Consider the following 49,000-nt stretch of genomic DNA (forward strand, 5'->3'; position numbering starts at 1 on the left):
TTGATTTGTTTTTTTCATGCAATGGGTCAAAATTTAAAACCAATCCAAAAAGGTTTTTCACCGTTTGGATTTTTTAAATTCCATTTGCTACGAAAAAAGGAAATTGGAACTTTTATAACATTTGCCTAATGAACATGTTCTCGCATTTTTTCCGACAAGGTCAACATTATGTAGTTTTATAAAGAGGCTGTTTAAAATCAAGTTTTTGGTAGGAACTTGAAAACCTTAAAAATTACACAGAATATGATTCTATTCTTTCTATCGCATTATCAACTGTTTCTTGCAGTACATCACAATAAACTTCTGTGATTTTTGCTTTAGTTTCTTTAAATTGGGCAGATAAAAAGCGAAGTGTATAAGTATCGTTTCCAGCTAATGTTACAAGTACCCACCCTTTATGATGGTGCCCATTAACCTTAAACATTAACCCATGTTCATCTAAGGATGTTGGGCTGTTGAAGCCCCAGCTCATGGTAATGATTTTATTTCTGTTGAGCCACAGTAATGTTTCATTTTGATCAAAAGGTCTTTGAGCAAATTCTGTTTTAAATTTTTCGTAAAAATCTGTTTTGTTACACATAATGTTAAATTTTATTAATTAATATTAGTGCAACCAGTCAGTGCTAGAAGAGATTTTCTCTAACATTTTGAAGTGTAAAATTGGATGGGTCCCCTGAGTTTACGAAGTGGGTTAATGCCATTTTATAGGCACAAAATTTTAAGGTAAATCGAACGCACTGAACTTAGTGCTCATATTTATTATAGTCAGCGCAGCGTTCCTTACATTAAATCTAGACTTTAAAGGAAGCTGAAATAACCATAGCAGGGTGGGGGCGTGGGAGAAAGCAACGGTAATGAAATTTTTATTTTGGTGCCATGTTTTTGGGCCCAAAATAAAAATTTTGTTTCTGTTGCCTAGCGGTTTGGAAGCTGTTTCAAAATATGGAGTTGCAGGAGATTCTAAGACAGGACCAGCGCAATGAAATGTAGCGGAACGGTCTTAGGGTTTCCAAAGTGGAATATTTTGAATCTGCTGGAAAACTTTGGATGGCCTATTACAAAAAATCGGTCAAAGTGGTTCTTCTTCATATTTGGGGAAATCTGCCAACATGGATTACTCTTTATTTATTGTTGAAAGATATGCATCAATAAAACCTAAGCGATCCAAGTGACCGATATATGAAAAATAAATTGTTTACTAATTTTAAATTTATTAAAACATCACAATTGACCACCAACACCTTTAAACTTCTCTACAAAAGAAGCTATCTTTTGAAAAACACTTTGTTTTTTTGTTAAGTATTGTGGGTTTAACGGACTCATTTTAGGTAAAATAGAATTTAGCTCTGTACCGTTTTCACTAGCATATTCACGTTTTAATGATGAAATAATATAACGTTTCGCAGCTTCCTCATCAAGGTTTTCATCTGCAATTAAAACGGACGCTTCGGCTTTTTGTTTTTCTTGTGCATAGCCAAAGAAAGCATCTATGATATTTGCTTTTTCTTTAATAGCATCTAAATTGGTATCGTTTATAAAATCAACAACTAAACTTTCTTTTGCTCTATTACCTACACTAGCACGAATTACGCGTCTTATTTCTTCTATTAATTCTTCCTTGCTTTTAGATTTTGTATTATTTTCAAAAATTAATTCTAGAATATAATCTAAGTTAATCTCTTGCGATTTTAATAAATCTATTTCAAAAACCACATCATCCCAATCAATATCCGATGTTTCTGCTTCGTCCCCTTCTTTCTCACGACGTAACCAATCTCTAATATCATTATACGTAGAGCGATAATCTTGAACGGCTCGTTCTGTAGGCAGCTCTATACTTTTCATTACGGCCATATCTTCATCTGAAATAAAGTGGGCTTCCTTAAACGCTTCAACAGCATCCGGATCATTTACATCAATAGCTTGAAATGCTTTTAGATTGGTAAACTCATCATAATTCTGCAATATATTTTCTACTCGCAAAAATTCCCCAAAGAGTTTAGAAAATTCTTTTTTATCCTTTTCTGTAACTATTTCATCAGGATTAGGAAACTTTTCATGCAACTCTTTAACGACTTCTACATAGCCTCTACGTGCTTTCCCTGTTGCTATATCTGTAAACCCTTCCAAGTATTCTTTATAGCTTTTTTCTAAAACCACATCTCTAGTACGACTATCGCCAAAAAGGGTAATAGCCTCAATGGTGGCTTGTTCTAAATTTCTAAAAGTTATAATATTACCAAAGGTTTTAGTCGCATCATAAATACGGTTAGTACGTGAAAAAGCTTGCATTAAACCATGATAACGCAAATTTTTATCTACAAACATGGTGTTTAATGTAGGCGCATCAAAACCTGTTAAAAACATCCCTACCACAATAAGCAAATCCACGTCTTTGTTTTTAACTTTCTTAGCAAGGTCTCTGTAATAATTTTGAAATTCTTTACTATCTACCCCATAACTTGTTTTAAATAGGGCGTTATAGTCATTAATAGCTTCTGTTAAAAACTCTTTCGCACTCACATCCATGGCGGTTGGCTCAAACGTTTCTTCTGTTATTTCACCAATGGCGTTTTGTTCTTCATTGGCTGCAAATGAAAATATGGTTGCTATCTTTAATGGCTTTTCAGCATCCTTTTGAAGCTTCTTTAGTTCTTCGTAATAACATTTTGCAGCATCTACACTACTTACCGCAAACATGGCATTAAAACCGCTATTCTGCCCTTTGGTTCTGTGCGTTTTATTTCTATAGTGCTTTAAAATATATTGCGATATTTCTTTAATCCGTGTTGGATGCAATAAGGCTGTTTTGTTTTCTGCTGCACTTAATTTCTTTTCATCAACTTCTGTTTCAAAACCTTTAAAATGCGGACGTACATCGTTATAATCGACTTTAAACTTCAGTACTTTTTCATCCCGAATAGCATCGGTAATGACGTAAGAATGTAATTCGCGACCAAACACACTGGCTGTTGTTTCGGCACCTAAAGCATTTTCTGGAAATATAGGCGTACCTGTAAAACCAAACTGGTAATATTTTTTAAATTTCTTACTAAGGTTTTTTTGAGCTTCACCAAATTGCGAACGGTGAGCTTCATCAAAAATAAAAACCACTTGCTTATTGAAAATAGGGAGATTACTCTCTGTTTTCATCAAGTTATTTAGCTTCTGAATGGTGGTTACAATAATTTTATTATCGTCTTTATCTAAATTTCGTTTTAAAGCTGCTGTACTGTCTGAACCATTCACGCTATCGGGCGAAAAACGCTGATACTCCTTCATGGTCTGATAGTCTAAATCTTTACGGTCCACCACAAAAAACACTTTATCTATAAAATCTAATTGTGTGGCTAACCTTGCCGCTTTAAAACTCGTTAATGTTTTTCCCGATCCTGTAGTATGCCAAACATACCCACCACTTTCTGTACTACTCCATGTTTTTGCTTGAAAAGAGCTCGCTATTTTCCATAGCATGCGTTCTGTTGCTGCTATTTGGTATGGCCGCATAACAAGCAGCGTATCACTGACATCAAAAACCGAATAGTTTAGCAAGACATTAAGTAAGGTGTGTTTTTGAAAAAAGGTGGCTGTAAAATCCTTTAGATCTTTAATAAGCGAATTATCTGCCTTTGCCCAGTTCATGGTAAAGTCGAAACTGTTTTTACTTCGCTCTACGGTATTTGCAAAATAGCGACTGTCTGTACCGTTAGAAATTACAAAAAGTTGTAGATATTTAAATAATGAATTTTCGGTATTAAAACTCTCTTTGGTGTAGCGATGTACTTGATTAAAAGCTTCGCGAATAGCAACACCACGTTTTTTTAATTCTACTTGTACTAAAGGTAAGCCGTTAACTAAAATACTAACATCGTACTTATTAGCTTGTGTGCCTTTTTGTGCAAACTGCGAAATGACTTGTACTTTATTGCGTGCCACATTCTTTTTATCAACCAAATAGATGTTTTGAATGTGCCCATCATCAAACACAAAATCGTAAATGTAGTTATCGTGTATTTTTCTTGTTTTATCTAGCAGGTTGTCGCTGGGTTTATCTAAATATTCCAATAGAAACCGTTGCCACTCACTATCTGTAAATTGCATGTTGTTAAGTGTTTGCAATTGCACACGCACATTGGCCAACATGGATTTTTGATTGGTTAACTGCGGAAGGCACTCATAGCCCTGATTTTGTAAATCTTTTAAGAGTTCCTTTTCTAAATCGGACTCTGTTTGATAATTTGTAGGCGTTTCGTTTAGTGCTGAAAACTTTTTGAAGTGCTCTAAAACAATAAAATTGTTAGATTCTGCTATGGTTTTGTAAGTGGACATGAGGCATTAGTTTTTTGGAAACGTTAACAACATTTCTCTGTAGTATTCGTATTGTTTTTTTCTTAGCTCTATTTCTTTTGGTAAACCTTCACTTATGGAAGTGGTGAGGGTATCGAATTTATCTAATATCGCTACTATGCGTTCTTGTTCTGCTTTAGATGGTATTGGAATTATAGCTTTACCTAACCCTTTAGCATTAATCGCTGAAATTTTACCAGAAGAAATATGTCTCTTGATTTGGTCATGAAATTGTCTCGTTCTAGTAAAATAAGCTACATATTTAGGATTAAAAGTACTTTTATAATAAAAACAAGCATCATGGACAGCAACTCCTTCATCACCTAACCAAGCTGTTCCTTGCCCTATATCCTCTATTGTTTCACCTGCGGCAACAATTACAACATCTCCTTTTTTAGCAAGTCTTAATTTTTTATTTTCTACTAATTCCTTACTAACAAAAGATTTGGTTTTGTCTGCCCAAGTACCATAATGGGTATACATTTCACCATAATGAATCGTTGGCACACCTTCTGCTAATAAATCGGTTTTCACAAAACGCTTACCTCTAATAAATTTCCCAACACTTTCATCACCCATAGCTACATGTTGTACTTCATTTTCATCAAAACTCAACAATTGTTCACGGTAATAGGTATATTGCTGTTTACGTGTAGTAAGTTCTGTAGTAAGTTCTGTAGTAAGTTCTGTAGTAAGTTCTGTAAAGGTATCTAAAATACGGACTATTTCTTTTTGTATTTTTAGTGGTGGGATGGGGATTTGAAATTTATCTGTTACAGGCGTTGAAATCTGAGGCATTTGCATTCTACTTCCTATATTTTGAAAATAAAGTTCATGTATCTTCAGAAAATAATAAACAAATTTTATATCGATATTTTCGTTTTTTGAATGGTATGACCACATTTCATTTTTATGTGAAAATGGTTTGTCATAATATTCAAATTCAATAACACCTCGAGATTTTACTATAATAGAAGTTTCTCTGTTTATATCCTTTTCAGGAACATCCTCAAAATTAACAAAAGCAATGGTTTTACCTCCTGCAAAGATTTTCAAGGGTGCATCATCACCTTTGTGTAACTCTTTCATTTGACCTGCGGTAATTTTTGTTCCTTTCGTGCGAACAAGAGCTTTCCCTAAAGGTTTCCATTCCACTTTAACACCTTCTAATAATTCATTTAAATAACTCATGCTTCAATTTCTTTTACAATGGCATCAATATCAGCACGAAGTGTATTTATCTTTTCTACTGTAATTTTAACTTCCTTATTCAACACGGCAATATCAATTTTTTTCCGCGTATCTTCAGCTTCCACATAAGAGCTCACAGATAGGTTATAATCGTTCTCTTCAATTTTGGTGTTATCTATAGATTTAGCAACGTATTTTACATCTTCCTTACTATCGAACATTTGCATAATTTGCTCAATATGTGTTTCGGTAAGCACATTGTTATTGGTTTCTTTTTTAAAGAAATTTTCCCCACTTACATCTATAAACTGTGTTTTGCTATCGGTTTTACTTTTAGAAAGCACCAAAATATTTACGGCAATAGAAGTTCCAAAAAACAAATTGGGTGCTAAAGAAATGACGCTTTCTACAAAGTTATTATCTACTAAATACTTTCTTATTTTTTGTTCTGCACCACCACGGTAAAAAATACCTGGGAAACAAACCAAAGCTGCTCTTCCTTTACTAGATAAATAACTTAATGCATGCAATACAAAGGCAAAATCTGCTTTCGATTTTGGGGCAAGCACACCAGCAGGCGCAAAACGGTCGTCGTTAATAAGGGTAGGGTCATCATCACCAATCCAATTTATGGAATACGGTGGATTAGATACAATGGCATCAAACGGTTTATCGTCTCCTAATTCTGGGTTTATAAGGGTGTTGCCCAACACGATATGAAACTTATCGTAATTTACGTTGTGCAAAAACATATTCATACGCGCCAAGTTATAGGTGGTATGGTTTATTTCTTGCCCAAAGAAGCCTTCTTCTATAATATGATTGTCGAAATGTTTTTTGGCTTGTAACAATAAGGAACCAGAACCTGCAGCAGGATCATAAATTTTGTTTACCTTTTCTTGTTTGTGCATTGCCAATTGCGCAATAAGCTTAGACACACTTTGCGGCGTAAAGAACTCACCACCGGACTTGCCTGCATTGGCGGCATAATTAGAAATAAGAAACTCGTAAGCATCGCCAAATAAGTCTATTTCATTGTCCTCAAAATTATCTAGTTTTAAACCTTCTACACCTTTAAGTACAGCAGCTAAACGGCTGTTTTTATTTTCAACGGTATTGCCCAAACGGTTACTGGTGGTATCAAAATCGGCAAACAAGCCTTTTATATCTTCTTCGGATGGGTAGCCATTTGCTGAACTTTCTATGGCTGAGAATATGGCTGCCAAATCTGTATTTAAATTGGGGTTGGTATTCGCTTTTTTAGAAACGTTTACAAAAAGCTGACTTGGATAAATAAAGTAGCCTTTTGTTTTAATAGCATCTACTTTTATATCAGATGTGATTACATCGTCTGGAAGATTTGCGTAATTAATGCTTTCATCACCAACTTCAATATAATTAGTGAAATTTTCACTTATAAAGCGATAGAACAATGTGCCTAATACGAAATGTTTGAAATCCCAGCCATCTACAGACCCACGTACATCGTTGGCTATTTTCCATATTTGACTATGTAATTCGGCTCTTTGGTTGTTGTTACTCATTATTTGATTTTATGATATGTATTCCAAGGAATGGAACTTAATTAAACTTTTAACTTTTTTGAAATAGTCTTTTTAGCAATTTTACTATAGTTGTTAAAAATATAATATTAATCTGACTTAATAATAAGGTTTACTGTATTTACTTTTACCCCTATTTTATGCTATATTGAAAATATAACAGGAACACAATTTGTTTGTGAAAACTTAAAAGATTTAGGAGCCATAGGTGCCTGTAAAACAAAAACAGTTACAATTCATAAAGGTAAATTCGAATACTTTGTATTTTCAGGCGATTTGGTCAGTCAGATTTTTTAAATTCCGATTTTCACACTTTTTCTATTAATCAAATCTTGAATTTTATAAAATAGTATTGTATTAAATAAAACAAAAATAATTGCAGTCCAAAACCCATAATTCATAATCAACCAGTTTCCAGCACCAAAAGTGTGCGCCATTAAAACAAAAAGTAAAAAAACTCGAGAATATTTTTTAGGTAAATAATAACCTATTATTCCAATTAAAATGAGCCAAATTCCACAAAGTATAAATATTCCAGAAACGTGTTGTTTCATAATGAAATATCCGATAGAATTCGCTTCGTTTGCTACGTCTAAATCACCATCCCAATATTCCTTTGGTTGATTAACAATTGTAATTATGGAATCAAAAAGACTTGTCCATAATGCAGGAATCAAAGTAAGTAGTTTATCTTTTTTATTCATTCAATTTTGAGTGAGCCAATGTCAAGAGCTCTTTGTCCAGACAACATTCCGCTAAAAATTATTGGAACCTTTTCGTTATTTTTTATTTTTCTTAATCGACTGTTTAATCAGACTCAAAATATATTCTAAATCCTCGTCCGAGTTTATTTGTAATTCATAATCTCCATTTCCCCAGTGTCCAGTTGAAGAAACGTCTCTTGTAATTCCTTTCGGGTCGTCAAGTTCTCCAATTGTCATATTAATCCAAATTTTCAATGCTTTTCTTTGTGGATGAATATCAACTACATTTCTGCCAGAAACAAAAGCAATATATTTTTTCTTTGGTTTGACTTCTATATTATCGAAATTCAGAATTGCGTTCTTCATTTTCTCGTACAATTCCTTGATTTCTTCGTTTGCGTTTTCCAAATGTTCCTCTTCCGAATAGACTTTAATTTCTTTCGCAACATTGTCAATTGTTTGGTCGGTTTTGGAAATAGTTTTTATACTTTCTTGTGCTCCTGCTTTTTGTATTTGTTCGTAAGAAACAGTATTGTTTTCAAATCTCTTTACTTCCCAAAGTTCAATTGGTAAGTCCTTAAAATTTATTGCCTCACGTTGATAATTAGTAAAAGCTGGTGAAACAAATAAAACTCTTGATTGGGACCAATCTACGTCATTCCGTTTGAGGGTTTTATCAAGGTTTTCATTAAATTCTAAAATAAAGTCTGCTTTATTATTTAGCATTAGTGATAAATAGGCATAACCCTGATCAATTACACTAAAGTTCTTATCTCTCTTATATTCGATTATTACAAAAGCATTCGCTTCCTTGTCAAACGCAAGAGTGTCAATTCGGAAGTTATTTAGGGCAAATTCAGATTTCACAAAGTCAAGTCCGAGAATTGTCTTTAAATTACTTTCGGTCAATTCTTGAATTTCTTTTTCAAGTCGGAAAGGTTTTTCTTTAATGTATTCTAAAGATTTTTCTATTTTGAATAATGCCATTTATTTTTTTGATTTTCGTTTTTTACACACAACGTTTATAATAATAGTAGCATGTTTGCGTGCGAGGATTTTCCGAAGGAAAATCAGAAGCTAGCAAGGAAAGCAACTGACATTGGTTAAGCTAAAAATAGCAATTTTTTATATACGGCTTGGCACCAGTATTTATTTTTTAGCTCTGCTTTCTAATATCATTTTTGATTGCCATTTTAGTCTTTCTAAAGAACCAATGTCAAGAGCTCTTTGTCCAGACAACATTCCGCTAAAAATTATTGGAACCTTTTCGTTATTCAGTTCAATTTCATAAGTTCCAATTTCAGAGTTAAATGTCGATTTTTTTCCTAAAACATCATTGTCTTCAAAAAACAAGTCAAAACCTTTCCAAATTTTCTTAAAACTGTTATGTTTTGTTTTCATTTTTCCAAAAAACTCGGAAGCCAAAGCGTTAGAAACAATTATTAGTTTTGGTTTCGCTCGTTCTATTATTTCAAATGATATTTCTAATTGTAGATTTAAAAATTCCAAATTTGTATAACTTAAATTCTCAATCAATTCTTGTTTTGTTTCTCTGATGAAAAATAAATCAAGATGAGTCCATTTTGCATTGCAATATTCTGCAACCTCTTTCATTTTTTCAAAGTATGGAATGTCTTTAGAGTTTTCCTCTTTTGGTATTTGATAAAAACCAATATTTTTTTCGTTTTCAGGTATTACAGAACTTTTTCTAAAAGAAGGATTCATTCCAATAAACATTAAACTTTCTTTATGAACTATTTCAGGAAGAAGTGGATGTTTTCTATATTCAAAATCGGGATTAGAAAAAACCTTGTGATTCTCAAATTTTTTCCAAATTGCAAGAACATCTTTTTCGTAAATTTCTCTAATGTCAATTTCGTTCATATTTTCAGGCGGTTTGGTCATATTGGTGCTAACGGTTAGTATATGAAAAGTAGGCGGTTACGAAGCACGAAACTTTCGGTTAAACACAAAGTTTGACACGAGCCACAATCCTTGAATTTGCTACTATTTCGCCTGTTTTTTATATACATCTTTGTTACCTGCTGGCCTTTTTCAAATGAATAGTCTATAATCATAAGTTCTTCCCTCAAATCTTGATAATAGTTTTCCAATTCTTGCAATCTTGTTTGAAGAATCAATTGTTGATGGAAGTTTTGAATACAAATCCAATGAATTCCAGTTCATTTTTGTTAATCCTAAAATTTCTGTCGAAATCAAATCAATATTCGATTCTCCATAATGCTTTGTTATTTTAATTGGTGCAGGTATGCTTCGACCACCTAAATAAAACTTATAATTTGGTTGACGAACAGAAGGTACAATTCCGTGAGTCCATAAAAGGGCAGTATGTTTTTTTGTAACAATACAAGTACCTCTTGAAATGGGAAATTTTTCTACTTGTAGCTCTTTATTGTAAACGCTCATCGCTACAAAACGAGCATCAGGTTCAAAACTAATTTCAACTAGGTCAATTTTTTTAATTCCAGCCTTATTCAGACTAGCCTTTATTCCATTTATTTCATCCTCTGTAAACCTTGTCCTTTTATGAATAACAACTCTTTCTGGTAATCTATTTAACGACTCATAAAATAATTCTCTGATAGAAACACCAAATTGGAAAGCATCTTTGAATGATAAATAAGGATTGTTTTGCTTGTCGAGAACATAATTATCAATCTTGGATAATTTATACTTTAAGCCTTGACCATTAGAATCATAAATGTGACTACAGCCAATTACAATTTCTGTCTTTTCTTTGATTTTTGATATACTATACCCAATTCCAGCATAGGCAGTGCTTTTTTCTTGGTTATTTAAAATCCAAGGTGTTCTAAGTGATTTCACGTAAAAGGATAACGATAGCCACCAATAAATCTGACAAGTTAATTTGTCATCTAGTGTTTCCTCTCTTATAAGTTGTGTAGCTATTCCTTTTGAAGCAGAAAATGCTTTTATGTAATCGTGCAAGTCGAAACTTTCTTCTTTGTTAACAAAGCTTTCAAAATTTTGCCACTCACTAGGGATAAAAATTATTATTGTACTTTGACTTTGAGTATTTGCAATTTGTTCAATCTTAGAAGTAATTAATCTCGCAAGATTGATAGCGTTTTCGTGTGTTTCTAGTTCGTTTTCTCCTTTGAAGTCAATATTCAACCATTTATCATCACTCTCAAAATATGGTATATTGATAGGTAAATTATAAATGGATGAAAATCCAGGATAATCAATTAAGTAATCAGGATTTATATTATCAGTTGAATGTTTATTTTGTAGTTTGGATAGAAAATCATAGAATTTTCTTGAATATTTTTCTCCACAAATGACAGATAAATTGATTTCATTTGATAATACAATTCCATTTAAATTAACATCAAATGGACGATTGTTGACTAAACCTCTCATTGGATGATAATCTTTGAAATCCATATCACTTGAAGTGTTTCTAAATACAAGTTGTGGTTCTAAAAATTGAACTCCTTTAAATTGTGTCTGTCGTTTATCATATTCTCTAGGACTATAACCTCTAAACTTAGGGTCTAAAACATCTATTTCTCCGAAAGCTGTATTGGAAGATATTTGAAATTCGAAACTGCTACCAGAACCCTCTGGATATTCGAATTTAATTTTAGGTCTATTGAATAATATTTTGTTCCAGCTTTCTAATATTTCATCGTAATTGTGGTTATATAACTTTTCTAAGTTGTATTTACTTATTGTTAATTTTTGTGTTTTTGATATTTCTTGGTCTGATGTTAAATGTAAAGTTGGTGTAAATGTCAGATATCCAAAATGTTTGTTTTTGTCAAAGTAAAAAGAAAGAAATAAGGCTTTATGAATTTTGATTTTTTGATATTCGCTTTGGTTAGAAGTGAGCCAAATTTTATTTTTATAATTTGTCAATATTCTTTCATCTATTGCAAAATGTTTCAAAATAGCTTGAAGCATTAATGATTTGAAAGCTGTTACATTTTCAACATCGTATTTACTAATAGGTTCTCTTTTTATATCGCTTTTTAAAACACCTTTGAAAGCATTTGAAATATCTGTTAAAGTACCAATTGCAAATACTTTTCTTTTGAAAGGAACAGCACAAATGTTATTGGTTTTACATATTTCTTTTAAAAAACTCCAAGGTTTTGATTCTTTATAATCAATTTCGAACTGAAAAACTTCTTTAGGGAAAACGACAGGATGTAAATTGCTCTTGATGTATTTGCTCGTTTTTGAGAAGTTTAAAGAAAAGTCCGTTTTTAGATATTCTTCATTCTTTGAGCTTTCCAATGCATCTTGAATTGCTTGAGAGCGTTCAGCATTATCTTCAAATGCTGATTTTGTTAAATGTATTACAGTTTTATCAAAACCGTCTGTTGCTATAAAATGAGCCTCTCTTCCTGCCTTACGTACTGATGTTAGTAAATCTTCTACTTCGTCCGTTATGTGATTCCCATAACCACACCAATATAATCTCCCAGCTCCTTTACGTGTAAACGCATTCTTTAAAGCATCCATTAAAGATTTATCTCTTCCGCTGTAACCAATAATTATCAGATTTTTGTCAATATGATAATTAGACAATGTTTCAACAAATACTTCATTTTGAGTATCTAGTTCGTCCGTTGTATTTTTTAACGAACTAAATTTATAATCTCCGTGAAGAGCAATTGTAAGAAGTTCCTTGTTACTTTGATTCCTATAGATTCTGTCTACATTATCTAGATTAATTTCAATAGGTGTGAGACCATTTTGATGAGCTGAACGAACAATCAAACCATCAAAATTAGTTGTCCAAACTGATTTTATAATATTGTGTTCAGCTAAAAGACATAGTAGCTTGTATCCAATGTAAGGTTGTTTGTTTTCTATTAAGCTTTGAAAGTATTTTCTTCTGTCATCACTAATTGGGTATGCTCTTTCCGCAAAAAAGGAATATTCTTCATTTGAATCTAATTCTGGATATTCTCCTTGACTGTCTAACCACTTCTGAATACTTATTCTAACTGAATCATCTTTATAGTTTTTATAATAGTTAGAGGCATTAACATTTTTAGAAAGATAAATGTCTTTTTTCCACTCCCAAATACAATCGTAAGCAGATTGAATACCAGAAGTAATAGAAGCACCAGCTCCTATCAAAATCGAATGAGGGACATCAATATTTCTTTTAAAAGACCTTAAAAAAGCAGCATAGTCAAGTCTTAGTTTTTCTTTCATTCAGTTTGTTTTTGTTACCTGCTTGCTTTTATTTATTTGAATATCCAATTTTTCTGTACATCTGTCCCGCTAGTCTCATCAATCTATCTCTGTCATTTTTTTTCGTATAGTTAAGTAAGTTTATCAAATCTTTTTCTTGCACTTCTAGAAGTGCCTTGTCAATTAAAGATTCAGGGAATAAACTCAACCATCTGTCTAATGGGCGATAGTCCATTAGTTTATAGAGTAATCTATCATTGTACTGTAAACATTCCTTGAAAAAGTAAATCCACCTATCTGATGATATGTTTTTTAGCATTTCATTTACAATACCTTGTGCTGCATTCGAAACGCCATAACTGTTCCCAAGTTTAACAGATAATATGGCTGTTATACAAATTGGAAATGCAGGTGTCGGGATTACACTTCCCATATTGTACAATGTACTTACTGGTTTTGGTTCGTTATAAAAGTTATTCATTCCTTCGTGAGCCGCTAGTATTTCATTAGCGACTTTTATGAATGAGGACGAACGCAAGTCTTCTGGCACAAAATCAAATCCTTTGACTTTTAATAAAACCTTCTTTAATCCGCTTGCAGCTATTGTCTGACCATCTGTAAATAGTTCCGAATAGGTTCTACCTATTTGCCATCTCTCAGGATGCTGCAAATTACCCCACAGCATTGGCATTATAAGATTTGAATTAGCAAGTGAATTTTCAAGTTGAGCACCATTTGAAGTTTTGACTAATGACAGTAATATGCGAATGACAGTTCTATGAAAAAAATATGGACTTTGAACTAATTTTAAAATGTAGGGATTCTCCTCATTAAGGGTGCGTTCTTCTAGTTCAACTCGAAAGTTTTTAAAGTCAATAGCAGCTTCAATCTTATTATATCCTAAAATGCCCTGAATACAAGTTCTGACAATTGTTCTAGCCTCATCTTGAGTCATTTCATTTTCTTCATCTTCGTCAAGTTCTGGCTGATTAAAATGGGTAACGGTTTCCATTGCTTTTTTTAACCTGAATGCTGCCGTCCCACTAATAACACCAAATTCTTCAGCAAGACGAATTGCTTCAAACTCAGAAATTGCTTGTTGGATATCCGTGTGCTCATTAATGTCTGGTCTATCTAACATCTCAGCAATAAAAGAGACACCCATTTTACTCAATTGGTTTTTGAGAGATGTTATTGCCTTTGTCCAAGTATATGTGGATACCATTTCATAAGCTTCATTATTAAAAGCAGAGACAATTTGCTTTTTATCTTTTACTTGAAGCTGAACTCCATAAGTAACCAAGTCTTCTATTTTTGAGACTTTCTTTGGTATCGCTGGTAAGGCATTGTTTTGCCAAACTACTAGTTCTGTACTACTCATTGTCTTTTGTTTCTATTTTTCCATCTTGTGATTGGATGTATGCTGATTCTAGTCCTTTGCCGATTAATTTACACAGAGTTAAAAAAGTTCTACTTCTTGCGCCACCTGAAGTATTGGTTTTGGCTATAGAGTCTGGATGCTTAACAAATACATTATAAGCTGCAACTTCTCCTTTGTCCGTGAAAACAGTTATGCCATCACTTTCCATCATCCCAATAATTATAGTGAAAAAACCATTTAGTTTAGAGTTTGCTTGCAAATCATCCTTTTCTAACAACTCTTTTATTATCTCTGGAATATTTATTCTCTGTTTTAATATTATTCCATCTTCTAGTCTTTTTGGAATTGTTTTTTTACTACCATTTATTGTACAAGCTAAAGTTCCGTGTCCAACTTTTAAAATTTCATTGAAAACCTTTTTATAAAAATTTGAGGTTTGTTCTTTTATGCTAGAGTCTACATTTTTAACAATCGTTTTAATAAACTCAAATTGATTTTCGATTGGTGATTTATTTGTTTCTTCTCTGCCTCCAAAACTTATCATTAAAGGCTCATTTTGAACACCTTTAATTTCTATTAACTTATCTGAAATTTGATGTAATAGAATTACTTTAAGTTCTTCAGTTCCATTAATTATTAAAAAATCTTCTATTGATACTGATAATAATGAAGTTCCAGCTCTGAAAACACCATAACTAAAGTTATCTCCATTTCTCTGAATGTAGATAGACCAATCGGCTTCTGTAAGAGGCGCACATTTTTTTAAAGCCCTCAACATTGTTTCTTTAGTTTTTTCGCCTTGACCTATGAAGCAGTGCTGAGACATAGGTAAAGATTGAAGTACCAAGTCAATATCATCAACTATGTATACTTTCGGAAATAGGTCTTTTCCTTCTTCTCTATAGTTTACAAGTTGATTTACTAAAGATACTATGCCGTTTTGCGTAATTAAGCATTCCATTCCCTCATTTTCTAGGAATGAAACGGCTTCTCCTAAAATTACTGGTCTTAGTGATATAGGTTTTCCGTTTTTCATTTAATCTTAATTACATTCATTTTTTCAGCTTTCAGGTAACGGTTGTATAACAGCAACTTTTCGACTTTAATTGATGTTATATCGTTTATGTATGCAATGTATTACTTTTCAACAAAGAATCCAATGGGCTTATAATGTTTATATTCAGGAAATTAAAAAAGGCAAGGGGAATTAAGCCTATAAATGATTAGGCCATAAATTAACTAGTGTTTTTTGAAGCTTACCATAGAATAAAAAAAATCAATTCTTGGCATCTTGCTCTTTAGAAAAAACACCTTCTATTTTAAGGTCTTTACGTTTTACGATAAGAAAGAATACCGCAAACACACCCATTACGCCATAAAGGATATTGTGCAACAAAGGGGGCAATTCCAAAAAAGTAGTCACCAGTACAAAAAGAAAAGCCAGGGCTATTATGATTATTTTTAAATTATTCATTTTTACCGTGTTTAATGTTGTTTTCCTTGATGTAATCTTCAAAAAGACGATCCAAACTTTCGCCCTTTAGTTTAAGCAAAAGAAGATATTTAAAAATTTTATTCTCCGAAAAGGATTCTTCAAGGTAATATTTTGTTGATGTTGTTTTCGCGTTTAAAAAAGAATCCAATTCTTTTGTTTTTATTTTTAGTTTTTTTCTTGAATTTTTGAGGAGTCCGCCGTCTTTTTTTGCCATACGTTTTGAAATAATATTTTAAACAAATCTTTAATAGGGGCTTTAAAGTGAGTGAAGATATTAAAAATTTCTCCAAAGATATATTTAAACATTATAAAGGAAATATTTAGTAAATTAGCGCTCCACCAAAATTACAAAAAAACATCGGAAAATGAAGTATATAGCATTAATATTTATACTATGCTGTAATATAATTCAAGCGCAAAATAGTGATGTTTTTAACGATGACTTTATACGGAAAAAGGTAGAACTAATGAATGATAATTCAGATGGCATGATCCCTTTTTCATATTCTCCGGAGTTCAAAAGAATTTTAATAGAATTGGTTAAAATAGAATGGTTGGAGAAAGCAATAAAGATCAGCGATTATTATTTTCCGTTGTTTGAAGAAAAATTGGCAAAATATGATTTACCGAATGACTTAAAATATTTGCCGATTTTAGAGAGTGGACTAAACCCAAAAGCGACTAGCTCAGTAGGAGCAAGCGGACTATGGCAATTTATGCCCAGTACGGGCGATGAAATGGGATTGGGGAGCAATAATTTAATCAATCTATATTATTGCCCTGTTGCCAATACCGATAGTGCGTGTCGTTATCTGGAGGGGCTATATAAAAGTTACAACGATTGGAAGTTGGTGTTGTCGTCATATAATTATGGCATGGGTAATATTAATAAGAAAATAAAAAAAGCAGGTTCAAGGGATTACGTAGACATCTATCCATATTTACCAATGGAAACAAGAGCATATGTACCAAAATTTTTAGTGATTAAATACCTGGTAACCTATCAAAACATTTATTATGATAATAACAAAAAGTTTAAATATGTGTTTACCGATCTAGCACAGATCAAAATAGAGAACCCAACCACGATTAAAGATTTAGCGGCAAGGTATGACCTAAACGACAGATTTATAAGGTTTGCGAATCCTCAATTATTAACGGAAATAATTCCCAAAGGAGCAATAATATATATAACCAAAAAAGACCCTAGCTAGGGTCTTTTTTGGTTATATATAGAAAGTTTTTTTAAGGTCTATTATTTATGTCCGCTCTTAAAACATACTCAACAATAATAACGTTATTGTCTTTATTGATTATCTGAATTTCTGACTTGATTAGTTTATAGCTTGAATCATTGCTTATTAAAAAATTCACATTATCAAAACTATTTATTTGATTTACACTAGAGGGATTTTTTAAACCTCCTAATAAATTATCACCTAATGTCTCAAACATAATTTTATTTTGATCGGTCAAGACAGAAAAACTCCATACAGAAGAACCATATTTAGCAAAATTATCAGAACACACATTTGTACCCTCAAACAATACAACTACATTGGATTGATTAGCTTCAAAAACATAATATGAGTCTAAATCACATTCTGGAACTTGTATCATTAAATCAGTACTTGTTACTCCATCATTATTTATATCAATGGGAGATTTAGAAGTCATAGAATCTAAAAACCACTTTTCATCTAATAAAAAGTTTTTATTAGTTTCCAATGTTAAAAAACCATTATTAGATGAGGATATATTATCATCATCACAACAAGATAGGGTAATTAAAAAAACAATACTATAAACTATATTTTTCATATACTTTTTTTTTAAAATGTTAGATTTTTTATAAATAATTTACTCCTTACTCCTCTATTATCAGTTATGTAAACTTCAACAGGATATGTTTGACCTTTAAAAACATTATGAAAACACTTAAAATTAAAAAAACCAGAATTATTATCATTAGTAGTCAAATTAAAACTAAATTCTTCAATATTAGCTGTAACAGCTTTAATATATATATTAGTTATAAAAACATTAGAAGCTTTAGTCCAAGAAACTTTCATCATCGGATAAAAGCCCGAAGAACCACAGGAACTTCCTCTTTGAACTTCAATATCTGTTACTAAGGGATCTTGATTTATAATTATAGAAATTTGCTTTGTTTTTGAAACCCCATTACTCGCTCTAATAGTAAAATAAATAATAGATGTTCCTGATATTATTGGATTATAACCTACATCAAATGATGTACTAAAAACAGAAGTAAATGTATTTTCATTTATAATTTTAGAGTTAACTTCTAATGTTCCATCAGTATTAGAATTAAATGATATTTCATAAGTAAGAGAACTTGGAGCATCCATTGTAAAAGAAAAAGGAATACTTTCTCCTAAATTAAAAGCCGTTCCTATTGGGCTAACATCAAAATTAAAATCAATAGGTTTGACTATTATACTTAATGTTTTGGATTTTGAAACCCCATATTGATTTGTAATAGTAAAGGTAACATCCATGGAACCATCAATAATTCCTTTTAATTTCCAAATAAAAGTATTATCTATATCATAATCTGTATTGGCAGATAAAATAACCCCATTATTATTTGTAAACTGATTTGATGGTCCCGTAATCGAATATTTAATTTTAAAATTTGAGTTACCAACCAACTCATTAACATTAAAACTTAGATCGATAGATTCACCAACTGTTACTTCGCTATTAGATGACACAGTAAATTCAAAATCGGAAGCTTCAACATTAACAGATATGTTTTTAGAGATTGTAACATTACTACTTTTTGCGGTAATATTGCTTGTAATAATATGTTCGCCTGTAGCATTTGGGGTATAAAAAGCTATAAAATTTAAAGAAGGTACTATAATTTTATCCCCTGCTTTATAATCAACACTATTAACAGTCATAATACCATTTTTAGAATTACTAAAAACTAATGTATATTGATCCACGCTTGTTGTTCCTTGCTCCGTAATATCATAACTAACCTGTAAACGTTCACCAATAGGCAAAGTAGCCAAACTACGTGTAGCCGTAAACAAAAAAGAAGTTTCATTACTATAAAAATCAATGATTTTTATAGTTGTTTCTCCCTCTAAATCAACAAAGGTAAATTCAATAGTAATAGTGCCAACACTTTTAGGTGTTATAGTGGGCTTGAACCGTAATCCATTCATGGTATAAAGTTCACGTTCAATAAGTAAATCGCCATTTGGAAGCAATAGGCTTGCTTTTCCTTCTAAAACACGATACGAGGCACTATAAACATTACTGGAAACAACTTGTTGTGGTGTTAAATCAAAAGTAGCCTCAATTGGAATGTTTATAAAGGTTTCGCTATCAAAATCAGCAGAAACTTCAAAAGGAAATGAATTAGAAACAGTTACTTCTTTGTCGCAACTATGTAACGACATAATGACTATAATAAAATATAATATTTTTTTCATGATTATTTTTTTTATTTAATGTAAAATTTAATACCAAGCCCCATATAAAAAGAAGCCACACCCAAATCACTATTGACATATAGGTTGGTATTGTGAACTCCTAACAATGCGACGGTATCTGATAGGTAATATTTTATTTCAGAACCTATAACGCCTCCGTAAACAATGGAACTATTTCCAACAATTACAGAGCCATTTTCTAAAATATTATTTCCATTATTAATAATCTCATAACCTCCCGAAGCTCCAGCTCCGATTGAGGTAACAAACCTATTATTATAAGATTTAAAAAGGTTATAGAAATAAGCAGCGTTAAGCCCTATGGTTCTATAAGGCACATCTAAAGTCTCTTTTTTATCTTTATTATCTGTGGCTAAAAGATTTATTTGAAAGTAACCACTATCATTCAAATCATAATTGTAACTGGCGTGTGCACCAAAACCATTGGTGGCATAACCTCCCGAAATTCCAAAGGAAACCTGGGAAAAAACAACGCTCTGGACGGCAAGCATTATAACAATGCAAAATGTTTTATTCATACTTAAAGTTTTACTGGATTATTGATTAATTTATTATTGATCTGTAATAACAAATCTCTTTCGCCTTCTTTTTCAGCTAAGTCAATTTGCAATTCTTTTTTATCGTTAATTGTGAATTTTTCAAAAACAATGATGAAATTATGTTCGCTATTGCCCGGAACTCGTTCAGGCTTATTGAAAATAAACAAAGGAGTTAAAGGGATGCTTTGATCTGTACTAACGCCTTTATAGCCTCTGGCTAATTTGGAATTAATAAAATCTACATCAAAAATTTGACCCCCTTTATTTTCAAGACTAAAATGGAAATAAAGTTCGTCCCGATCATAACTGATTTGTTTAAGTGTTAATTTAATATTACTGGATTGTTCAAACGTTCTAAATATTAGCTTAGGTAAATCATTTACTTTAGCGCAATTTTGTTTTATATATCCCATTTTATTTGAGTCATATAACTGATTAGGATTAGCAGGATCCTTAGAAGATATGCTCTTAGCTTCAATAGTTTGAACACCTTCGGAATAATAAGAAGATGGATTTTCTGCCGTAATAAAATCGATGTCTTTAGATGATGGATTATTTGATTTTATTAAATTTTGTGCACTATTATCAACTTGCATGTAGTGATTTAAAACAGTCGGTTTTTTAGTGTAGAAAAGTGAAAACTCATAGGAATAACCATCTTTGGTAAAGACGGTTAAATTAGTATTCTTTTCAACTTGGTCTAATTTAATATAACCCAGTCTAAGGGTTCTTTTACCAATCGAACTACTATTGTTCGATGGTTTTACTAAATATTCTTGTTCATTACCAAGGATAGATTCTTCAATTTCCGAGGGAAATACTAAAATGGTTGTATAATCTTCTGAAATTTGAATTTTATTCTGTGATAAAAGTATAAAAGGAAATAAAATTAAAACGATTAGGGGTATTAGTTTTTTCATTTTTCGAGTATATGCATTATTAGTTCTTGATCATTTAGTAACAAAATTTTATCATCATTCTTTAGGCGTTTATTTTGAAAAAATTTAGAGATCGCATTAATGGAACCCGATAAAATTTTTCCTCCTGTTGTTCCGGTAATGCCATCTGTTACTTTATCTGTGGATTCGTTCATAGCTTCGGATTCGTATTTATCCCAAAGCTCCCCTGCTCGCGATGAATACATGCCTATTCTGCCATCACGTATATCCCTAACCTCTAAATTTAATGGTTGGTGTGCTATGTTTGTTATATTAAAAAGAACCCTTGATTTATTTATATTCATATCAGCATATAAAAGTGTTCCCTTTTTAAAAATCGTTCCATTATATCTAAACTCTTTTGTTAAAACAAGTTCTACAAGTTCACCAGGCAATTTAAATTGATCTCTAAAAATGGCAACTCTTGTTTCTATCGTAGATACTTCAACTACATCATTTTCAGAATGAATCTTAGAGGCCCTAGCTTTAGCCAATCGTTCTTCGTAACTTAATTCTTTATTGTAGGTCTCTTTATTAGAATACGTTTTAGATGTATTTTTAGACGTTTTTTCACCCTCTTTTTCCCACATGGAGTAATCGCCATAAACATCATTATTAGTGTTTTTAGAAGCCGCCTTTTGATTATTAGATGATGCTTCAGGAGATCCTAAAGCGTCTAAATTTTTTCTTAATGCTTCTTCTTCTTCTGTAGAAACATTTTTTTTAATGGTATCTTTTTCTTCAGTAGAAAAAATATCGAGTAGATTTTCATTTTTTATTTTTTTGCTTTTTGCCTCTAACGCTTCAATTTTACTATCGTATTTTTCCCTGTCGGAAGTTGATGGTGTTTCAAAATCAGCACTTTGTTTTTCATCTGATTTAGAAAAATTAAAAACTGCGATTAAAACCAATAAAAGAGCAATAGAACCAATGACGATATAAGCAATCATCATCCTCTTTTTTTCTTTGGTTTGTTTAACTTCCATGAGCTTCTTTTTTTTCTGAACCTCATGTGCTAAATTTGAATCTTTATTGCTAATCATTTTGATTGTTTTCAATTAAATTATTTCTCATCGTTTCCTTAAAACCAGCTTCATCCAATTGTGTTAAATTCTCTGATAGATTTGTTATCAATAATCCGTAAGGATTAAAGGGATAGTTACGATTTACCTCCTTTAAGGTGGCAATGACCTCTGATGTATAATACGTTTTAGAATCGTCATTAATGCGAACAATCACAACATTGAAAGAAACCTTATAGGGATCATCAACACTGTAGACTTTCCAACTGCTTTGATCGATCAAAGCGTGCTGTGTAAGACCATTGATAGATAAAAAAGTGTTGAAATATCCTTTTTTGTCTCTGTCCTTAACGACTTCCGTTGGTTGTTTTCCCAATAGCCAAAATAATTTTTCCTTCTTTTCTTTCATGGTAAAACCATCGATATCATAATAAAGGGAAACCATATAATCGACATTGGATTTTACTTGTTTAAGCTTATCTTTTTTATCGTCCAATTTTTCAAGTGGGACCAAAATGCCATTTTCGGTAATAGCAAATAAATTTTGTTGGGAATGTTTGTAGACATAAAAGCAAAAAGCAAAACTACTAATGACAACAACTGTTGTAAGGCCAATTAAAAGCCATACAATTAAGTTGTTTTTCTTGAACATGGTATAAATATTTTCTTCTATTTTCATAAAACTTAACTAAAAAAACTAATGATATATGAGGTCGCTTTGTTAAAGAGGGCAACCTTTAATGTAAATACTATTATAATAGTTATGAGTGCCCCCCAAATGCTCGAATTAACACTTAAGAAACTATTAAAAAAATCTAGATCGCCAGCCATTTTAAATGAATTTTGTAAATGCATTTGTGTAAGGTCACAAAATTTGATGATCCCGATATAAACGATTCCAAGTATAGCTAAACCTATATAAAGTCTGAGCCACTTCGCTATAAGTCCGTTAGTTTGCTTTATGGTAGACAATGCAACGGCAATGGGAAATAAAAATTTCATGATTTCCAAAAAGAAGACCCTTGTCAGTAGATAACCAGAAATCATTGCCATTTCCGCAATTTTACAAATACCCATTACTACCAATACAATTAAAAATCCTATAAAATAAATTAGATTTCCCAAAATAGCCGTCAACATATCCCAGCCATCCTCGGCATCTTTAACAATCGTATCGTAATCATCCGTCAACATCTGTAATAAGTCCGTATAAAGAGAGCTTTGTGTTGTTGACATCGCACTATTTATGGATGAAAACGTACCCTCTACGGTATTGAACAAAAAATCCGAACTGATGATCAAAAAAACATAGCCAATAATTGTAAATACATCATTGAAATAATCAGTATTGCTGTTGATGGCATTTTTACCCCAACGTTCTAAAACTGAAAAAAAAAGCAAAAGTATAGCGCACATTTTTGCGCCTTTAATGGTATACATAAAAATATTACTACCCTCTAAAGACAAACGGACACTATCTATAAAATCATAATTCATTAGTTTCTTATCCTATAAGTGTTAGCATATCCCCTGGTCTTTGAAACTTGAAAAAATATGGCGCTGCGCTCGCTCTTAAACATATCAATACGCTCTTTATCGCTCATATTAAAAAAACCTTCTTTTAAAACATTGGAAATGGTATTTACCCTTTGGTTGATACTAAGCAAAATATGGTTCATATTTTCGAGCAGATTAGGGTTATCGGCACTTTTCTTATTGTTTCGTACTATATTGATGTTCTCAATGGCTTCTCTTTGCAATTCTATAATTTCACCAATTTTATAGACACTTGTTACAATGGAATTAATTTTTTGATACTTTTCTTCGGCTTCCTTAAGTACTTGATAGCTTTTTTCCAGTTGTGCCAATTGATTTGTAGAAGTGGTCAATTGCGTGGCTAATGTTTCGTTTGCTGTTACGTCAGTAACGGCCATCTGTCCATAATTGGATATCGTGACAAATAGAAATAATAATAAAAATTGCTTTTTCATAAGTAAATATTTAGGATTTATTAATAAATGTTGTGATGGCTGTTTCCATATTACCGACTTCTTTATATAGTTCCAAAAGTTCTTCATTTTTAGCTCCTTCTGTTTGATAAGCCCAATAGACTTCTTTAGAAACCTCTAAACGGTAGACTTGATGGTTCTTTTCTCTAAGTATGAATATTTCGCTCCAGGGTTTCTCTGCACTAAAGTCTGAACGGATTGAGGCTAATTGATAATAGGCATGTTCTGATAAGTCAAACCTTTTTTGCAAGCTCCTGTAATCTTTTGCTCCTAGCACATAAAGTATTTGGGTGTTTTCTACAATGGCCTTAGAAAGGTTATTATCGGGCAATTGGCTTTCAGATTGTAAAACAATGCCAACAGCTCCGTTTTGTTTTCTGATTGCTTGAAAAAAGAACTGTACCCTACCTAATACGCCATTCCATTTCAACTGCTCTGCAATTTCATCAAACAAAACAATGCCTTTGTTTTTTTTGTCTCTCCAGATGACATTATCAATAGTTGTCGAAACAAGCTGTAACATAATAGCCAATAAAAGCGCATTGTCTTTTACTTTATCTAGTTCAAAAACAACAATCGATTTATCATGTAAGTTTTTATCAATGGTTGTCGCTGTCTCTTTATATAAATAATCGTAAATCCCTCCATCGATAAATTCTTCCATTAAGTGCAAAAATTCATCTCTATTAAAAAATTCATCCTTTATACTTAGAAGTGAAAGTAGTTTAGGGTTGTTTTTCACAAAAAGAACAAAATTAGGAAGCGAATAATCTCCAGAGTTTTTCTTGTAATAGGTTTCAATTAATTTTCTAAGTGAAGCTCTTTCAATTTCATTTAATAAAGTATCTCTTTTAAAATGAACACCAACAAACTCAACCAGTTCATCCAATTTATCATTATTGAGCTTATTTTCTTCCGTATAAGAAGAACTATCAAGGTCAAAAGGATTAACCCCCATGGAGACCCCTTGCTCATAGCTTATATAGGCGGTTTTATTTGGGAACAACGCTGATAGTTTACGATAACTGCCCCCTAAATCTATGATAACAACTTTTACATTTATTGAAAAATAATAACTGATAATATGATTGGCATTGAACGACTTACCAAAACCCGTTGGGGCCAGTATAAAGAAATTTCTAGCCTTGACATATTTCTTTTTATCATCCCACGTATCAACGACAACAGGTACATTGTCTATTCTTGAATTATAGGTGATACCTTCCGTGTCATTTTTATAAGTTCCCGTATTATTGATAAAGGAACAAAAAATTTCAAGAGAGCTGACATAAAGCTGTTTGTCGGTAAAATAGTGAGAGAAAAACGGAAATGAATAATTAAAAATCGCGTTTAAATAATTACCAGTAGGTACATAAGGCTTTATATCTAGCTCCTTGAATTGTTCAATAACCTTATATAAGTTTGTTTCCAGTTCCGTTTCATCCGAAGCAATAACAATCACGTTATTATGTCCTCTTATCAGTTTTATAGAATCTGAATTAGTAACCAAATCTGTAATAATTTCATCGGTTTGCTTGGCAAACTCTAAATTAGAACGGTCAAAACTAGCTGATTTATGGAGTTTATCATTTCTTAGTCGAAGCTCATTTAAATGCTTGTCAGGACTATCAATGTATAATATTTGATTGTATAAATGTGAAAAATCCAAATCAAAAGTGAAATTGTCCGCATTGTTTCTATAAAAAACAGACGTATCACTAGAGTAAATCTTATCTTTTTTAAACTTGGCTAAAGATTCCGGAAACTTTTTTTCATCTACTTGGCAAACCATGGCTGCATATTTGTTCCCAATTTGAATGCTTGATTTATTAAAAAAACGATCACTAATAAAATCATCATTAAATAAATTATAATAGGTATCGTAATATGATTTTACTTGCCATGATTCAAAAGGGATCACATCAAATTTATTGTTCCCTGTTAAGCGAATACTTTTAAGGCTATTGATGGTCTCTTTTACAGAATTACTAAAATGTAATATTTTATCATCAAAGCCAAAAAAAGCTGTTTTATCTACTTTTTTAAAAGGGTTGGATAAATTTGTATTTAAAAGCTCTTTATTTGGAAGTATAAAAAACAAAAAACAAGCGTGTTCTTTATAATCTACATCCTTGAAATAGTTCTTAGTGCTTTTTTGTAAAAAATTTTCAGAAGGAAAATCTTTAGTATTGAATTTCTTTTTTATAATGGCATCTTGTTTGTAAAAGATGGTTCCAGATGGCAGATCCTTTAATGCTTTTTCCCAAGATGAATTAAGCTCAAGATAATCCTCTTGTCCTAAAGCATATTTTTCAGGCAGAACAAGATGGAAGCATTCTGAATAGATCCCATTAGCAAATAAACCTTTATTATCTTCTATATGTATAAATTCATTCATAGTCACTGTAGGATCGGGGAAGCTTATTGTCCATAAAACGGTCAATTAATTTACTATTGGATAAAATGAACTTACACACAAAATACAAGACAAAACCAAAACAGATAAAGAGAATTAATTTAGTAAATGAAAAACCACTTATAAAAGAAAAACCACCTGTTATGATTCCTATTACAAAAGCAAAAAAAGCCTTAACGGTAAATCCATATAAATAAGGTTCTTTTCGTATGTTCTTGTAATTCTTCATTAATATTACAACTGAACAGATGTGATGTATTGAAACAGCCCTGCAACAAGCCCAACGACAATAACATATACGACAATGTTTGTCAGTCCTTTTTTCCAATCACCGCCCTCTTTAACGAAATGACCTAGATTGACAAGAACCACCACTAAAAAAACAGCACCTGCTATATAAGGGAATATAGCCTTGATTTGATCTGTAATACTTTTCACAGGAGTTTCCAGATCCAATTCTTGCGCTTGCGAGATTGCAGAAACAAGTGATAATGATAAAAAAAGCATGTTTGTTTTTGTAAAGAAATTTTTCATAATAAATATTTAGGGTTGTTTTAATTAGCTACAAATATAATAAATGATTATTTAAAAATTACACTATATTGTAATTTTATTTTATTTTATGATCAACAAAGGATTGGATATCTCGTAAGATATTTTCGTAATTTGAAATAAGATTTTCTTTAGAAACTTCTAAAGAATTGTCTATTTCCTCTCTTTCAATCATTAATCTATTAAATTTAACCATGTCATTTTTACCATCGGATAAAAATGCGAATTGCCCTGCTTTGAGTTTAGTGAATTCATAGGCTCTAACTTTTGAAACTTCTCTTTTCGATGTCGTAGTTCCATTAGTGGTTTCAAATATTCCACCTCCTTTTTTACTTATGCTTTTTTGGTCCTTTTCTATAAGCTCAAAATAGCTTTCATAAAATCTGGCGGTGTCTGGGTCGTTAGCCTTTCCAAAAAATTGGGTAGATAAATTTGCCGTGATTTCTCTAAACTTGTCTCTCCCATATCTTACCGTTCCCTGTACCAAATCTTGTGCGCAATAAATAACAGCCACTCCGAAGCTTCGCATCGTCGCAGGTATTTTAGCCATATTTTGAAGTTTGATGGTAGGGGCTTCATCCAACAGCAAAAAACTGTGTTTCATATCCCTAACCATCATTTGCTTTGTCGCTGTGTGAATAATTGTTGCAATAATAGGGGTTAAGAACAAATCGTTTTTTGGTTCATTGATTATAGATAAAACGGTGTCGTTATTGGGGTGGTTTACGTTCAGATCTATGGTGTCTCCAGATAAGGACCAAAAAGCCTCGGGAAAAGCTATTTTTCTGAGTGAATTAGCCAATGTAGAGAGTACCGCTGCTGTTTGTTTTTCAGATGCCAATCCCATAACAAAAGGAGCTGCTTGTATGGCAACCCTTTTATTGGATAATAAAAATTTCTTCAACTTGGAAAAACTATCGATGGCCTCTTTGCCTAAATAATCTTTTCCTCCGGTGTTTTCTGAAAAATCAACGGCTAATAAAAAGGCAATAACATGAGGAAGCGTGCAATATTCCCTGTGGTCCAAATGAAATTTAAGAACGATGGCAGTCAGCAAAGCTGATGCGTTTTCTTGAAAGAAATCCGAAGTCTCTTTACCTGTACCTAAATTTGATATTAAAACGTTTACGGACTCATTTATATCTTTTTCATCCGTAATATATTTAGACGAAAAAACATTGACTCGCCTGTCCTCATAAGCTTTGTGCATGGAAATGATTTTTAATTTATCTCCAAAAAGGGGGATGCATATTTCCGTCAGTTCTCCATCCTTATAATCATAGACGATTCCTGTAAAATCCTTTTTTGCAAAATGTCTCAAAAGAACATAAATAGGGCTTTCTGTCTTTCCAGAACCAGCTGCTCCAAATATCAAAACACCTCGCTTAATATTCCGAATTATTTTAGTTCCTTTATTTGTCAAAAATTTAATGTCCCAAAGGTCATCAACTTTCTCTGGTAGGGTAAAAAGACCTATCAAAACACCAACTAACAAACTAGGTGCTATCATATAAGGAAGTATTTTTGATAGAAAATAATCAGGATAAATAAAAAACAATCCTCCTACTATAATTGTTAGAACGCCTGCATAAAGTGAACGGGGCTTAAAACGAAGCGTTAAAAATGAAAATAAAGTGATTGAAATATATAAAAGTATGATGATCAATAAGGCTTTTTTATCAATTGAATTTAAAAATTGTGCGGCATCTTCCATAAGTATAAGTTTAATATCCCAGTCCTTTATCTATTACTTTCTTACCTATTTTAAAGGCTAAATCTAAAGGTGTTTTTGGAATACGACTGGGGATTTGTGACATCCCCAATTGGGTTTTAATATTTTGAACAGGCGAAATTTGTTGTTTGATCGTATTGATACCTGTATGTTTTTTTACAAAGCTTTTCAATTCCCCTTTTGTTTTTCCTACCACATTATTTGACATGGAACGCTGTTTTTTTTCTTCTTTATAGCCTTGATAACTTTCCTTATGGGTTCTATCATAATCAAATTTTTTATCAAAAACAGTTTCTGCTTTTTGAAAAAATGCATCTCTGTTAAAACCAACATCAGCGCCTTTGTACATTTTACCCTCTTTATGGTTTGCTAATGGGGATAATGAAATTTTATTTTCGGGTTTTTGCATAGTTTTATCATGTCTGGAAACAACCAGATGTACATGATATTGATTACCTTCTTTTTTTAGCCCTGCTTTAATGATATTGTCTTTTTCATCCCTAAATAGCGAAGATTCTAAGTTTGCAATCTTGTTTTGGTTGAAAATTTTGTTTTTGCTTAATCGTTCAATTTCCTTTAGTGTTTCTTGGTTTTTTATCACATAGAGATCTGTGGGCTTATGGGTTCTTTGTGTTTCGACCTTACCATACCAAAGTAAATCTTTTTCAGTAAGTGGCCTTTTCTCTAGATTAAAGCCTCTTTCTCTCGCTAGTTTATTATAAATTTTTTCTCTTTCTGTTCCATATTCCGATAAAATCGATTGCTTTAAACTTTGCTTTTCTTTTTCATCATATAAATGCTTAGATACGTAATATTTATTATTGGTTTTAGTTATATCGGATTCATTAAAAGACATTTTTAATGGGTTTTCTAGTCTGCTATCTGTTTTCTCAAAATTATAGGCTTCTTCTTTGTTTTTTAATGATTTTGTGTCTTTAAACGAGGCATTAATTTCAACTAAGGTGTTCTTATTAATGATTTCATTTGCCTTAGCATTATATAAATTTTCAGGCAATTTATAAGAACCATTTTCTTGCTCTTGGACTAATTTCTTTGGCAAAAAGACTTCTGATTTTAGATTTCCTTCAATAGTAAGTTCCGCTTTGATACTATTCCCTTTTTCTTCTAAAATAACCAGGTTATTTGTATCTATCCACTTCGAGGATTTATCTTGATTTTTTTTATCTTCTTGTTCTATACCTTTCGTGGATAAGTAGCTTTTGAATTCTTTTTCTGTTGAATTTTCAAGTTCTTTTCTTTGGTTTTTATCAGGTAATTTTGATTCATCAGCATAAATATCTCTTTTAAAATTCCTGGCATATTCAGTCATTAAATCCTTAGCATACAATTTCATTTGCATTTTCATCAGCTCATTTTTTTGTTCCTGGTAAACTTGTTCTAAAAGTTTGTTTTTGGAATCAATAATAAGACCTCTATTTTGTAACTCTGTATTAGCCAACTGTTCCATGTGTGCCAGTTCAGATTTGTTCGGAGATACATTGAACATATAAAAATTAGACTGTTTTAAATTTTGTGTGCCCCTGTTACAGTCAATATCACTTACCACTTTATGTATATCAATCTGTTGGCTTGAATTTTCTTCAGAATAGTCACCATCAAAAAAAGATTCAAATTCATGATCTTTTTCTAAGGTTAAATTTTCTTTATTTCCATTTTCGGATTCTAAAGAAACATAGGCTTGGTTTTCTTTGTCCAAATAATCTATAAGACCAAAGGACGATGTGCTTTTTGTGGTATTATGTGATGTAAAGGATATGTGCATTGAATAAAAATTACAGTTCAAAAAGTTTGTCAAAATCTTCTTTAGACATATCAATTACGATTTTTTCCTTGCCAAAGGATTTTTCAATTTGATATTTTCTATAAATAATCTTTAATTTTTCTTCGTATTTCAAGGCTAGATTACCATCGGAATCTTGGGATAATTTGAGCTGTTTAAGTTCAGTGGCCTTGTCCTCAATAATAGTTTTTAAAAGTTCAATTTCTTTATCTTTTTCTAGATCTTCTTTTGATGAATCGGTTATAGATTCTATGGAGTTTTTTACATTGTTGTTTACGATCTCCTCTCTCTTTTTATCGTATAGATAGGAAAGTTTTGAAGACATGTTTATCATATGATCTTTCTCAATGGCTCGCACTAATTTTCGCATGCTTTGACTGTCTTTAATGTGCTGTTTTTTGAGTTCGTTGATGCCCATTTTAACAGCTTTTTCTACATCGAAAATGGAGTTTTGATAACTTTGGTTAACACCATCTTTTGGCGATATTTTATTTATTTCAAAAAAATTGCACATATACTCTATAGCGATACTGAAAGAAGGAAATGAATGTGTTTTTTTCAATGTATCCATCTTTTCCTTTGCAAGTTCATTTACTTTAATAGTTATTAAATTACTCATATTTTTACTAAATTTAAAACTTATAATTTATTGATAAACAAATATATAAAAAATAAATGAGTAAATAAATGAGTAAATAAAATATTTACAAAAAACATATACCACTAATAATCAGTACTTTATAATTTATACAATCGGTTTCCGTTGTTTCCTCTTGCTCACGTTAAAACTAAAAACCTTTTCAAATGAAATTTGATATTTAAAACACCATATTTTGAATTATAAATAAACAAAAAAACGGGGACAGAACCTGGACAATATTTATCAGATAAAATAATCAAACAACTAAAACTACGGTCCAAAAATCGATCTGGAAATAATGAAAATCCCAGTCATTTAAAAACAAAAAGATGTTTAGAATAAGATCGCTTGAAAACTTAAAGTAACAAAAAAATAATCGGATTGGACGGCGATATTATTTATCGGATAAAATCCTCAAAAAAACAAAAATATAGTTCGAAAATACCATCCGGAAATAACGAAAATACATGGTAGTAAAAATCCAAAAAAAGGAACGTTTTTTGTTTAAGGCTCTGCCTTAAAAATTCGGGTTTTTTAAACTATAGAAATATAAAAATATCAATTAAATTATTTGAATGAAATTACTCTATATTAAAATAATAATTCTTATATTTGACTATTGCAGGCTCTGACGTGGTGTCAACTTTGCGACTCATGGAATGTAAAAATTTCAAAATTATAAGCATCAATTTTATTGGTGCTTATATACTTTTAGAACACCTTTTCAAACGCCTGTTAATCATCTTTTAAAGGCTCTGTTTCTTTTATTACATATTTTAAAACCCCTAGTTTACTTTTTTTTTGAAAGTGGCTTAAAAAGCCTTAAATCAATCTGTTTAGTACTAAACATGGAAAATTTTACTATTTCTATAGTTAAAAAAACCTGGGGTGTGGGGCAAAGCCCCGCCATGAGATTGCGGTTTGTTTAACTAATCATTTATTTGAATATAATTTGAAGAGTATGGTTAACTAATTATTTTTTAAAGAGTATTATATGTTTATAATTATTAAGGTACACACTTCGACACAGCGTTACTTATAATTATCTATATTTCAGTGGTTTAAAAATGGTATTTAAAATGGGCGCCACACTTCAACACAGCGTTGCCACACTTCGACACAGCGTTAAGGGGTGTCTGCCACACTTCGACACAGCGTAAACATGGTTTTGCTACACTTCAACACAGCGTTAATGTTAAAAAACCACACTTCGACACAGCGTTGCCACACTTTAACATAGCGATAAGCCCAATTTGACCACACTTCGACAGAGCGTTATTGCAGATATACAAATATTATAAGGTAAAATTTGCTTTATAGTAATCCAGTAATTCGTAGACATGCCTAAACACTTTAACCCCTTTTTTACTACTAAAAGTAATTTCTTCTTCATTAAAGGAAATGGCCTTGTGTTTTTTGTAGGCGCTTGTTAAAGCTTTAATAAGCATCTCAAAATCCCCAGAAAAGCTAGGGAGCGCTTTTGTGGTTTTATATATTTCTAAGTAAGTGTCTTTGTATTTAATTATTTTAATATCAAGATCTGATGAAGAAAAAAACCACTCATAAAAAAAGCAGATCTTATCCCCTGGAGATAAATCCATTATTTTATTTTCATATTTTGAAAAACAGGCTTTAGCTAGTCCTTTAAAAAGTTCTTGGTTAAAGAGAGTCACGAAAGTTTTAGTGTCTTTTTTTTGCAGCTCCTCTTTAGTTAATTTATCCCAAGTTAAAATTGGAATGTTGTCATACTTCACACGAGTGTTTTTTTGATTAACAACAAGAGCATTGTTTAGGGTTTCTATATGGTCCGAATTTTTTCCCCAAACAAGTTTCAAGCCCTTTACATCATTTCCTATTGCTTTTTTTAAAGTTTCAAACTTTTGGTTTATTTTGGATTTATAATTTGAGAACCTGGTATATGGCTTGATTGATAATATTGCAGCAAAATCATTTAAATTAAAAGCAATGGAGTTAATGTTTTTAATATTACAGTTATTAATTCTATTTAACAACTCCAAATACGCATCGTCAAGATTAGGTTTCTTGAGCGCATTATAAATATCAACATTGGTATTTAGAAAATAGCTTTTAAGGTTCTCTTCAAATTTTTCATTAGGTTTATACTTATAGATTATTTTTTTTGTCTTTCCAACAGTTTCGAGCTCGTATTCAATTTCATCAATGAAATTAAAACGTTTAACAGAGGCTACAGCCTTTGTATCTGTTTTATAGCGATAATCCGTTAAAATATTTTCTGTATTTAAAATATATAGGGCATTTTCTATATAGTTGGACCAGGTTCTATAAGCACTCATACGGCCGTGCTTTTCCTCTAATTTAATAAGTTTCTGGGCATTGATTGATTCAAACTGTTTCGGGTTGGGATGGATCCTAAAAAGATTCGATTTTTGGAAAAACATAACATCAGCAAAAACCTCCGGATCTATTCTATAAAACCCGAACAGATCTTTTTGGCTGTCATAAGCCATATAGATCAAGATTGCCTTTATAATTTTAGCGTCCTCGTTATATGACCTGAATACTTGAATATTGAAGGCAAAATTCTTGTCTATTCTAATATTCTTATACTCATAGACATTAGTATCTATCACTTCTGTATTAGCACTCATATCTGACTATTGTTTGTTAAAAAATATATTTCTTCTTCCAACATTTAATTCTAAATAGTTGATTTTTGTAAGTGTGTTTTTTATACGTAAGCAGTTTCAAAATAATTTTTGCTGTGCTCACATTAATCCGCTGTAGGTAGCTCACTTTGGCCGTCCTATCTAATCATGTCTTTTCTAGTTTCTGCCTCGTTCATATTAGCTCTTGTTAGAGACAATTAAATCTTTTATATCTATATCTAAGATATTTGCAATTTCATTTAATATTTCAAGTCTTGGTTGTTGTCTATTCTGAACATAACCGTTGACCATGTTGTAACTCTTCCCTAGTTTTTCAGCCAGCCAAGTTTGCTTAATTCCTTTCTCTTCTAGTACTTCCTTTATTCGGTTCATTTCCGTCCTAAATTATCCGTCCAAGATAATATTTATTTTTAAACTATCTCGTTTTTCAATATAAAAAATGTTCTAATTATTGTCTTCCTAAGGGTGTGGGGAGATTTTTGGATAATTCGGTTCGATTTGGTTCTTCCTCCTATTTAGGGAAGCATCAACCAGTTTGAGATAAAATCACTTTGACCCCTTTCCAAATTCCTGAATAAAACCGTCATGAGCCCATTGGATTCTTTGTTGAAAAGTAATACATTGCATACATAAAAGATATAACAGGAATTAAAGTCGAAAAGTTGCTGTTATACAATTGTTAGCGGTCAGACAAAAATGACGATGGAGATTAAAATAACATAATGAATTTCGAAACAGATAAATCAAGAAGTTAATTAACTATGGCAACAACAGTCAATAATGCTTTCAATACTTTTATGAAAGATATTGTTCGTTTAGATAACGAACGTAATATTTTAGCAAAGAAAAGTAAAAATAATTTGGTTAAAGAAATAGAAAAATTTCCCAATGACGGAAAATTTCTTGAGTACTATACTGATTATACGAGCATTGATTACGGTTCTTTTTCACGTAAGACAAAAATAAGGCCTTTGGATGACATTGATATTATGATTGTTTTGCACGCACAAGGTAATTGGAGAGAGGAAATTCTAGGAGGTTATAGAATTAGAGTCCCACAAGAAGCAAGCAAGCAATTAGCATTGTGCAATCCTGGAACTAATGTACTCAACTCTATAAAAGTTATTAATAAATTTAAAGAATACCTAGCAAATGTACACTCGTACAAGAAAGCTGATATAAAAAGAAATCAAGAAGCAGTAACATTAGAGTTAAACTCCTATGAATGGGTTTATGATATTGTACCATGCTTTCAAACAGCACCCGATAATTTTGGCACAACATTTTTCCTAATTCCAGATGGAAGTGGTAATTGGAAACCTACAGACCCAAGAATTGATAAAAACAGGACTTTAAATATCAATGGTAAGCAACAAATTTCTGTACTTGATATAATCCGAATTATGAAATACTGGACTAAGCGGCGTACTGCATCTACAATGGGTTCATATTTTCTTGAATGTATGATTTTAAATTATTATGATTCTGCAGATGTTAATAGCAGTACATACATTGACGTGGAATTACCAAACTTGTTTGCATATGTATATCATCAAATACACAAAAGCTTATCAGACCCCAAAGGATTTCAAGGTGACTTAAATACACTCAATTTTAGCGAAAGAAATTCAATACAAGAAAGAGCTAAACTTGACTACAATCTTTCTAAAGAAGCTATCGATTTTGAAACAAACGGAAAGCAAAAAGAATCCATCGAGAAGTGGAGAGAAATATTTGGCTATGAATTCCCAACCTTTACGACGTAAAATATGAATAACATAAAAACAAATCAGGAATTACCTAAAAACATGTTATTACTTAAGGCACAAAGAGTGATATATGCAAATGCTAAAAAAATATATCGTTGGCAACTTACCTTTACAATTATTGTAGTAATCATTTTAAACTTTGTGAAGCTAATTCAAAAAGATCTTATAAGTATTGATTTAACACCTTATATTGCATTAGTTTCTGTTTCTATCACTTTAATTGATTTACTTTTTTTATCAGGCTATTTATCGAAGTTCAAAACGAACGGTGCGAAAGCTCAAGAACTATTTGACTGCCGTGTATACAATATGGGATGGAATGAAACAAATAGTGGAGATATGCCTGAAAACTCGGTGATAGAGGAAGCAGAAAAGAGGTATATTCACAATCCCAAAGCACCCTTGAACAATTGGTATCATATTGACCTTGATGGTTTAAAGCATGAAGAGGCAATACTTCGTTGCCAAGAAACAAATTTGGAATATGATCGAAAGTTGAGATTTCATTTCAAAAACGATTGTATAATTACATGTTTAGTTATTGTCATAAGTTCTTTCGTTATAGCTACAATTGTGAATGCTTCATTGCAGGGCTACTTAACTAATTTTATTGCACCAACTTTACCATTAATTGTAATTTTGATAAAATTAATATTAGACAATCAAAAAGCAGTTAAATCATTAGAAGAAGTAAGAAAGGCAGCTAGAAAGCTCCGTAACTCTTCAGAAATTCCGACAATGAATCAGTTAAGACAAGTACAAGATAAGCTGTATTGTAGTAGAAAAGACAGCACTTTGATACCTGAAAATTATTATCAATATCGAAGAACAAAATTGGAACAATCAACAAAAAGCAATGTTGCAGAACAATTATGAAAATAAATTAGTAATAGTCTTTAAATCAAGAATTATTGTTACCTATAAATGCCCGAACCGCTGTTAGCGGTAATTCCTCTTTTTTCGGGAAAGAAAATAATCACTTTAAGCTAACGTTTTATTTAGCTGGAAAAAACAAAAAATTAATCTGAAAACCAGAATCATTAATAATTGATTTTCAGAACATTACAAAAACGTTAGTCAGAATTTTACCAGACATCACAAATTAATCAAAAACAAAAAAAATGAAAAAAATTATTTTAACTATCTTTATTTTAACAAGTTGTGCAACTTTTAGTCAAATTACTTTTGAACACACTTATTCTACAACTGGCTTTTCTGATAATAAAGGCTTCTTTTTTAACACGGATAATGCGTCCTATCATTACACATTAGACAATATTAATAACGAAATGCATATTTATACAGAAACACATTCTTTATACAAAACTGTCAATTTACCAGTTGATTTAGGTTCAGAAGTTACGACGGTTTTATTTGCAACTGATAAATTATTTAATAATGACAGTTTAATTGAATTCATAATTATAACAGAGACTCCTTATGACCCTATTTCAGGAATCACTTATAAAATGACAATTCTTAATGAAAATAGCATAGTTATACAACAGTTAGGTAATCGGGAAATAGCATATATAGTCAAAACAAATTCCAATAATTATAAATTAATAACAATGGTTGGTACAGATGCAAATCCATCTAATCCCTTAAGTACAGTAGATGTTTATTCTTTAGCTGGTACTTTATCTGTAAATCAAGTTGGTTTATTATCAAAAAAAATCAAATCATACCCAAATCCTACAGAAAACCTAATTAATATCACAAATCCATTAAACAGTAATGAATCTGCGACTTTAAGTGTTTTTTCTGTTAATGGACAATTAGTTTTAGAAAAAAAAGTATTTGAAAATGAAAAATTAATACAATTAGATGTTTCAAGTTTGCCGAATGGACTTTATTTATATAAAATAAATGACTACTCTAATAAATTCATAAAAGAATAAAAAACTACCGCTAAGCCGTATAAAAAAAAATGCTAGTTTTAGCTAAACCAAAGTTAGTTGCTTGTTTGCTAGCTTCTGATTTTCCTTCGGAAAATCCTCGCACACAAACACGCAACTTTCCTTATAAACGTTAGAACCAACCTATGGAAGAAGAAAAAATAATTAGAACCGAAGCCAAAGATTTTTATGAATGGAAAATTAAAGGTTCTGACAGATTTAATCCAATTGAAGATTTTCATTTAATAAAATCTCGGTTATATGATTTTTATACAACGAATAGTAAAGCTATTTTTTTGGATGAGATAGAATCAATTGTGAAAACTGATTTACAAGAACATAGAGATAGCGCTCACGGAGGGAAACCAAAAGAAGGTTGTGGAGATGAAATAATTGCGGAGAAACTTCTATTCTACATAAAACAAGAGTTAGAAACTTTACCAGTAATTGCTCACCAAAAATTTGAATCCAAAGACGAGAATATAAGAGATAATGTTTTTGTAAGTTATAGTCATTTTGACAAAGAATATCTAAATGATATACAACGCCATTTTAAACCATTTTTGGGTAAAATCAATTTCTGGGACGACACAAAAATTCAACCAGGGCAACAATGGAAAAAGGAAATTGAAAAAGCCATTTCTAAAACTAAAGTTGCTATTTTACTAATAAGCACGGATTTTCTAGGTTCCGAATTTATAACTACAAAAGAAATTCCACCATTACTTGAAGCAGCGGAAAAAAACGGAGCTGTTATTTTAACTGTTATATTGAAACCTTGTCTTTTTGAAGAGTTCGATGAGCTAAATAAATATCAAGCAATGAATCCACCTAGCAGACCAATTAGCAAAATGGATGATAATGAAAGAGAGGAATTATTAGTGAATCTTGTAAGACAAACAAAAAAAGTATTAGAGAAATAACTGTAGGTAAGCCGTATAAAAAAAATTGCTATTTTTAGCTTAACCAATGTTAGTTGCCTGTTTGCTAGCTTCTGATTTTCCTTCGGAAAATCCTCGCACACAAACACGCAACTTTCCTTATACGTATAACCGTTGGCATTCATTAAAACCAATAACTCCAAAATTAAATGAGTTTAATAAACAATTTTCCCGAAATCAAAATATTTTTTGAAAAAGAAAATTTTGATAGTGACGAACTGGATGATTTTATTTTTCTTATTGAGAAAAAATATTTTGATAAAACTTTAAGGAAATCCGCATTAACTTTAATAAAGTTAGAAATTTTAAAGTTTAAAATTGAAGAGAACGGAAGCTCTAAAGAGTCAGATACAAACATCGATAAAGAATTTATTGAATCAAATCTCACGATTGATAACAAAAAAAATAATATCAAATCGATTTCTGAAAAAATTCAAGTAAGTGCTCACTTAATAATAGAATTATTTAAACAAAAAAGTATTCTAAAAAAAGAATCAGATTACATAAACGAAAAAGAATATTTACTGTTAAATGATTTTTTTACATCCAAAATTGAAGCCATTGAAAGAGCTTCCAAACAAGAACAAAGAATATTAAAATCTCGTCGAAAAAAAGTAGTTAAATCAATTTATAAAGGAATTCCTGTTTATAATAATATTTCACAAAACAAAGGAGTTGGAAAATTAATTTATATTAGAAAAAAATAACGAAATGCCAACAAATGTATAATTAATTGCTTGGTCACTACCGACTTACGAACATTCCTTCGGAATATTCTATCTGTGATTTAGTTGCTTAACCACGCAACTAACCATATACCAAACGTTGCCATTTTTGAAAATGTCATAACTAAAATGATTATTTATAGAGCTATTTATTTAAATTCATTTGATAAATTAGATAAATTAAATTTTGGCTGTCATTGGACAAAAGATGAATTATATTTAACCAGCATTGAATTTTTGTGTAATGACATTTCAGAAAAAGGAAGACAAGGAAAAATCCAGTTCTTATTTAAGACCAAAATAAATGAAAATCAAATAAATGAATTGGCTACAGCCAAAAGCAACAATGAATATTTAACAGAGAATGAATGTGTATTACAAAAGAATATTTTGTTAAAAAATGTAATTTTAATTTATCCCAAAGAATATTCAGCTTCATTCTCAGTTAATACTGGAACTAGATGCGACAAATGGATTGAATAAATATTAATTATAGGTTAATAGATAAATGGGACTTTTAAATTTTTTGAAAAAGCAAATTATCGGCGAAGAAGGAATAAAAGTTCTCGATAGGTTTCCTCAATGGGACAAAGAAATAAAGTTATACAGTAATAAAAAAGTAAAAACAGTCTCTGAAAACAGAAAGCTTCAACTTGAAGGATTCAAATTGCGCAAATATATCTGGGAAAACAATCTAGTTCCCTTATTGCCTGAAAAATATGTTAAAACAACTTTAATTGGCGAAAAGTTTCTTATATGGTTTGGACCTGGTTTACCAACAGAAAAATACTATACAATTTTTCCTTTTCATTTTGAAAACATATCATTGACTAATGAACAAAAAAAAGTAATAGAAAAATATGGTGTTTTCGAAATTCCTGAAACTCAAGGATTATTTATAAATCGTAAAGAATTATCTGAAATAATATTGGTTCTCGGGGGAAAAAAACATCAACATCTTGATGAATTTAAAACAATTGGAAATTTTGCTACTTTTCCACTATTAAGTCTTATCAATTCATATAATCAAATTGAAGATGAATCTGATGAATCTTCACAGTTCTTAGATGAAAAAAAACATCAGGTGTATTTTGATGGAATAAGGTACATTTCAATTTGGTTATTCAAAAGAAAGTTTGGAATTTCTCCAAACACAAACGAAGATAATTATATCAATTCTGAGGAAATCTTTTATAAATATCCATCATTAGAAACCATAAAAATTGATATTGACAACCGTAAATTCGATTATGTTTTAGGATATCCTGAAAAAACACTAAAAGAATATTTTAATGTCTAAAATAGGATTCTAGCGTTTAGAGAATCAATTTAAAAGTATGACAAAAAAAACGAAATGGCAGTCGAGTAGATAAAGGGGAGTTTCACCCCTAAACCTCTCACAGAACCGTACGTGAACCTCTCGATTCATACGGCTCTTGTTATTTATTATAGCTTCACAGCACATATCGGGTAGACGGGTGGCGACTTTTATTAATTTTCTATTGAAACATAAACTCTGATGATTCCTCTATCTTGCCATTCTCCATTTCTAAATTCAGGTCTTGACCTTAAATTTCCTAAAACTCCAGAAGTTTCACTGAATCTATTTGCATTCCAAGGTTTTTTCTCATTTGTTCCATTTGCATAAAATGTTGTGATGTAAGCTCTTTTTGTTTTTAGTAATTTTTTTTTAAAATCAAGTTCATTGGATGGGTTTAGTTCTATAGGTAAAATTGAATTTGTATAGCTTGGTGAGCTTATTGAATACTTTTTTATATTATCATTCCCAATCGTTACAATTAATGTGAAATTTCTTTCTTTTTCTATTCTTACAGGTTGATTAGGACCTCCTAATTGAGCTCTTACTGTATTTCTCATAGAATCTTTATGTCGGTCAGGAAAAAGTTTAACTAACTCATCTAAAATTTCCTCTTGAGATTTCGGTTGTGTAGTTATTAATTTTTTAATACTAGAAATAACTCCAGTTTTTTTTCTTCTTATTTCTCTTTGGGTAGGATTGAAATTAGTTGATGTTAAATCAGTTTCTATAAAATCAGATTTTTTATAAATATTAATATCAATTTCTTTTAGTACTGAATCAATTAATTCTCCATCATATTCACTTATAAAATCCTGTTTAATTAATTCAGTCAATTTTTCGATGTAATTATCTGAAACAATTTTTTTTGTAAGTTCCTTAAAATCTTGTTTTTTATTAATCTTTTCAAGAGCCTCAATTGTGAAATTTTTTAATGATTCCACATTGTAATTTTCCTTTTTAAATAACTCGACAAATGTTTCTCCTTTTTTATTATTTTTCTCAAATCTGATAGTTTCAAGTAAAATAGGATCTTCTTGTTTAGCTAAATTACCATCGTAAAAAATTTGAATACTTTGACCAATTAAAATTCCATATTCCAATTTCAAGTGTCGCATATATGAAAATAATTGTTGTTGAAATGAAGAAGTTAGAGGAATACTCGGTTGTTTAATTTCTATAACAAAAAGTTTTTGATTAGTAGCAGACTTTATAACAAAGTCAGGCATTATTCGATTAGCAGCACCGAATTGAAATGAAGGTCTAATATCAATATCTCCAGAGTATTCTTTCCAATCTAAAACTCTTAATGCTTGAATTACATTTTTTTCAAAATCATTTTCACTAATATCAGTTTTTATATTTTCTGAAAGTAAAAAATTGATTTCGTTCCATTTGTCTTGATTCATAGTTATTTCATTTTTCGGCTTGCTTGCAACAATTGTATAAACTTAACTTTTATTGTGGTAGTTGCTGTTATATCTTTTATGTATGCAATGTATTACTTTTCAATAAAGAATCCAATGAGCAAAAATGACCTTCTTCCAAATTTTTAAGTACAGCCTAAATAGATGCCGGTTTGACGTAATTTATCCAACCGCGTATCAACAGGTTGATACGGTAGAACCACGTAACTAATCATAAATACATTACCTCACTTTTGAGAAAACCGATGGACTAATGCAGTCAACATATCAAGTTTTATTTTAAATCTATATGGGAAGTATATTTATCTAAGAAAACACCCTGTTTAAAACTTCTAACTTCAACTACTTGATTTAATTCAGAATCATAGACTAGTTCCACGTAAAACCTATCTACTGAATAGAGGTTCATTCTAATATCAACCGTTACATAATTATCTAAAAAAACACCTTTATCCACAACTGTATATAGTTTTTCATCGTGACTAAGGCCATTGAATTCATTTAGGGTCATTGATTAATGATTTTGAACATTAAAACCCCTATAACAACGATAAACACAGCTAAAACGATCCAAACTATATTAAGATTTTTTTTCTGGGATAATATTTGATTTGACAGTAATGACCTTTCACTTTCAGCTTGCTTTTTAAATCTCACCAGTTCTTCATCCTTGGCCTTAATGACCTTAATCCTTTCATTATAGTTGTTTACAATGCTTTGCAAGAATGAACCAACGGCCGTAGGTGTAGAAAAGCCTCTATCCGCTACTTTCTCCAACAAAGTTTTATCAGCATCATGGCCAATGCCGGTAATAAATGGAATGGGCAGCTCTATGGCCTTTTTGCACAGATCAATTTCATTAAAAACCTCCAGACCGCTTCCCCCACCTCTTAATATAATTAGTAAATCAGTATTACTAAAATCATTGGAACTTAGAAATTTTAGCAATTCATCTTTTGTTGAAAGATTGCATTTATAATGTCTGATTTCATAATAAATATAATCTGGAAGTTGTCCTAAATAATCATCACGTGAAGTAGATTGAACCCCTGTGATCACATCTAGGATAGGTTTCTGGCCTTGTTGGACCTTTTCTGATAATATATCGGTAATCAAAGGAAAATCCCTTTCAAATCGAGCCTGTACGATATTATATTCCGCTTTGGAAATAAGTTGGACTTCTTCTTTATGTTCAAGGATTTTAGTTACCCTGAAATATACTTTCAATCTAGAATCATTATCTAAAGATTGCCCTCTACTAATATACCCTTGAAAGTTATAATAGTTTCCGGTGGTAAGTTTAGACTTTAAATTATGAGTGATCTGAATTGTGATTTTATGTTGCTTCTCCTTACTAACAATTTCATCATAATAATACTGTCCATAAAGTTTATTGTTATTATTAGAAAAAAAACCCTCAACAACTATCAAATCACTATCCATAGTGGATGACAGGCTATTTGCATATAAACTTAAAAGAGTTGAAATTGTAATGGTATTGTCTGTTTTAGACATAATTTGTAGTCATAATTTAACTTAGGCTAAAAATAAACAATTTCTATTTGCTCTTTTTTCATTTCCTGTTTTTTATATCTCATCTTTGGCCAAGTGATTAGGTACATAGATAAAAACGGCACCTGGTAACCTTTGGTAGATTACTTAAGCATCATTCTTGAAACACGACATCAATACAAGTGGCCATCCCCTGGCCTTTAAAACAAAAATTGTAAGTTTCACCAATAAGTTCATTCCTTATTTCCTTTTTGGTCATATTTGAAAAAGAGGTGCAAAAATTTAATTTAGGATTTTCAAAGCACACCATAATATGATGTGATTTGGTTTTAATTTGATGTATCATTTTAAAAAAATTATTAGTATCTTAAAGGGGTTCTCCCCTGTTCTGTTTTACATAATACCCGTTATCAAACAACCTATCATGCTTATTTTTAGTTATTTACGTTTTTTAAGATCTTTAGAACGGTTTAAAATCGTTCACATTTTCAGCTTTTTGAGGTTTTCTTTGCGAAAAATGAAATTTTAATGACACGTTGGCAGTGTTATTTTTTCGCCTTTAATACCAATCTCATGGCCTCAAATTTTGAAAGCTCATAAGGTATATCTTCTTCGTATCGGATGGCCGTATTTAACCATTCGTTAAAGTGCTTTTGACAATAGGCTCTATTAAGTACTGAAATATAATAACCTTTAAGCATCTTTTCGTTGCAAACATCACAAATTGATTGTCCACCAATAAAAAGAAATTCCATAGTTGACATTTCTATAATCTTGAACCCTTTATCATTTGGTACTATTTTAGACATTACTCATGTAGACTTTTTAGTTCCTTGTACTTTTTCTCCAGCTTTGGTTACCAAAACCTTATCTGGAGAAAAATGTTTAGCTAATTTTTCAGCAACTCTTTTTTGGTCTTCTGCTGAAGGATCGAAAGGTTTTGGGCTAGGGTATTTTTTCATAAGTCATTAGTTTTTTTTACAATCATTCCATCTTCATTTTTCAAGAAATATTCTTTCAAAACAGTCTTGTTTTTTAAATGACCTTCATCGTTTTCATCTTCAACATACAATATAATTTTCGTAGGGTATTCATCATAAGGAAAAAAAGAACTTAAAAGCTTTGCGCATTTTTCAGCTTCTGATTTATCATAACCAAATCCTCTATACATCCAAAAAGGTTCTATCCCAATTTGTTCAGTTTCTAATTCGACACTATATACTTTTTTCATCGCTTATTTTTTCTTATATCCCTCTGGAGCTTTTTGCACATTTAATTTTTTTGCCAATAGTTTAAGTGCGTCCAGAACCGCATCGCCTTGGGTATAATTATAGTCTCCAGACTGTTCTTTGGAAAAGGTAATATCATTCAACAAACCAATAGCCTCTTGGCTAATATACAAACGTTTGTACGATTTTTTAGCAATATCTACGATCTTAGAAGTGTTCTTTTTAACCTCTTTTTTATCTTCCTTACCTCCTATTAAATCATTTAGTCCCATCTTGTAGTTTTTTTATTTTTAGTTGTAATTCTTCTCCCAATGAAGCGTAATCAATTGCGCCATTGCTTTTTCTATCATACTCGAAAATGGTCTTTCTCTCAAACTGTGCATTTTCGATAGCCGTATTGACACGAATTTTGGTATCGAACAGATCAGCCGACCAACCATTATCTTTAATAACATTAAAGATGTCCTTAGTAATATTTAGGCGTTCATCATAATGCGTTAATAACAAGCCTAAAATTGAAAGCTTTGGATTAATCGCCCTTTTTATCTTTGAAGCGATCTCGATCATCCCCCCTACACCATCAAGCGAAAACTGAGCCGCTTTGATCGGAATAACAACATAATCCGCAGCTGACAAAACATTGACCGTTACCAGGCTAATATCGGGCGGGCAATCAATAAAAATATACTCATATTTATTTTTGTAAGGTTCAAGCGCTCTTGATAAGATCAGTTCCCTTGACAAGGTATTTTGAATCTCAAGATCTATCCCTGCAAAATCCAAAGTAGCAGGAATCACATCTAAATTCTCTCGCACTTCAATAGGTACAAAATCCTTCTGCAGAAACAGATCACGAATAGACGTTTTAGGCTCAGATAAATGAAATTGAAGTGATAAATTACCTTGGTTATCGGCATCAATAAGTAAAGTCCGCCCACGCATAGAAGCCTGTGCAGCCAAATTAATAGCGGTCGTGGTTTTGCCCACGCCCCCTTTTTGGTTATAAAAAACGATCGTTGTTGCTTTCATATAGTATATTTATTATACAAATATAGTATATTGCACATATACTATATGTGCAATATACTAACTAAATTTAGTTAGGAAACATTAAAGTTCCGCAAGCATTACAATTAATATCAAGATCGGGCTTACCCCAAACATTTGAGCAACCGCACGAATATTTTATTTTAGTAAGCTTTTTAGGCTTACTCTCATGATCCGCTAAAGTCAAATCCTTGATTTGGTCAAAAAGCGGTGTATCGGGATTGATCAGTTCAGCAATATCCGGATTGATTTCCAAAAAGAGACCAGAAAAAATATCACTATTGAGCAGCTCCTCGGTAGCCTCCAGAAATTTACCATCATTAATAGGGTAGTCGCTCATGGCCTGCCCGACGGTCTTTCCACCTACTTGACCCGTACTGGAGGGCATCAGCCCCAAATCAATCATTTTATCCGACCATTCTTTATTGTGATACCCTGGGCGTGATGGTGTGCCATAATGGAACTGCCAACCGTGGGCCATTTCATGCACAACGGTCTGACAGATTTCAATAAGTGGGAATTTCAAAAACATAGACGGATTGAGCGCCAGCTCGTCCGTTTCAAGGTTTTCATTGTGGTACCATCTTTTAAAGGCATAATGCCCGGCTACATTTTTCTTTCTAGTAATAACAATAAGACAATCTTTAATTTGATTATCAAATAATTCATCATTGTAAAAGTCAAAAATATATTGAAAAAGACCATAAAACTTTTTAGTAGGTTTATCTTGAATATCCATAACAAACGATTTAAGATATTAAATAAATGTATCGTACTATACATAAAACATAGAATATATATACAGTAAGTATAGTATATATAACATACTTACCTTTGAAACGGCTCGGTTTTATAGGGGTTTCATATAAAAAAGGACGAAAACAAGGCGTATTATTAGATGGAATATTACCATCCAAAGTGATAGAATTATTAACTTCAACATTTAAAATACCATCAGTACATTTAACAAGATTGGTGGTAACACCCGTCTTCAAATCAGTAGAAGATAAAACGGTGTTTTTATTCACCTTTAGGGAACGAAACACCCCACGTGAAAGTTTAAAAAAAGATATTAAATTTGCCATGATTCTATTTATTTAGGATTATTGATTTTAGGAGGGTGAAACTTTGGACGGCGACACCCTCTTATTAATGTAAAATGGTTATTGTTCTTTAGGTTTACTTAGCAACAGGACTTCGTTTACAAGCACCTCGGTAACGTACCGTTTGGTTCCCTGTGCATCCTCATAACTTCGAGAGACCAGTTTTCCCTCAACCGCGATTTCATCGCCTTTATTGGTATACTTTTTAATGACCTCCGCAGTTTTTCCCCAAGCCACGATATTGTGCCATTGCGTATCTGTGACCTTAACACCTTCGGCATTTTTATAGATTTCATTGGTAGCCAAAGAAAAGTTCACTACTTTTTTACCACCCTCTAACTCTTTAAAATCAGGCTCATTGCCGATGTTACCGATTAGCTGTACTTTGTTTTTTAGTGTGCTCATAATTAAAAATGTTTTAAGTTATTTTTTTTAAAAATTAAATATGTCCTACATATTCTAAATCATTATCACTCATTCCTTGGGGATAATCTCCTAAATCTTCTTCTAGAAATTCAGGGAAATTTTTGTTTTGATGCTTCATAATATGACGTTTTTAAATCTTATACAATATACTAAATATATACAGTATATACAACATATTAATCCTTTATTTTACCCTGAAATTGATGTTTTTTTTTAAAAAAATATTAGGAAACCCCTTGTTTATTTCCTCAAATGTGATGTTTAATCACCCCGACTTCAACCACGAAACTCATAGGAATTTTTTAAGGCACTGGAAGTTTAGGAGTGCGCGACTGACGTATTAAAATTGGGAGGGTTCCCCCGATAGGAGGGCATACCCCATTTTAATACAAACTTATAGGGATTTAAAAAATCTCCTGTGTACATTTTGAACCCGGAAGGGGTTTAGACTTCCATTTGAATCAAGGAAATAATAATTAAACATGAGTTCATTTTCAAGCGTACTTTTTTGCTGCACCAAAAAAGTCGAAGTAAAACATGAATCCTAGACCACCCTAGAGGTCCAGGATTCATGTTTTGCGAGATACGGGAAGTATAGCGCAGTAAAATGGATGAAACCTATTAAAAGCGTTAGTGATTGAAGCGGAAATCCAGTATAAAAAAGGCAATTAGGAAATCAAAAAGGCGGAAGCGACCAAAGGAAGCTCACGTACTTTTTAGAGTTCCTTTGGCTTTGAGTACTTATTGAAGCGAAAGCGCGTTAAAACGCCCTAAAAACCAAAAAGAAACGAGCCTAAAAAAAAAGTAAGGACACATTGAAACAACAACACATGATAGTACGAATAACATAAAAAAAGGACATGCAACATCCAGAAAAAAAAGAAGCCATCACCAAAAAAAAACTTTAAATAAAATCAAAATTTTAACTAAACAATATACTATACATACTACATGTATTTAATATACTACATAACTTAATCAAACCAAAAAAAAAGCAACTTATTTTAAAGAAACCAATCTTAAAAAAGCAAAAACAAGAGCTATTCACTATCTAAAGAAACAAACCCATAATCGCCAAGAAACTTAGAAACTTTAAAAAATTCATCAACCTTTAAGTGCCGTCTTTCATTCACAAAAAAAGAAAGATCGCGCTGCTTCATACCGCAACTTTTTTCAACGCAAGACAAATTGATGCACTTATGATTTAATAGCCAATTTCTCAAATGATTTTCAATGTAAGACATAATATAAAAGTTATAATTATTGATAAAACAAAAATAAACATAATAATCAACAAATGTTGATTATTATGTTTATTTGTTGATTTTTTTTGTTTTTTGTTTTTTTGCGTAAGCAAAAAAAAGGGTTGCTAAAGCAACCCATCATCAGCTAGAGAGCAGTAAGATTCTCTAGTTATGATGATACTATCTAGGAAAGAGATCCCAATAATTTCGCAAGCCTCTTTTAGTCTTTTTGAAATTTTCAAATCAGCTTCTGAAGGTTTAAGACCACCAGACGGATGGTTGTGCACCATAATTAAGCACGATGTTTGAATTAAGAGCGCATCCCTAAGCACTAGAGGCACATCAACAAGAGAACCAGTAAGCCCTCCAATGGTATGATGATGTACATTCACAACGCTATTAGTACGATTCAGGTGAATAACTTTTACTTCTTCATGGTCATCCATACAATCCTCGAAATAAGGTCTAATGAATGAAGCAATGTCTTTACTCGACCTAATAGAAACACTAGGCAAAGAAGTTCGTTTATAGGTTGCAGTAAGTTCACCAACGAAGTTTTTAAATGTTGAAATACGTTTTAATTCTTTCATAAAAATAAAATTTAGATTAAACAATAGTTTTACAAATACCCAGTGATAGTAAAATTTCAGCTCAAAAGGAAACGGAATAAAAAGAGCGAGGTACGAGCCTGGTTATGCCG

48 protein-coding genes are annotated in these 49,000 nt (G+C 31.4%); 10 read left to right on the plus strand and 38 right to left on the minus strand.

All coding sequences use genetic code 11. The annotated features are described in order from the left end of the window. Positions 1 to 232: 232 nt before the first annotated feature. From EV196_RS19110 to EV196_RS19165, 12 genes are all read right to left on the minus strand, one after another. On the minus strand, positions 233 to 580 hold the full coding sequence (locus tag EV196_RS19110) for a hypothetical protein (protein WP_132219389.1): 348 nt from the start codon (positions 578 to 580) through the stop codon (positions 233 to 235). 641 nt (positions 581 to 1,221) lie between these two features. Beyond that, the gene (locus EV196_RS19115) at positions 1,222 to 4,329 is read right to left on the minus strand and encodes a type I restriction endonuclease subunit R (protein ID WP_132219390.1); all 3,108 of its coding nucleotides are present in this window, start codon (positions 4,327 to 4,329) and stop codon (positions 1,222 to 1,224) included. A gap of 6 nt (positions 4,330 to 4,335) precedes the next feature. Next, positions 4,336 to 5,538 (minus strand): restriction endonuclease subunit S, encoded by a 1,203-nt coding sequence (locus EV196_RS19120; protein ID WP_132219391.1) that lies wholly within the window; start codon positions 5,536 to 5,538, stop codon positions 4,336 to 4,338. Further along, a complete protein-coding gene (locus tag EV196_RS19125; RefSeq protein WP_132219392.1) occupies positions 5,535 to 7,082 on the minus strand; it encodes a type I restriction-modification system subunit M in 1,548 nt (515 codons plus the stop codon). The genes EV196_RS19120 and EV196_RS19125 overlap by 4 nt, the downstream gene beginning before the upstream one ends. Before the next feature lie 311 nt (positions 7,083 to 7,393). Further along, the gene (locus tag EV196_RS19130; RefSeq protein WP_132219393.1) at positions 7,394 to 7,804 is read right to left on the minus strand and encodes a hypothetical protein; all 411 of its coding nucleotides are present in this window, start codon (positions 7,802 to 7,804) and stop codon (positions 7,394 to 7,396) included. 75 nt (positions 7,805 to 7,879) lie between these two features. Beyond that, complete coding sequence (locus tag EV196_RS19135) at positions 7,880 to 8,791, minus strand: DUF5655 domain-containing protein (RefSeq protein WP_132219394.1); 912 nt, start codon at positions 8,789 to 8,791, stop codon at positions 7,880 to 7,882. A gap of 162 nt (positions 8,792 to 8,953) precedes the next feature. Further along, complete coding sequence (locus EV196_RS19140; protein ID WP_132219395.1) at positions 8,954 to 9,688, minus strand: hypothetical protein; 735 nt, start codon at positions 9,686 to 9,688, stop codon at positions 8,954 to 8,956. Between the two features lie 171 nt (positions 9,689 to 9,859). Next, positions 9,860 to 13,018, minus strand: a complete 3,159-nt coding sequence (locus EV196_RS19145; protein ID WP_132219396.1) for an SIR2 family protein — start codon at positions 13,016 to 13,018, stop codon at positions 9,860 to 9,862. A 28-nt stretch (positions 13,019 to 13,046) separates the two neighbouring features. Continuing rightward, the gene (locus EV196_RS19150) at positions 13,047 to 14,378 is read right to left on the minus strand and encodes a hypothetical protein (RefSeq protein ID WP_132219397.1); all 1,332 of its coding nucleotides are present in this window, start codon (positions 14,376 to 14,378) and stop codon (positions 13,047 to 13,049) included. Continuing rightward, positions 14,371 to 15,414, minus strand: coding sequence for a hypothetical protein (locus EV196_RS19155; RefSeq protein WP_132219398.1), 1,044 nt, complete (start codon positions 15,412 to 15,414; stop codon positions 14,371 to 14,373). Before EV196_RS19155 ends, EV196_RS19150 begins: the two co-directional genes overlap by 8 nt. Positions 15,415 to 15,654: 240 nt before the next feature. After that, the gene (locus EV196_RS19160; RefSeq protein WP_132219399.1) at positions 15,655 to 15,852 is read right to left on the minus strand and encodes a hypothetical protein; all 198 of its coding nucleotides are present in this window, start codon (positions 15,850 to 15,852) and stop codon (positions 15,655 to 15,657) included. Further along, positions 15,845 to 16,087, minus strand: a complete 243-nt coding sequence (locus EV196_RS19165; RefSeq protein WP_132219400.1) for a hypothetical protein — start codon at positions 16,085 to 16,087, stop codon at positions 15,845 to 15,847. Before EV196_RS19165 ends, EV196_RS19160 begins: the two co-directional genes overlap by 8 nt. A 151-nt stretch (positions 16,088 to 16,238) precedes the next feature. Here EV196_RS19165 and EV196_RS19170 point away from each other — a divergent pair, with 151 nt between their 5' ends. Next, on the plus strand, positions 16,239 to 17,087 hold the full coding sequence (locus EV196_RS19170; protein WP_132219401.1) for a lytic transglycosylase domain-containing protein: 849 nt from the start codon (positions 16,239 to 16,241) through the stop codon (positions 17,085 to 17,087). 31 nt (positions 17,088 to 17,118) lie between these two features. Here EV196_RS19170 and EV196_RS19175 read toward each other — a convergent pair whose 3' ends face one another. From EV196_RS19175 to EV196_RS19215, 9 genes are read right to left on the minus strand one after another with little or no spacing between them, the layout of a single operon-like run. Next, on the minus strand, positions 17,119 to 17,694 hold the full coding sequence (locus tag EV196_RS19175; protein ID WP_132219402.1) for a hypothetical protein: 576 nt from the start codon (positions 17,692 to 17,694) through the stop codon (positions 17,119 to 17,121). Positions 17,695 to 17,705: 11 nt separating this feature from the next. Beyond that, positions 17,706 to 19,343: a TraQ conjugal transfer family protein gene (locus tag EV196_RS19180; protein ID WP_132219403.1), complete on the minus strand. Its 1,638-nt coding sequence runs from the start codon at positions 19,341 to 19,343 to the stop codon at positions 17,706 to 17,708. Between the two features lie 11 nt (positions 19,344 to 19,354). Further along, a complete protein-coding gene (locus EV196_RS19185) occupies positions 19,355 to 19,882 on the minus strand; it encodes a conjugal transfer protein TraO (protein WP_132219404.1) in 528 nt (175 codons plus the stop codon). 2 nt (positions 19,883 to 19,884) lie between these two features. Beyond that, positions 19,885 to 20,823: a DUF4138 domain-containing protein gene (locus EV196_RS19190; RefSeq protein ID WP_132219405.1), complete on the minus strand. Its 939-nt coding sequence runs from the start codon at positions 20,821 to 20,823 to the stop codon at positions 19,885 to 19,887. Continuing rightward, the gene (gene traM, locus EV196_RS19195) at positions 20,820 to 21,884 is read right to left on the minus strand and encodes a conjugative transposon protein TraM (protein WP_132219406.1); all 1,065 of its coding nucleotides are present in this window, start codon (positions 21,882 to 21,884) and stop codon (positions 20,820 to 20,822) included. The genes EV196_RS19190 and traM overlap by 4 nt, the downstream gene beginning before the upstream one ends. After that, positions 21,877 to 22,542 (minus strand): hypothetical protein, encoded by a 666-nt coding sequence (locus EV196_RS19200; RefSeq protein ID WP_132219407.1) that lies wholly within the window; start codon positions 22,540 to 22,542, stop codon positions 21,877 to 21,879. The genes traM and EV196_RS19200 overlap by 8 nt, the downstream gene beginning before the upstream one ends. 5 nt (positions 22,543 to 22,547) lie before the next feature. Further along, entirely contained in the window at positions 22,548 to 23,360 is an 813-nt protein-coding gene (locus EV196_RS19205; protein ID WP_132219408.1) for a hypothetical protein, read from the minus strand. Then, positions 23,360 to 23,854 (minus strand): hypothetical protein, encoded by a 495-nt coding sequence (locus tag EV196_RS19210; protein ID WP_132219409.1) that lies wholly within the window; start codon positions 23,852 to 23,854, stop codon positions 23,360 to 23,362. Before EV196_RS19210 ends, EV196_RS19205 begins: the two co-directional genes overlap by 1 nt. 10 nt (positions 23,855 to 23,864) lie before the next feature. Beyond that, positions 23,865 to 26,270, minus strand: a complete 2,406-nt coding sequence (locus EV196_RS19215) for a VirB4 family type IV secretion system protein (protein ID WP_132219410.1) — start codon at positions 26,268 to 26,270, stop codon at positions 23,865 to 23,867. Between the two features lie 65 nt (positions 26,271 to 26,335). Between EV196_RS19215 and EV196_RS19980 the strand changes: the two genes are divergently transcribed. Beyond that, on the plus strand, positions 26,336 to 26,485 hold the full coding sequence (locus tag EV196_RS19980; RefSeq protein WP_165876208.1) for a hypothetical protein: 150 nt from the start codon (positions 26,336 to 26,338) through the stop codon (positions 26,483 to 26,485). 37 nt (positions 26,486 to 26,522) lie between these two features. On the opposite strand, the gene EV196_RS19220 is transcribed toward EV196_RS19980, so the two are convergent. The 6 genes from EV196_RS19220 to EV196_RS19245 all read right to left on the minus strand — a co-directional run bounded on the left by EV196_RS19220 (position 26,523) and on the right by EV196_RS19245 (position 34,033). Continuing rightward, positions 26,523 to 26,822 (minus strand): hypothetical protein, encoded by a 300-nt coding sequence (locus EV196_RS19220; protein ID WP_132219411.1) that lies wholly within the window; start codon positions 26,820 to 26,822, stop codon positions 26,523 to 26,525. 76 nt (positions 26,823 to 26,898) lie between these two features. Beyond that, complete coding sequence (locus tag EV196_RS19225) at positions 26,899 to 28,554, minus strand: type IV secretory system conjugative DNA transfer family protein (protein WP_132219412.1); 1,656 nt, start codon at positions 28,552 to 28,554, stop codon at positions 26,899 to 26,901. Between the two features lie 10 nt (positions 28,555 to 28,564). Next, positions 28,565 to 30,355, minus strand: a complete 1,791-nt coding sequence (locus tag EV196_RS19230) for a DUF5712 family protein (RefSeq protein ID WP_262711353.1) — start codon at positions 30,353 to 30,355, stop codon at positions 28,565 to 28,567. A gap of 10 nt (positions 30,356 to 30,365) precedes the next feature. Beyond that, positions 30,366 to 30,992: a BfmA/BtgA family mobilization protein gene (locus tag EV196_RS19235; RefSeq protein ID WP_132219414.1), complete on the minus strand. Its 627-nt coding sequence runs from the start codon at positions 30,990 to 30,992 to the stop codon at positions 30,366 to 30,368. Positions 30,993 to 32,308: 1,316 nt separating this feature from the next. Next, the gene (locus EV196_RS19240; RefSeq protein WP_132219415.1) at positions 32,309 to 33,643 is read right to left on the minus strand and encodes a hypothetical protein; all 1,335 of its coding nucleotides are present in this window, start codon (positions 33,641 to 33,643) and stop codon (positions 32,309 to 32,311) included. A gap of 195 nt (positions 33,644 to 33,838) precedes the next feature. Further along, entirely contained in the window at positions 33,839 to 34,033 is a 195-nt protein-coding gene (locus EV196_RS19245; RefSeq protein ID WP_132219416.1) for a helix-turn-helix domain-containing protein, read from the minus strand. Positions 34,034 to 34,422: 389 nt separating this feature from the next. Between EV196_RS19245 and EV196_RS19250 the strand changes: the two genes are divergently transcribed. The 7 genes from EV196_RS19250 (at position 34,423) to EV196_RS19280 (ending at position 40,294) form a co-directional block, all read left to right on the plus strand. After that, positions 34,423 to 35,427 (plus strand): nucleotidyltransferase, encoded by a 1,005-nt coding sequence (locus EV196_RS19250; RefSeq protein ID WP_132219417.1) that lies wholly within the window; start codon positions 34,423 to 34,425, stop codon positions 35,425 to 35,427. A gap of 3 nt (positions 35,428 to 35,430) precedes the next feature. Further along, positions 35,431 to 36,306, plus strand: a complete 876-nt coding sequence (locus EV196_RS19255; RefSeq protein ID WP_132219418.1) for an S-4TM family putative pore-forming effector — start codon at positions 35,431 to 35,433, stop codon at positions 36,304 to 36,306. Between the two features lie 245 nt (positions 36,307 to 36,551). Next, positions 36,552 to 37,331: a T9SS type A sorting domain-containing protein gene (locus EV196_RS19260; protein ID WP_132219419.1), complete on the plus strand. Its 780-nt coding sequence runs from the start codon at positions 36,552 to 36,554 to the stop codon at positions 37,329 to 37,331. A 143-nt stretch (positions 37,332 to 37,474) separates the two neighbouring features. Continuing rightward, positions 37,475 to 38,251 carry a toll/interleukin-1 receptor domain-containing protein gene (locus EV196_RS19265; protein WP_132219420.1) on the plus strand — a complete coding sequence of 259 codons (777 nt, stop codon included), beginning with the start codon at positions 37,475 to 37,477 and terminating at the stop codon, positions 38,249 to 38,251. A 167-nt stretch (positions 38,252 to 38,418) separates the two neighbouring features. Beyond that, positions 38,419 to 38,976, plus strand: coding sequence for a hypothetical protein (locus EV196_RS19270; protein ID WP_132219421.1), 558 nt, complete (start codon positions 38,419 to 38,421; stop codon positions 38,974 to 38,976). A gap of 147 nt (positions 38,977 to 39,123) precedes the next feature. After that, on the plus strand, positions 39,124 to 39,477 hold the full coding sequence (locus EV196_RS19275; RefSeq protein ID WP_132219422.1) for a hypothetical protein: 354 nt from the start codon (positions 39,124 to 39,126) through the stop codon (positions 39,475 to 39,477). A gap of 43 nt (positions 39,478 to 39,520) precedes the next feature. Continuing rightward, the gene (locus tag EV196_RS19280) at positions 39,521 to 40,294 is read left to right on the plus strand and encodes a hypothetical protein (RefSeq protein WP_132219423.1); all 774 of its coding nucleotides are present in this window, start codon (positions 39,521 to 39,523) and stop codon (positions 40,292 to 40,294) included. Positions 40,295 to 40,485: 191 nt separating this feature from the next. On the opposite strand, the gene EV196_RS19285 is transcribed toward EV196_RS19280, so the two are convergent. The 9 genes from EV196_RS19285 to EV196_RS19320 all read right to left on the minus strand — a co-directional run bounded on the left by EV196_RS19285 (position 40,486) and on the right by EV196_RS19320 (position 46,266). After that, a complete protein-coding gene (locus EV196_RS19285) occupies positions 40,486 to 41,721 on the minus strand; it encodes a type I restriction enzyme HsdR N-terminal domain-containing protein (RefSeq protein WP_132219424.1) in 1,236 nt (411 codons plus the stop codon). A 292-nt stretch (positions 41,722 to 42,013) separates the two neighbouring features. Then, positions 42,014 to 42,250, minus strand: a complete 237-nt coding sequence (locus tag EV196_RS19290) for a hypothetical protein (protein ID WP_132219425.1) — start codon at positions 42,248 to 42,250, stop codon at positions 42,014 to 42,016. Further along, entirely contained in the window at positions 42,247 to 43,254 is a 1,008-nt protein-coding gene (locus EV196_RS19295) for an exodeoxyribonuclease VII large subunit (RefSeq protein WP_132219426.1), read from the minus strand. The genes EV196_RS19290 and EV196_RS19295 overlap by 4 nt, the downstream gene beginning before the upstream one ends. A 542-nt stretch (positions 43,255 to 43,796) precedes the next feature. Beyond that, positions 43,797 to 44,060 (minus strand): demethylase, encoded by a 264-nt coding sequence (locus tag EV196_RS19300; protein ID WP_132219427.1) that lies wholly within the window; start codon positions 44,058 to 44,060, stop codon positions 43,797 to 43,799. A 3-nt stretch (positions 44,061 to 44,063) separates the two neighbouring features. Then, complete coding sequence (locus EV196_RS19985; protein WP_165876210.1) at positions 44,064 to 44,213, minus strand: hypothetical protein; 150 nt, start codon at positions 44,211 to 44,213, stop codon at positions 44,064 to 44,066. Then, entirely contained in the window at positions 44,210 to 44,482 is a 273-nt protein-coding gene (locus tag EV196_RS19305; protein WP_132219428.1) for a hypothetical protein, read from the minus strand. The genes EV196_RS19985 and EV196_RS19305 overlap by 4 nt, the downstream gene beginning before the upstream one ends. Positions 44,483 to 44,485: 3 nt before the next feature. Further along, the gene (locus EV196_RS19310; protein ID WP_132219429.1) at positions 44,486 to 44,752 is read right to left on the minus strand and encodes a hypothetical protein; all 267 of its coding nucleotides are present in this window, start codon (positions 44,750 to 44,752) and stop codon (positions 44,486 to 44,488) included. Further along, a complete protein-coding gene (locus tag EV196_RS19315) occupies positions 44,739 to 45,509 on the minus strand; it encodes a ParA family protein (RefSeq protein WP_132219430.1) in 771 nt (256 codons plus the stop codon). The genes EV196_RS19310 and EV196_RS19315 overlap by 14 nt, the downstream gene beginning before the upstream one ends. Before the next feature lie 67 nt (positions 45,510 to 45,576). Further along, positions 45,577 to 46,266: a SprT-like domain-containing protein gene (locus EV196_RS19320; RefSeq protein ID WP_132219431.1), complete on the minus strand. Its 690-nt coding sequence runs from the start codon at positions 46,264 to 46,266 to the stop codon at positions 45,577 to 45,579. Between the two features lie 95 nt (positions 46,267 to 46,361). Between EV196_RS19320 and EV196_RS19325 the strand changes: the two genes are divergently transcribed. Continuing rightward, a complete protein-coding gene (locus tag EV196_RS19325) occupies positions 46,362 to 46,628 on the plus strand; it encodes a hypothetical protein (protein WP_132219432.1) in 267 nt (88 codons plus the stop codon). A 62-nt stretch (positions 46,629 to 46,690) separates the two neighbouring features. On the opposite strand, the gene EV196_RS19330 is transcribed toward EV196_RS19325, so the two are convergent. Then, on the minus strand, positions 46,691 to 47,035 hold the full coding sequence (locus EV196_RS19330) for a single-stranded DNA-binding protein (protein ID WP_132219433.1): 345 nt from the start codon (positions 47,033 to 47,035) through the stop codon (positions 46,691 to 46,693). A gap of 1,390 nt (positions 47,036 to 48,425) precedes the next feature. Beyond that, positions 48,426 to 48,890, minus strand: coding sequence for a JAB domain-containing protein (locus EV196_RS19335; protein ID WP_132219434.1), 465 nt, complete (start codon positions 48,888 to 48,890; stop codon positions 48,426 to 48,428). Between the last annotated feature and the right edge of the window lie 110 nt (positions 48,891 to 49,000).

The organism is Mariniflexile fucanivorans, from assembly GCF_004341235.1.
In the GTDB taxonomy this organism is placed as follows: Bacteria; Bacteroidota; Bacteroidia; order Flavobacteriales; family Flavobacteriaceae; genus Mariniflexile; species Mariniflexile fucanivorans.

Coding starts and splice junctions, on each gene's coding strand:
- EV196_RS19285 (WP_132219424.1), bottom strand. CDS start 41,721: ATGAATCAAGACAAATGGAACGAAATCAATTTTTTACTTTCAGAAAAT.
- EV196_RS19250 (WP_132219417.1), top strand. CDS start 34,423: ATGGCAACAACAGTCAATAATGCTTTCAATACTTTTATGAAAGATATT.
- EV196_RS19275 (WP_132219422.1), top strand. CDS start 39,124: ATGATTATTTATAGAGCTATTTATTTAAATTCATTTGATAAATTAGAT.
- EV196_RS19310 (WP_132219429.1), bottom strand. CDS start 44,752: ATGGGACTAAATGATTTAATAGGAGGTAAGGAAGATAAAAAAGAGGTT.
- EV196_RS19225 (WP_132219412.1), bottom strand. CDS start 28,554: ATGGAAGATGCCGCACAATTTTTAAATTCAATTGATAAAAAAGCCTTA.
- EV196_RS19175 (WP_132219402.1), bottom strand. CDS start 17,694: ATGAAAAATATAGTTTATAGTATTGTTTTTTTAATTACCCTATCTTGT.
- EV196_RS19235 (WP_132219414.1), bottom strand. CDS start 30,992: ATGAGTAATTTAATAACTATTAAAGTAAATGAACTTGCAAAGGAAAAG.
- EV196_RS19155 (WP_132219398.1), bottom strand. CDS start 15,414: ATGAAAAACGGAAAACCTATATCACTAAGACCAGTAATTTTAGGAGAA.
- EV196_RS19985 (WP_165876210.1), bottom strand. CDS start 44,213: ATGAAAAAATACCCTAGCCCAAAACCTTTCGATCCTTCAGCAGAAGAC.
- EV196_RS19315 (WP_132219430.1), bottom strand. CDS start 45,509: ATGAAAGCAACAACGATCGTTTTTTATAACCAAAAAGGGGGCGTGGGC.
- EV196_RS19210 (WP_132219409.1), bottom strand. CDS start 23,854: ATGAAAAAGCAATTTTTATTATTATTTCTATTTGTCACGATATCCAAT.
- EV196_RS19220 (WP_132219411.1), bottom strand. CDS start 26,822: ATGAAAAATTTCTTTACAAAAACAAACATGCTTTTTTTATCATTATCA.
- EV196_RS19230 (WP_262711353.1), bottom strand. CDS start 30,355: ATGCACATATCCTTTACATCACATAATACCACAAAAAGCACATCGTCC.
- EV196_RS19180 (WP_132219403.1), bottom strand. CDS start 19,343: ATGAAAAAAATATTATATTTTATTATAGTCATTATGTCGTTACATAGT.
- EV196_RS19200 (WP_132219407.1), bottom strand. CDS start 22,542: ATGAAAATAGAAGAAAATATTTATACCATGTTCAAGAAAAACAACTTA.
- EV196_RS19190 (WP_132219405.1), bottom strand. CDS start 20,823: ATGAAAAAACTAATACCCCTAATCGTTTTAATTTTATTTCCTTTTATA.
- EV196_RS19115 (WP_132219390.1), bottom strand. CDS start 4,329: ATGTCCACTTACAAAACCATAGCAGAATCTAACAATTTTATTGTTTTA.
- EV196_RS19295 (WP_132219426.1), bottom strand. CDS start 43,254: ATGTCTAAAACAGACAATACCATTACAATTTCAACTCTTTTAAGTTTA.
- EV196_RS19215 (WP_132219410.1), bottom strand. CDS start 26,270: ATGAATGAATTTATACATATAGAAGATAATAAAGGTTTATTTGCTAAT.
- EV196_RS19320 (WP_132219431.1), bottom strand. CDS start 46,266: ATGGATATTCAAGATAAACCTACTAAAAAGTTTTATGGTCTTTTTCAA.
- EV196_RS19255 (WP_132219418.1), top strand. CDS start 35,431: ATGAATAACATAAAAACAAATCAGGAATTACCTAAAAACATGTTATTA.
- EV196_RS19260 (WP_132219419.1), top strand. CDS start 36,552: ATGAAAAAAATTATTTTAACTATCTTTATTTTAACAAGTTGTGCAACT.
- EV196_RS19240 (WP_132219415.1), bottom strand. CDS start 33,643: ATGAGTGCTAATACAGAAGTGATAGATACTAATGTCTATGAGTATAAG.
- EV196_RS19185 (WP_132219404.1), bottom strand. CDS start 19,882: ATGAATAAAACATTTTGCATTGTTATAATGCTTGCCGTCCAGAGCGTT.
- EV196_RS19330 (WP_132219433.1), bottom strand. CDS start 47,035: ATGAGCACACTAAAAAACAAAGTACAGCTAATCGGTAACATCGGCAAT.
- EV196_RS19110 (WP_132219389.1), bottom strand. CDS start 580: ATGTGTAACAAAACAGATTTTTACGAAAAATTTAAAACAGAATTTGCT.
- traM (WP_132219406.1), bottom strand. CDS start 21,884: ATGATTAGCAATAAAGATTCAAATTTAGCACATGAGGTTCAGAAAAAA.
- EV196_RS19980 (WP_165876208.1), top strand. CDS start 26,336: ATGAACTTACACACAAAATACAAGACAAAACCAAAACAGATAAAGAGA.
- EV196_RS19135 (WP_132219394.1), bottom strand. CDS start 8,791: ATGGCATTATTCAAAATAGAAAAATCTTTAGAATACATTAAAGAAAAA.
- EV196_RS19265 (WP_132219420.1), top strand. CDS start 37,475: ATGGAAGAAGAAAAAATAATTAGAACCGAAGCCAAAGATTTTTATGAA.
- EV196_RS19305 (WP_132219428.1), bottom strand. CDS start 44,482: ATGAAAAAAGTATATAGTGTCGAATTAGAAACTGAACAAATTGGGATA.
- EV196_RS19140 (WP_132219395.1), bottom strand. CDS start 9,688: ATGAACGAAATTGACATTAGAGAAATTTACGAAAAAGATGTTCTTGCA.
- EV196_RS19290 (WP_132219425.1), bottom strand. CDS start 42,250: ATGACCCTAAATGAATTCAATGGCCTTAGTCACGATGAAAAACTATAT.
- EV196_RS19165 (WP_132219400.1), bottom strand. CDS start 16,087: ATGGCAAAAAAAGACGGCGGACTCCTCAAAAATTCAAGAAAAAAACTA.
- EV196_RS19245 (WP_132219416.1), bottom strand. CDS start 34,033: ATGAACCGAATAAAGGAAGTACTAGAAGAGAAAGGAATTAAGCAAACT.
- EV196_RS19125 (WP_132219392.1), bottom strand. CDS start 7,082: ATGAGTAACAACAACCAAAGAGCCGAATTACATAGTCAAATATGGAAA.
- EV196_RS19205 (WP_132219408.1), bottom strand. CDS start 23,360: ATGAATTATGATTTTATAGATAGTGTCCGTTTGTCTTTAGAGGGTAGT.
- EV196_RS19120 (WP_132219391.1), bottom strand. CDS start 5,538: ATGAGTTATTTAAATGAATTATTAGAAGGTGTTAAAGTGGAATGGAAA.
- EV196_RS19150 (WP_132219397.1), bottom strand. CDS start 14,378: ATGAGTAGTACAGAACTAGTAGTTTGGCAAAACAATGCCTTACCAGCG.
- EV196_RS19300 (WP_132219427.1), bottom strand. CDS start 44,060: ATGTCTAAAATAGTACCAAATGATAAAGGGTTCAAGATTATAGAAATG.
- EV196_RS19130 (WP_132219393.1), bottom strand. CDS start 7,804: ATGAATAAAAAAGATAAACTACTTACTTTGATTCCTGCATTATGGACA.
- EV196_RS19145 (WP_132219396.1), bottom strand. CDS start 13,018: ATGAAAGAAAAACTAAGACTTGACTATGCTGCTTTTTTAAGGTCTTTT.
- EV196_RS19160 (WP_132219399.1), bottom strand. CDS start 15,852: ATGAATAATTTAAAAATAATCATAATAGCCCTGGCTTTTCTTTTTGTA.
- EV196_RS19270 (WP_132219421.1), top strand. CDS start 38,419: ATGAGTTTAATAAACAATTTTCCCGAAATCAAAATATTTTTTGAAAAA.
- EV196_RS19335 (WP_132219434.1), bottom strand. CDS start 48,890: ATGAAAGAATTAAAACGTATTTCAACATTTAAAAACTTCGTTGGTGAA.
- EV196_RS19170 (WP_132219401.1), top strand. CDS start 16,239: ATGAAGTATATAGCATTAATATTTATACTATGCTGTAATATAATTCAA.